This is a genomic window from Psychrobacillus psychrodurans (genome assembly GCF_050209195.1).
Lineage (GTDB): Bacteria > Bacillota > Bacilli > Bacillales_A > Planococcaceae > Psychrobacillus > Psychrobacillus psychrodurans.
Genome location: NZ_CP189791.1, coordinates 3,919,192 through 3,976,862, shown reverse-complemented (window position 1 = coordinate 3,976,862; position 57,671 = coordinate 3,919,192). Strand labels below are relative to the sequence as shown.

Genomic DNA, 57,671 nt, shown 5'->3' with positions numbered 1-57,671 from the left:
TTTACTTTATTATATAAACTAAAATTAGCCACATCATAAATGACTTAGAATATAGTTGAAATTAAAGTATTTAGAATACTTGCTTACGTTTTAAAAAACCAATAAGTAATCTTCTGAGAGAGTTATTCTCTCTCTACTAATAAAAAATGAACAATCATCGGCAGTTATTTGCTTACACAGTTTCTACCTTTTTTCTTAGCTCTGTAAAGAGCCTTGTCAGCTCCTTTTATTACATCGCTGGAATTCTTATATGTACTGTTTTTCTCACATACTCCTATGCTTATAGTAACAAATAATTGGCTTAAATTTTCACGTTTTGATTTTGAGCTTTGAGCTTTTGATAATTTTCTGGTGTATCCTGATTTGGATATTTGTTCACGTAATTTTTCCAAATGAGGAAGTACATCATTCATAGATTTACCTGGAAACAGAATTGTAAATTCTTCTCCACCATAACGAAAGGCTTTTCCCCCACCTGTGACCTTCACTAAATTAGAAGCTACCAATTTTAAAACATCATCTCCAACATCATGTCCATGTTTATCATTGAATTTTTTAAAAAAATCAATATCAATCATCGCAATAACATATTTATTTCCCAGTTTCATCAAGTTCTCCCTAAGGGAGCGGCGGGAAGGGATTCCTGTAAGCTCATCAAGATATGCCATGGAGTAGGAGTCCTCAATAATGCTAATAATTAACATTATACCGGCGGAACTTAAAAATATAGAAAAAGATATTTCATCATTAATGAAATAGAGAGCTGTGATAATAGATATAATAACCCAAACTAGTCGTACCTCAAAGACACTATTTTTCACATAGCCTTTTATTATAAAATATATTAACGTGAATAGGAAAATTGCCAAAGCTGTTTGATTTATAATAGTTCTCTCTAAAGGGAGATTTATGAATTGATAATTCAATACCTTTTGTATTGACGAATTATTGGATATAGCAATTTTATATATAACAAACAGCTCGATTAGTAAAAGAGTTATACGTATTTTTCCCCAAAAGGAGAATAAGCCTCTTTCCTTTAAGTGCAAGATAGTAAAGATATTAAGAGGGATAAGCAAGCACATCAAGGAATAAAGGTCCTGAGAAAAAGTTGAGTTATTTCTTGATAATTCTAAGTAATAGTTCAAAAACAGTTCAGATAGGATAAGCAGTAAAGTTATCAGGAAAACCCTTCCTTGATTAAATCGAATGCTTAAGGCAATTCCTAACCCCAAAATGACGTATGAAGTATATTCAATGACAAGTATAACTGGGGGTGTGAAGTAAGGAATGTTTTTGATTAAGAAATAACATCCTAAGAGAATAAAAATAGAAATAATAGATGAAAAGACAGTTTTAAAATTAATTTTCACTTAAGCTTAACTCCTTTAATTGTGTGGTCATATTATACTATTTGTAGCTTAAGAAGCTAAGTTGTCGATTAAGACTATACAATAAATTTCGGCTATTCAAATAGAATCTTTAACTTTGAAAATTATAGAAATAGTGTTGTTCCTAAATGCTTATTGTTAACGCTGACGATAAGTAATAACAGTAAATACTAAATAAGTAAAACCTCATTCAGATAAACTAAGGTGAGCCATATCATAAATAAGAATAATTACAAATTAAGCCATCGAACTAGTAATGTTCCTAGTCTGATGGCTTGTTTCTTGTTTTACTTGATGTTAAAAAACACTACAGCAGATATCTAATTTGCATAAGCACGGTTAAGGAGTAAAGAGATTGTTGATTATTGCCACTAGACGCCACGCACTTTCTTCATCTTGTTCGAAAACCAGGTTGAGACTTCTCCAATCCATTCCACTATATTGTTCGGTACCAGCATGATAAAACTCAACAATTTTTGAATCAGGAAAAACCGTTTTTAAATAATTGGTAGGGTCCACTTCTAGATTTTGTGTATCGACAAAGACTTCATCCGATTTAAAGAATCGCTTTACTTGAAGATGCTTGTCGAAATAGTCCGCTGGCGTCAATTGTATTTCCATGTTCGCTTCTCCATAGCCCCACAAATACGTTGCCTCACTTTCTAATAGTGATGGTACCTCATTCTTTTCAAATCTTACTGTATCGTCCATCACAGAAAAATAAGGCGAAAACAGTAAACCTTTCTCAGTGTGTACATGACTGGACAGTACATCCATATCATGGTCATAGATCGCTTGAAGAATCTCTGTAGCTTGTTGCTCGAGCAGGAGGGGATCATACAAATTGTTGTCCTCTTCTTCGCCAGGCGTCTGTTCGATTTCTTGGTCAACGTCCTGATTAATGGGTATAGGATTCTCTCCACCGGATGAGTTTGGATTATCATTTAATAGATTTACGGTTAGAATACTAATTATTATGACAGCCGCTGCCGTAACAATCCCTACTTTGGCTTTAATGAGAAACACTCCTTTTCGTTTTTGTCGGATTTCAGAATCTTCAATGGTGTCCATCACTTGTTGATGGAGGAGAGCTTGAGTAGACTGGCTCATGTGATATGACGGAAATTCGTTTAATTTCTCCTGGACATTTTTTAGACTATCCTTCATGAGATTCCCTCCAATTCGGTTCATTTTGTAATGCCTTGACTGCACGATGATAGTTGGTTCGAACTGCGGTTTCTTTGCATCCTAGTATTTGTGCTGTTTCACTCACGGACAATCCTTGAATGCCCCTTAAAATTAGCACATCCCGATATTTCTTTTTTTGCTGATTGATCCTACTGTACAATTCTTGTTTCTCCTCATGGCCTATCAGAATTTGCTCAGGAGAAAATCCGATGTACTGATCCAAAGTTTCCTCGTGGAAAGCCACATTCGTTCGACTGATCTTCGTTTTGTTCTTTCTCGCTTTGTCGATGGCTAGATTACGGGCAATGCTAAAGAGCCAAGTTTTGGGCGTCGCATGGTTTCGGTAGGTGCTCATACCTTTAGCTGCCTTAATAAACACTTCTTGTACGAGATCTTCTACATCACGAGTTCCTGAATAGTAAACTAAAAAATTGAAAACATCTTGGCTATAGAGAAAAAACCAATTGGAAATAATCTCTCTTTCGTTTTGCATTAATTTTGATCCTCCTATATAGGTCTCTGCTTATTAGACGATTTTTATTTCATGATGTGTCAAAAAATGGCGCGATAAGTTTTTTGTTCTAAACACTGGATGGATTTTACTCCAACAAGGAGGTAATAGATACACGTATTGGAGAATTTGATGGAGGTGTTATTATGAACCAAAGCTGAAACGCGTGACAGCATATATATGGGCTAGATTGTCTGTTTTATTGTGTATTCTCATCTCACGAAATAAAGGGTACTTCCTGGTTAGCAGGTGTTCCCTTTTACGATAGGGGATTACATGGTCTTTGTTGAACTAGTTGCTAAAAGTAGAGGCTTCATTAGATTTATATTTAAGTGCTCTATAAAAACTGCATTTTTACATGGTAAGGTGAACCGTATCATAATTATTAAAGAGAACCACCTAAAACGTTTAATTCACAACGTTTTAGGTGGTTCTGTTCGTTATTAAATATTATTTCATTTTGTTAAAAGTATGCAGTACATTCAAATAAAATAGCTTTATCAATCTATAATCTATTATGGAGTAAAGAAATCACAACAACTATCAAATGAGAGTAAATTTCACAATCTATACTATAAGTAGGGGTGAAGCAAATGAATGATTATATACAGTCCATGATTGAATGGATAGAAGAGCATTTAACAGGTACATTTTCTTTAGATGCATTATCAAAATATATTGGGTATTCTCCTTATTATTGTTCTTTTAAATTTCATCAAGCAACAGGTATAAGTATGCGGAGATATGTTTTACTTAGAAAACTATATTTATCGACAGAGAATTTAGCTAAAGGGTGGAAGGTGATTGATATCGCGATTGAATACGGTTATTCCTCGCAAGAAGCCTATAGTAGAGCATTCAAATCGGTATTTGGGGTCAGTCCCGGTGAAATGCAAATTAATCAAAGACCAGTTCAATCATATGCGAAGCTGACATTGATGCAAAAAGGAGAGGGAAAAAATATGAACTTTAAAGAAGAAGTAAAACAATTACAAAATAAAAAAGCAGAGTTATTTGATACTGATGTTTTAAATATTTTTAATGGCCAAAGAATGTATGATGAATTTCATTCGAATAAAGTAATGGGTAACTCGGGTTATGTTCCATTCAATGAAGCAATGTGTGTGCATCCAACTTCAAAACGTATATTTGATGACCAATTTATTCAGCTACGTGCTGAAGGACATCAAAGTTCAGTAGAAAGTTATAAAAAAATGGTTATAGAGCCATTGAAACCTCTATTTCAAAATTACTATAATTACATTGTTGTATGGTTTGGAGAAGATGTATTTTGCCAGATGAATCTTTTAACAGTATTAGCTTATCTAGAGCAGTCTAATTATAAAGGTAAAGTATTTTTAAATAGTTTTCGAGATGATGAATTTAAAGTAAATCAAACGGAACTTCTTTTAGGTAACTATCTAGATGTATATGAAGAAGTATTTCTACATCAACAGAAGCCATCTTTCAAATTATTACCAGTCATGTATCAAGCTATTGAGCTACATTTAAGTATGTTAGCTGAAGACAACAGCGTAAAGAAATATATTAAAAATAAGGATCATCTATCCGAGTTTGAATTGGTGAAACAACTGATTTCTGTATTTCCGACACTTGGATACGGTGACCTTCAATATATTGAAATAATAAAGCAAGTACGTAAAATTTAAAACCGTGATTAGAGAAGTTAAGCAGAACAAAAAAATAACAGCACCCTTTTATTTGAATGGAGGGGCGCTGTTTTGTAATTTGAATAATTAGATGTACATTTGTTGTTTGTATAGGTTGTTAGTTTTTTCTTGCAAAGAACTTGATTTTTTTGTTCAATTGGGGTTTTCTTATTCAGGGAAGAAAGGGTATGACCAAATATAGAAAATGACTAGCCGGTGCAACCGTAAATTCATGTTTGTATTTGTTCATGAAGTAACGGGCTTCATTAGCACGTAAACCAGCAATAGTTTCTGCTACAGATGAAGACTCTAAACCAACAGTAGACACTTTTTTAAAATCAACGATATAAAACATTTCCCTCGCATCTTTTAAACTTTATTTCCTAACAACAGGTATCCACATTTCACCAAATACATAGCCGTTTCGCTGTCCCATCTCGACGGTTGCATTTGGCCCACCAACATAGGCAAAATTATTTGCTTCTGGCAACACTTGCCCAAAAGCAATGCCAGAAAGCTTATTACTCAACTCTTCAGCTGTCTGTCCTTCCCCTTTAACAACTAGGTATTCTCCCTTGGGAAATTCGATAATCCTGGATTCTTCTGAGACTGTTGCTTCCGTCATGACGCCGGCATAATGCATCATTTTATTATTCACGGCTTCATTCACGGCAAAAATGTAGTCATTTGTTGAGATTGCTTTTAAAGTATCAAGCCTTCCATCTTCTTTGACCGCTAACCAAAAATCAGACTTTTCTTTAGATATGCCAGCAAAGTCAGTGTAATCACTCTGAAGCTCAGTTCCCAAACCTAAAACAGTAAAGCGATCTTTTTCTTCAAGGCTATAATTTTCCATACTCAAAACCTTCCTTTTTTTATTTTTCAAATGAATTGTGTTTTTCACTTGATAATTATATGATAGACCTAAACCATGTCAAAAAATGGTACTGTTTAGGAGTTCCAATGAAAAAAGTTGAACGAATTAACATCATCATGCGCTATGTAAACAATCGCTCCCACTTTACAATAACTGAAATTATGCGAGAATTTGATATCTCTCGTTCGACAGCCATTAGAGATATCAGAGAAATTGAAGCCATGGGCATGCCACTTGTCGCTGAAGTTGGAAGAGATGGCGGCTATTTTGTCTTGAATAACTCTATTCTACCCACTATTCGCTTTTCCGATAACGAGGTTAAAGCTCTTTTTATCGCCTTTATGGCCACAAGAAATCAGCAACTCCCCTATCTAAAGATTCGTCAGTCTTTAGCAGAAAAATTACTAGGCCTCATATCAGAAAACCAGCAAGATGACCTCCTTCTTTTAAATCAAATCTTGCTATTTGAAGGGACCAACCCATATAACCCTGATCTACTAGATTTGTCAGACCTTCCACATCCCATGTTAGAAAAACTTATCCAAGTACTTTTATTAGACCGCTATTTATTGATTACCATAAAAGAAGAGAAGGAAATAAAGGCATACCATATTTATCTTTTATACCTTTATCGTGAAAAAAGCTTCTGGCAAATTGAGGTATTTGATTTTGAAGATGAAAAGAGGAGAATTTTTCCTGTCGACATTCTGATTGATATCAAACCAGATCATACGAAAAACAGAGTAAGCAAGAAAAAGATTTTAGAAAAACTAAGTAAGCTAGAAGAAGTAAGCAACCTTGTCCTAGACCTTGGTCCAAAGGCAATTGCTCAGTTCAAAAAATACCATCCATTAAAATTTTCCATTTCATACACGAATCCTTACCAAACCACAGCCATTCTAAAGACTTTTATCAATGTAAATAATTTAGAAGAATTGACTGAAATAGCAAATTGGCTACTTTTCCTAGGGGGAGATATCAAGATTAGGGAAGTGCCAGAAGAAGTCTTAGAAGTTTTACAAGAGAGATTATATCTATACTACCCGTAAAAATTACCATTTTTAGAGATTTTGTTACATTATGGTGAACCTTATCATAAGAAAGTGCGGTTTATAAAGGAGACCACCTGGAACGTTGGTATAACAACGTTCCAGGTGGTCTCCTTTATATTATGCAATTGTCAAATCGAACGATGCTGAAGCAAAAGAAAAATATAGAGATGCCTAATTGAACAAAATTTATCGTTTTTTTTAAAATATACTACTGTATATGTCGGATTTTGTAGGATTCGATAAGTATCCTGTAAAATACTAATATAAAGCTACCTCCTACGCGTGAAAGCGCTACCAAGTTTAGAGGGAAACTTATTGTTGATGAAAAAATTAAAATTTACTAAGGCATATTAAATTTTTACCGTGCTAATACTAGGATTTATTGTTGGAGTATAAGGATGGTCCTTGTATATCGGCATTAGTTTAGGTTGAGTCTTTTGTGTAAGGAAAGAGTTGCAGTCTTTGGATAAGTAAATCTACAGTGAGACGATTGCAACTCGTCAAAGCATTTTTACCGTGCAGATGGGCTCGGTGTCACATATGTGTTTGAGAGAGAAACGAAATTCGAATTATGCCGTGATTAGCAGGCTGCGTTCATTCAGCACATATGTGAAAATGACAAAACGACAAGCTTTAACATATCCAAGGTTAACTAAGATATTGATGATAGCAGCTGAACGGTTCGGCTGGGGGAACTTTATCAATGGAGCGGTAAAGGCTTTTTAGAAAGGTGAAGATATATGATCGAACTCAATCAAATTACAACTTTGTTCCTTGCAGTAGCTCTCTATTTGCTTGGAATGGCACTTGTCAACCGCATCGGATTCCTTAACCGGTTTCTAATCCCTGCACCTGTCGTCGGCGGCTTAATATTCGCTACTTTAGCGTTAGTGTTGAAAACTACGGGGATTGTCGAGGTTTCATTGGATACATCGCTACAGACGCTGTTTATGATCGCCTTCTTTACAACGGTCGGTCTTGGGGCAAGCTTCAAGCTCATTAAACTGGGTGGGAAGCTCTTAGTCATCTACTTGCTCTTGTGTGGCGTCACGGTGTTCTTGCAGAATGTAATCGGCGTTTCGTTTGCCGGGTTGTTTGGAATTGACCCACTGTTAGGTGTCATGGCTGGAGCAGTTTCAATGAACGGAGGACATGGAGGTGCTGCGGCATATGGACAGACGATTGAAGATTTGGGCATTTCCTCAGCCTTAACGATTGGTATGGCCGCCGCCACACTTGGCCTGATTTGCGGTAGCCTTTCCGGCGGCCCAGTTGCACGGTACCTGATTAAAAAACATGACTTAAAGCCGGCAACGGGTAAAATAGAAGGGTATGTAGAGAAAGATGAGAGACCGATTCAAGAGGGGTCGTTCATGGTTCAAGTCGCGCTCATCACGTTCTCGATGGCAGTGGGAACGTATCTTGGTGATTTGTTTACGAATGTGACCGGCTTCGTCCTGCCGTCCTATATCGGGGCGATGTTCGTAGCGGTCATTGTCAGGAATCTTGCCGATCGCTTTATAAAAGGCACGGTGAACATGAAGGAGATTAACTTAATCGGTGATGTTTCACTTGCGATTTTTCTCTCGATGGCACTAATGAGCATCAAGCTATGGGAAGTAGCAGATCTCGCACTACCACTCATCGGCATTATACTCATCCAGGTTATCGTCGTCGTCTTGTATGCCCTCTTTGTGATGTTCCCATTGCTTGGCAAGGATTACGATGCGGCTGTTATGATCTCGGGATTCTTAGGTCACGGGCTGGGAGCAACACCGAACGCAATGGCGAACATGTCCGCGACCGTGAGCAAGTATGGTCCTTCTCGTACGGCGTTCCTAGTCGTGCCAATTGTTGGTGCATTCCTGATCGATGTTGTATTTAGCGCACCAATCATTATCACGACCATTAACTTGTTCAAGTGATTTATTGAAATGACTGTTTTCAGATTAACTATTTCTGATTTAATAAAAAAGCTTCTAGTCCTTGTCTATCGGCTAGAAGCTTTTTTGTATAGATAAGGCTGAGGAGGAAAAAAGTTTTCTTCCAAAAGAGAGAAACCTTACGTCAACAATATTTTTTATATCCACAAAGTACACTTCTCGCACACCTATCTAGGCAAGCTAATTTGTTAGCTCAAGTATCAAAAACTTCTATATAATATAAGTGATTATTAGGAAAAGCATATTTACATTAGTAACTCTTCTCCTAGATGATTAGTGGTTTAGTCAATACTCTAAAAAATGAGCGTTATAGGCATTAAAATCAGAAAATAGGTGTACAGAAGTTTAATACCTAAGCTTGGAAATACAGAATGTCATAGAACGTTTTACATAAAGTGAGGAAAAGAAAAGCAATATAGAAACAATTAGTGAGAAAGGGATGCTTAAAGGCACCGGAATGTTAACGTCTTGCCAGATACTCATTTCTATTTTGTCCAGTCCAAATGTGCGCAAAATGCCTGCTAAGATTGATATTAATGCACTTGCCATCAACCCTACATATAAAATAGATAGAACCGGAATTGCTAATAAACAAAAAAATGCTTGGATTATTTTCATTTCTTTTTACTCCTAATATGCTGCACTTTGGCATTTAGCGAGATTGAATAGCTCTCCGTGTAATAAAGTGTGTGTATAATACAATTATCTCCTACCGTCACAATATCCGCTTCAACAATTTCCGCAGTTGTATTAGAAAGATGCACACTTTTCCCTTTTATGGATTTGCAAATCAGGTTTTTCTTCAATAAAGAGATAGATAAATTATTTTTTTCTACACATATTTCATCTGCAATAAGTTGTTCGATGTCACTTCTACCAGACAATTTTAAATGAAACTGTGCTGCTTGTATCTCCTTCGCTTTTATAATGCCAATTACATGAAACTGTTTTACCTGTAAACTTTGTTCAATTGTTAGCTTTCCTGAACTGTTAATCTTCGTTATTTTTCCATAACTCAGTTTTAAGTCTCCAGCATTTGTAAGCTCATCAATTTCGCAAAAACCTTTGATGACACAAGCTCCTGTATTTTTAAAAATATGTGCTGAAACGAGAAAATGAAAAGAGCTATGACCATGTGTGGAAATTTCCTTTAATCGTACTTCTTGGTGTAAAGCAACAGAACCTCGGATATTTAATTGTTCACAGTCTGTGGCTAAGTTTTTAATATTGCCACTTGTAAATGTTAAACTGCGGAGCTTTGGAATTCGTTCATTTGTCATGTATAACACCTCACATTAATTTAATTAGTGTATATTTTAATAACTAAAATATATTTTAATTAAACTATATGGAGGTTTATTTTGTCAATAACAAAAAATTGTACATAAAAGGCAATTTTAAATAGGTACACCACATATTGAGACAATAAAAAAAGGATTTCAATTTTTATGAAATCCCTAAAAGTTTTCCCATTAACTGATTTACATCAATTAAAACTTTTGCAATATCTGTTAGTTTTTCTTGTGGAAATTTCAAAAATATTTCTTGTACTTTAATTTCTCCATCCTTCGTTAAAACCATTTTCACTACTCTTCGATCTTCATTCTCTCTAATTCGTTCTAATAGATCTAATTTTTCTAGTTTATCGCACATTGATGTTACTGCTCCAGGTGTTACACTGAAAAAATCAGCAATTTCAGTTGCTTTCATTCCACCCTTAATTTTCAATTGAAGAAGAAGTATAAGCTGGTTTTGAGATAATGATTCTCCTTCAGAGAGCATGTTGACAAACATCATAGATTTTTGCTGTACTTCAAGCATCTCTCTCATTATTATTTCCACATTGTACATTTGATTATTAATTGTCATTTAATCACAGCCCATTATAATATTTACTAGTTTAATTATATAGCAAGTATATATTTAATTTTGGTTATTGCAAATATCCTTACAGTATTTACTTTATGATGCAGGTCGAAAATAGTATTTACTATAAATAACTTACTTTGTCCTATCACTGTGACCCGTATTATTCTAGAGTTGCTAAGCAATTTGGAAAAGAAATACGGACAAAAAAACCAGTCCATTAAGCAACTGGTTCAATACAGGATTTATAATGGGTATTCCTTTAACCAAATTAATGCTTGCTCATAATTATTGAAGAAGTTTACGGATTCCTTTGCATTGGTTTGCTGTAAATAATTCATTATTTCCCCTTCTTCAAGGAGAAACGCAATTGCCTTGCTATGATTCAAAATGTCTTCACTGAAGAACTTATCTTTCCATGCTTTTTGAACAGAAAAATGATCGGGAGTGTATCCTTTTCTATCCACTAACAATTTGAATTTACGACCCTCGGAAATAAAAAGCTGACAAGCCTGATTAAAGCCGTTAAACCATTCACTGACATCGTTGGTATTAATCTTACCAATAAGATGCGTAACAATTAGATCTCCTGAAACTGTAGTGCTAATATTTTGTCCACTCAATTTGAAATTCCCTCCTTAGTAACAATTATGCGTAAAAACCTCCTAAAATCAATACGTAATAATTCTTAAATAATGCAACTGAACTTTCAAAGGAAAATGCAGTTGAGGGTAGCAATTAAAAAGATAGAAGAAGAACCAAACAAATTTAATATATTTTATTTTAATGGCTTCATAAAATTTTGGATATGATCCGTAACATCCTCCGGATTATCTCTGTTCGTTAGATGATGCGCATTAGTAATTATATAAAATTCAGCATCTTTGATGTTAGCTGTCAAATATTGCTGTTGTCTTCCGACCATATTGTCCTTTTCACCATGCAAAATCATAGTTGGACACTGAATTTTATTTAGATCATTTTTACTTTCCATTCGCAAATTTCCACTCCAATGACGTAAGAAATTATCTTTTGTCATCTTAGAGAAGGATTCCATAACGAAAGCGTGATTTTCAGGATTAATCTTTGAGATAACATCGGCGGTCCATTTTGCAGTCATATTAAACGGAAGAAAACGAAGGCTAAACTTACTAATAGGAGTTGTATATTTTTCGAACCAGTTAAAACTATTTGTAAATGGAGTACCAATTAAAATAAGACCTTTTACTCTTTCCGGATACCGAATAGCTGTTTGAATCGAAATATGTCCGCCCATTGATAAGCCACATAAGACTGTTGACTGGATTTCGAGATAATCCAGTAGTGAAATTAAATCTCTCGAGAAATCCTCAGGATCTACCTTGCCAGAGGGCAAGCTAGAATATCCATGGCCACGTACATCTCAAACAATGGTTTGATAGTCATTTGACAACTCTTTTACTTGAGGTTCCCATTGTTTGTGATACATCGAATGTCCATGAGTGAAAATAATAGGTTCCCCTGATCCGTTAATTTTATAAAAAAGCTTAACGTTATTTACCTCATATACCGGCATCAGATTCATTCCTTTCTTTCACATTCTCAAGATTGCTTCAATATAATATTGAAGCAGTCATCAAGCCATTGCTCCAATGTCCGTGTAGAATTATTTAGCCAAATCATGAGGGATCCAGCTATAGCACCTTGTAGAATGCGGGCTGTTGTTTCCACTTGGTCTAGTTCGATATTTAAAAGCTCACCGTCCTCTATAGCTGCACGAAGGAAATATTGAACCTCTTCGTTAATAAGCTGCAAACGACGTTGAGAATATTCTAGAAAGTCTATATCAGAAACAGATTCAATAAAAAGTGAAGTGATGTTAGCAAGTGTCTGCGCATCTTCTACCTTTCCAAGAGATTGAATAAGGAGAGATTTTAAAGCGTGCAATTTAGAGCCAGATACAGAACGCGAAGTCACAAAACTTTGAGTGGTCAACTTAATGACAGTATCCATATAGAAAAGGAGTAGATTTTTTTTAGAGCCAAATCGTTTAGAAAGTGCAGCAGGAGATATTATAATTTCCTTCGCGATATTATCTAGAGTCAATTTTGTGTAACCATATTTGCTTAAGGCTGAATGAATACCTTGAAAAATTCGTTCATCCGAATATTCACGTGGTCGAGACATACCATTATTACCTCCTCTTCTTATTAGTAAGTGGTTAACTACTTACTAATTTAAAGTAAACTATAAATTTTGTCAAAAAGCAATTTAGCTACAATCACATGCTTTTAAAATTATCACTTTTATAAATTTTAACTAACGAAAAGTATGTAATATAATGTTACTTTTTTTTCTAAAGAAGGTATATTTCGGATGAGTATAGAATTATTAATAGATAATTAAAAATATTCTTGTTAATTATCTCATTTCAAATACCTATATGTAACTTAAATAAACGGAGTATTAATAAAGTATATGAAATTTAATGGATAATACAGATGATGAATTACTTTCATCATGCTTTTGCTGGAGGAGTGAAATCGTATGAGAAGTATGTTGAAAACGCTTTTTATAATAGAAAGGACAGATAAGAAGAATATTTTTGCTTGTTTAATTGTAGCGCTAAGTATTATTGGGATGGTTGTTTATGCGAATGCAACAGAGTTAGGCAATCCGATTAAGGAAAAATCAATTGAATCGTTACCAGCCAAGGTAGCTATGAATAAATTTCAAATTGTTGATGCTAGTGAATACGGGGATGGTAGTGATATATACAAAAATATCGTGAAACAATATTACACTTACCCAAAACAAGGGATGGCATTAAAAACAGAGCAGCCAGAGTTATTTATAGAAACAGCAATAGAGTTAACCGAATTACGCAAACAAGCATTTGAAATGGATGATTATGATCTGGTAGCTGTAAACTTGCCTTCCAAAATACAAAATGAAATGGATTCCTACTATTACCAATATTTAAAGGAGAACGATTTAGTATTATCTTTTGGCTCACTGAGCTTCTATCCATTTTTAGCGTTTTTATTTAGTATAGTAGGATCAGTTTGGTTTGTTCTTATTTGTATTTACGCATCTAACATTATGATAGATGATTTCCGACATACCTCTCTTATTAAAGGTTATCCTATTGCTTTTACCAAGTATGTATTAGCGAAATGTATGACTTCAATGGGGATTGTTTTTATTTTTATTATAGAGCTTATTGTATGTAGTTTGCCGCTAATCTATTTTAAAGGATTGGGACAAGCTTCATATCCAGTAGCTGTTTTTAATGGGGAAGTAACAATTTATCCAATTTACAAATACATAGCAGTTTCGATTGTATATATGATTTGCTTGGCAGTTTTTGCAATTTTATTGTCCGTAATTTTAAATGTACTATTAAGAAATGTTTATTTAACTTTATTTGTACAGATCATCCTTGTCGTCATACCAATTTTGTTTCCAGCCCTAATTGAGCTTTTACCATTTAATCCGTTTAACTATGTAAACTTTCCAAGTGTTTTAAATGGAGATACTCTGAATTTAGAAACCCCGGTCGCGTTGAATAGCAATGCAGGCTTGGTCTATTTATGCATTAGCATAGTATTGCTGATGGCAGTTATTAAATGGTTTTTATCGACAGGTAAGCTTCAGAAAATATAGGGAGGTGTAAGACATGTGGGCTTATTTTAAATGGGAGTTTAAGCAATTTTTTACGAATAAGAAAAACATAGCTGTTTATGTCATTTTACTTTTTTTAGGTTTATATTTTGTATTAAAAGTTGCACCTTCGTATGAACCTATTGAAAAAGTAGATGTAGCTGAGATGGAAGCACGTTTCACGACGAGAGATGATTTTATCAAAAGTGTAGAAGGAAAAGATAATATACATCCTTCAGTTGCGTTTGCACTTGCAGTATTCCCTCAGTGGAATGAATATGATCGGGCAAGAATTGATGCAATTAATGAAAAGGATTATTTAAAGTATGCAGAAGCAACAGCGGGATGGTACCTATATTCAGACCAACTGACTGTTAACGGTGACTCTTTCTTCTATAATCCTCTCTATTACACCTATGGTAATAATTATGCCCATGCTGATGGTCATTATGGTTATGGCTATACGGCTAGCCGTTTTACTGGTTATGTAGAAGGAAGTTCTGAGCTGTCGATGGACTTGTTTGAAGAAAGAACTGCTCTACAAACGTTACAACGTATGTTAAATGATTATCTACCAATTGTACTGTTTATAAGTTGTATCTTTTTATCTGTAGATATTGTGTTGAAAGATCGTCGTAACCCTAGTTTATTAAAAGGATTTCCGATTTCCGATTGGAAAAAGCTATTGATGAAAGGGCTAGTTGCTTTTGTAGGAAGTATTTTGTCATTTGTTCCTCTATACGTAGTTTTAATAGCTATCGGATTACAAAATGGTTTTGGTAATTTTTCACTCCCGGTGCCTTTCTATTCTTACATAGAAGAAACCTTTACCAATATGACTATGAGTACATTTCTATTGAAAAACATATTGTTTATTGGTGTTTGGTTCTTATTCTTAATAGCAATCATTTTGTTCCTAAGTATCATTGTAAAAGCTGAGTTTGCTAATTTATTTGTCGGCTTTATCATAATTGCAGCTGAGTGGTTTTATTTTGAAAGAGTAATGGGAGCATATTCAGATATTGAGCGCTATCCAACATCATATGTACAAGTAGGACAAGTCATTTCAGGATATAGAAATTTTGTTTATCAGTCGCCTGACTTAACTTACCAACACGGGTTAACAATTATAGGATGTTGTACACTCTTCTTGGTGATATTGACGCTGATTGTGAGTAAATTTAAAAGGTTTAAGTTAATAGCATAGAGAAAGGGTGTTAAATATGTTGGAATTAAAGAAAATACGCGTTCAGTTTGGAGACAAACAGGTATTAAAGGATATATCGATTAAGTTCCAACCGGGGGAAATCATTGGTTTAGTAGCCCCCAATGGAACTGGGAAATCGACACTGATGAATGTAATCATGAATTATTTGTCTCCCAATCAAGGACAGGTGATTTTAAATCATGAATTGCAATATTCAAGTAAAGCAAACGAGGTGAAGATCCATCAAGGTGTATCTATGATGCCGGACCAAAGTGATTTATATAATCATGTATCTGGAAAGAACCATCTGAAGATCTATCAAGCAATGTGGAATAGTAATCCCAAGTTAATTGACGACACGATTGTACAGCTTGGAATGGAATCATATGTGAAGAAAAAAACAGGCACCTATTCTTTAGGAATGCGCCAACGGTTATGCTTTGCTATGCAAATTGTCTCTGACACACAGGTGATGCTGATGGATGAAGTTATGAATGGCTTAGATCCAACGCATGTAGAGCTAATATCCCAAATACTTTTGCAAAAGAAAGCGGAAGGTAAAACAATTATTATTGCATCACATTTATTAGAAAACCTTGAGCAATATGCGGACCGTATATTTTTTATGAAAACTGGGGAACTAAAGCTAGTAGATGAATTGGTACCTTGCTTTACTGACAATAAGGTAACAACGGTCCGAGTCTCCAATTTTTCACAAGAGCATCTTGAAGGATTTAATAAGCAATTTTCAGAACTACATGTGCAGACATTACCAAGTGGCAAAACACTTATCGATGTAAGTAAGCAGGACACAGACACGTTAGGTAGCATCACACAGTATTTAATAGCTCAACAGTTGACTGATTTTAGCTTTGGTAAATTGACACTAAATGATTTATATTCAATGGAGTACCAGCAAAAGTAGTGAGTCAATGCTCGACTCGTATAAAAATGAAAAAGTACTTGAAAGACTGAACTGCGCCCTAAATTTTGGACAGTATAATAAAAGCAACCTTCTATTTAAGCAGCTATCAGATGGCTTCGGTATTCTACCGGAGTCATCTTTTTTAGATTCCATTGTTTTCTTGATTCGTTGTAGAAAATCATGTAGCTATCAACCCGTTGTTTTAATTCATCAAAGGTTTTTGATTGTTTATATTCCATCTCATCTTTCATGTGTCCAAAGAAGGACTCCATTGGTGCATTATCGATACAGTTGCCTCTTCGAGACATAGATTGCTTCATATTCATTTGTTTCAATCGTTTTTGAAATTCTGGATGTGTATAATGGAATCCCTGATCAGAATGGATCATGGCTTCTGGATGAACATTTTCCACTAGTTTTTCTTTCAACTTAACGAGCGTATTGTAAGCGATAGTCATTTTTAGCGTTTGAGATAATTCATAAGCGACTATTTCACGTGTAGCTACATCTTTTACACAGGAGAGGTACGCTGTTTTTCCACGATACTTCAAATAGGTAATATCGGTTAAGAATACTTTTCCAGGTTCATCTTGTGTAAATTCGCGATTTAAAACATTTGGTAATGTCTTATGTTCTTGAGTTGCTTTTGCAATATTTCTATATGGGTTTGCCCGACGTACTTTCGCAAAGAAATTGTATTTTCTCATTAGACGACGGATTTTCTTTGGATTCATTGGTGTTTCAAGTAACGCACACACTTCCATATAAAGCCCACGGTAGCCAATTTTCCCTTTGAATGCATCGTAGATGCACTTTAAAAAGAGATAATCTTCATAATCATTATGCGCTCGTAATGCATGTTTTTCCGTGTTCTGCATCCATGCATAATAACCGCTGCGACTAACATTCGCAACTGCACATAATTCAGAGACGCTATTTATTAGTTGGTATTTGCGAATTACTTCATTGATAATTTCGTATTTTTTATGTGCAGCTACTAGCGTTTCTTCGCCTGCCTTTCGAGTTCCTCCAGCTTTTTTAGTAGTTCGATTTCCGCTTCTAAATAACGAATACGAGCTTCTGCTTTTTCCAGTTTCTTATTGGGTGATAGATTTTTTGTATTCGGTCGACCTGTACTTCCTTTACCTCGACGCTCCTCAAAAAATCCATCTTCACCATATTGATTGAAGGTTCTTCTCCAACGGTTTAAAGAATTCTTAGCTTTGGTAGAACCAATCATTTCAAGATCAAATCCATTTTCTATAAAGATTTGTGAAGGACCTTTACCTGCTAAATTCTGTTCGACTGCTATTTTTTTAAACTCAGGTGTATATTGAATCGCTCGATCAGATACTGAAGCTACATTAGGATTGGCTTCTAACAGTTGTCGTTGATGTTCATTAAAATAGATTTTACTCATAAGTGTAACTCCCGTTCCTATATATTAGGTTTTAGTATAACGGGCTTTTTCCATAGAAAAAACCCCGAAAGGGCACTTTTTTTAAAGTGTCCACTATTCGGGGTTCAGTTCAGACTATATCGTTTTATAAATATTAGCCCAGTTCTAGTTCAAATTAAAATAATCCATTACCAAAGTGAATTATGGTAAAAAGGGAAACGATAGTTGTCTAGCCATATCCTCTTCTTAAAGGAGTTATGGTTGGATAACTATTTTTCTTTCTTTTAATATTTTTCTTACACTTATTCGTTTGGTCGACTAATTTACATGTACTGCACCTGTCTTTGAATTCTATAGTCAACCTTCCGGGGATTAGACCACAATAGGCTCCCTGACTTTTTCCTCGTTGACGAAATTATCTGGTAAAATGACAGCCTAAGCATATTAGTCTATAATTGAAGCTATTGTAATCACCCTTCAACTACTAGAAAGGGGTTTTTTTTATGATTAAGTTACATAAGGTCAGTAAAAGTTATTCCCGGTTTCAGGCCATTAAATCTATATCTATAACAGTAAATGCAGGAGAGATTCATGGAATTATCGGAGCAAGTGGAGCAGGTAAATCTACCGTGCTAAGGTTGATGAACCTGTTGGAAATTCCCGATGAAGGAGAAGTTGAGATAAATGGTCAAACGTTAACAAATTTACATAGCAAAGAACTCCGACAAGCTCGGAAATCCATAGGGATGATTTTTCAACACTATAATCTAGTAGCGAATAAAACGGTTTACGAAAATGTTGCTGTATCCTTAGAGTTGGCAAACTTTCCGAGGGAAGAACGCAAGAGCCGTGTAGGAGAATGTCTTCAATTTGTTGGGTTAGAGAGTTTAAAGGAAAAGTATCCCGCACAATTAAGTGGTGGACAAAAACAACGCGTTGCGATCGCAAGAGCGTTAGCGAATAACCCCCGAGTTTTGTTGTGTGATGAACCAACCTCTTCTCTAGATCCTAATACGACTGCAGAAATATTAAGTGTATTGGAAAACATAAATAAAAGCTTTGGGGTTACAATTGTCATTGTCAGCCATGAGATGGAAGTGATTAAAAGTATATGTAACCGAGTAACTGTAATGGCGGATGGAGAAGTCTATGACACCGTAACAATTAAACCAAAAAGGATTCTAAATACAGACAATAGTCCAAAGTACTTTGTAGAACAATTAACAAAGGACGGTGAGATGGATCATGCCTGATATATTAGTTCAATATGAAGCTGAAATTTGGTCATCTATTGGAGAAACCTTTGTTATGGTTGGTGTTTCTGTTTTAGCGGCGATTCTAGTAGGTCTTCCAGTTGGGACGTTACTTTTTCTTTGCAGGAAGAACCAAATACTTGAGAACCAGTTTGTTTTCTCGTCACTAAATTTATTGGTAAATATAGTACGTTCTTTTCCATTTTTATTACTAGTTGTATTTTTAATCCCTTTTACAAGGCTAATCATGGGAACAGCCATTGGCACAGCTGCTGCAACTATTCCATTATCGATAATAGCAATCGCGCATTATTCACGATTAGTTGAGCAGTCTTTATTGGACGTACCAAAAGGTGTAATTGAAGCGGCGGTTTCAATGGGTGCTTCTGTTAAAGAAGTTGTTTTTAAATTTCTGTATGTTGAAGCCCGTTCTGGACTTGTTCTTGGATTAACAACTTCGATTATTAGCTTTATTTCGTACTCGACGATCATGGGAGTTGTCGGAGGTGGTGGTATAGGAGACTTTGCCATTCGGTATGGATATCAGCAATTCAAAACAGATTTGATGATTTATGTGATTATTATTATGGTCATACTTGTACAGCTCTTGCAATTCGTTGGAACAACTGTATCCAGATTGATTGATAAAAGATAAATAATAGGAGGAAATAAAATGAAAAAAATATTCTTACTAATTACAATGATCACATTAATATTAGCTGGTTGTGGGCAAAAGGAAGAAGTAAATGACCAGAAAAAAGTGCAAGGTAATGATCGACAAGAAGTTACATTGAAAGTTGCTTCGTTAATCCCTCCGATGACGGAAATTCTTGAGCTTGTTAAACCAAAACTAGCAGAAGAATCGATTAATCTTGAAATTGTTGTATTAAGTGATAACGTTCAGCCTAATAGTGCGCTTGCAGCAAATGAAGTAGATGCAAACTTCTTTCAACATGTTCCTTATATGGAGCAATTCAATAGAAATAATGATGCAGAACTAGTCCCTATTGTTCCTATATATTTTGCGAATTATGGTGTATATGCTAAAGACTATAATTCAATGGATGAATTACCGGAGGATTCCGTAATCGCCATTGCGAACGATGTTTCTAATATAGATCGTTCATTGGCATTGTTAGCTCAACATAATGCCATCACTTTACAAGAAAAAACTGGTCCATATTACACGAAAGCTGATATTTTGGACAACCCAAAAAATTATAAGTTTGAAGAAGTAGATTTGTTAATGTTGGCGAGAATGTATGATGATGCAGATGCAGTAATCATGACACCTGCATATGCTGCACCACTTGGATTGACGCCAAAAAGTGATGCTCTCCTTACGGAAGGATCCGAAAATGATTTTGCAATTACACTAGTTGCACGCAAGGATAATGCTGAATCAGAGGCCATCCAAAAGCTAGCGGAAGCTATGACGAGTCAAGAAGTAAGAAAGTTTTTAGAAGAAAATTATGATGAAACTGCAATTCCAGCGTTCTAGTATAAATATAATGAAGGGCTATTCAAGTTGTTTACAACTAAGAATGGTCCTTTTTTAGTTATACATTCGGTAAGCGTTTTATCTATACTAATATATTTATTCCATACTAAGATAGTGCAAAAACGATTCTTTTATAAGAGTTTAAACAAAGAACTCATTGCAGTAGAAAAAAATTTCTGATATTATTTAGATGCCAAATATTTTGATATCTAATTATAATTTAATAGAGATGACACTAATTGATTTTGGTGTAACTGGAGAAGGGAGTTATTAAACAATGGGAAGAGTACAAGGTAAGGTGGCACTAGTAACAGGGGGAGCATCAGGTATAGGATTATCAACAGCCGCATTATTGGCAAAAGAAGGTGCAAAAGTAGTTATTGCCGATTTTAATATGGAAGGTGCAAGAGAAGCAGCAGAGAATATTAAAGCTAATGGAGGAGATGCTTTCGGTATTTTCCTTGATGCTGGCGATGAAAATTCTATTAAGGAAGCTATTGAGTTTACCGTTAAGAACTTTGGCAAAATTTCGGTTCTATTTAATAACGTTGGTTTGACTAATCTTAAGAAGGATTTAGATGTCGTTAATATAGATCTTGGTGAGTGGGATCGACTTATGAACGTGAATCTAAAGAGTGTCTTAATAGGTAGTAAATTTGCTATACCGCATATGATTGAAGCTGGTGGTGGCTCTATTATAAATACAGCATCAATGGCAGGATTTACTGGTGATACTATTCGTGCTGCATATGGAGCATCAAAAGCAGCTGTAGTAAATCTTACGAAATATATTGCTACCCAATACGGGAAGGATAAGATCCGTTGTAATGCTGTTGCACCTGGTTTAATTTTGACCCCTGCCGCTAAGAACAATATGACACCAGAGGTACTAGATATATTTGCAAAATATAATACACTACCATACCATGGTGAACCGGATGATATTGGATATACAGTGTTATTTTTAGCTTCAGATGAATCTAAGTTTATTACTGGCCAAACAATCCAAGTAGAAGGTGGACATTATATTGCAAATCCAAGTGTTCCAGATTTTAACGAATATATGAAAAAAGCGCAAAGCTAAATAAAAGCCTACTAGTGCTTGGACATAATTAAAAAATCTAGCAATATTCTAACAAAAATAAATAATAGAGATATAGAAATAGGAGAAACTACATGGGTCAAAATAGAAAGAAAATTCACTATGCTTGGTGGATTTTATTAGCACTATGTATTATCGTCGGTTTAGGAAAAGGCGGTTTAAATAATTCCTCTGGGCTATTTTTGTCACCTATCACGAAAGAGCTTGGAATTGGAATGGGAAGTCTATCATTATATTTTAGTGTATCTGCAATTGTCACAATGGTCTTTTTACCGATAGGCGGTAAACTAATGGCGAAATATGATACACGGTTACTCCTAAGTGTTGCGATAGTTTTACAAGCTGGAGCATTTGCAATGTTTAGTTTGATGAATTCTGTATGGGGCTGGTATATATACGCAGTACCACTAGCAGTTGGTGGTGTGTTTATAACTGTAATTGCTGGTCCAGTCCTAATTAATCAGTGGTTTAAAAAGAACAATGGTCTAGCACTTGGAATCATGAGTGCAGCAGGAGGAGCACTTGGTGCCATCTCGCAACCAATTATCGGGAACCTTATTGCCAATCAAGGGTGGAGAACCTCTTATATGATTGTCGGGATCACAATTATTATTATTGTTGTTCCAATTATATTACTTTTTATAAAAAAATTACCTCAGGACAAGGGACTACTTCCTTATGGTATAGAAGAAGTGGAAGATAACGGTACAGGTACACCGAGTGAAACTAGCAATAAAGGGGTATCAATGGCTGTAGCGAGAAAATCTTCGGCTTTTTATGCACTAGTAATCTTTTTCTTTCTAATTACATCTATTGCAAGCTTTTCGATGCACATTCCAACCTATTTGATGGCTAAAGGTTTTGATGTAACCTTTGCTGGTAATGTAATGGGAACCTATATGGTTGGTGTTCTTATTGGATCATTAGCTATTGGTATCTTAAGTGATAAGATTGGCTCCAAAAATACAGCTATTTTTGCCATGAGTGGCGGTTTGATAGCGATTTGTCTATTATTATTCTCCGCATCTAGCACAGTTGTAATAACAGTTGCAGTAGGCCTATTCGGTTTAATATCTTCCTCTATAGGAACATTAGGTCCAGCACTTACTTCAAGTCTATTTGGGAACAAAGAATACAGTCAAATATATTCAAACGCTTCCATGGGGTTAGCAATAGCATCTATTGTTGTTTTACCAGCCTATGGTTTTGTATTTGACTTTACGGGAAGTTATACGTCCGTTTTGTATGCAATAGTTATTATGTTGATCATTAATATTGTATGTGTACTTATTGCTTTTAGAGGAAAAAAGAAATTAGAGCAAGAAGGCTTCTGGGATTAACTAAGTAACTTATATAAAAAAATACTAATGCACAGGTGATTTGTATAAAAAATCGCCTGTGCATTTTGCTTTCTTTCAACTTAAGTTATGTCAAATACTTGAATCTTTTTACTTGCACTTTAAGAAAAGAATTTGATATTATTTAGATGTAATATATTTAGATATCTAAATATAAATAGAAAGAGGTTATTCTAATGAAGTTACAAGGAAAAGTTGCAATTGTAACGGGTGGTGCTGGAGGTATTGGCAGAGGAATTGCGCTTGCAATGGCCAAAGAAGGTGCACATATTGCAATCGTCGATGTCAATGAAGAAAAAGGAAAAGAAACTCTTGCTGAGGTCAGTCAATATACAGAAGGATTACTTATTATTAAAGATATCTCTATAAAAGAAAATGTTTACGAAATTGTTGCCGAAGTTGTAAAGAAGTTTGGCAAGTTAGATATTATGGTTAATAATGCGCATGTCTCAAGGCAAGCACCTTTTATAGAAACAACACAAGATCACCTTGATCTATCATTTGGAACAGGCTTTTATCCTACATTCCACTTTATGCAGGCAGCTTATCCAGAGTTAAAGAAATCACAAGGTAAAGTTATTAACTTTGCTTCAGGTGCTGGTATTGATGGACAAGTCACACAAACTTCTTATGCTGCAGCGAAAGAAGCAATTCGAGCAATATCACGTGTTGCAGCAAATGAATGGGGTCCAGACGGTATCAATGTTAACTTGATTTCACCAATTGCCTTAACTCCAGGAGTTGAGCAATGGCGTGAAAGCGCCCCGCAATTATATGATGCCATGATTAACAAGATTCCATTACGTCGACTTGGTGATCCAGAGCAAGATATTGGACAAGTAGCTGTATTTTTATCAAGTGCAGATTCAAATTATATAACTGGTCAAACCATTATGGTTGATGGTGGATCTATAAAATTACGTTAAGGAGAGATTAGCATGGGAAGATTAGATAATAAAGTAGCTATTATTACTGGAGGAGCTTCAGGTATTGGCGAATGCATGGTTGATTTGTTTAGTAAAGAAGGCGCTATCGTAATTGCAGCAGATATTAATGAGGAAGCACTTGCAAGAGCAAGTCAAAAAGAAAACGTCTATGGGATGAAGTTAAACGTTGCTTCAGATAACGATTGGGAAGCATTAGCAAAAGAAGTGAATGATCGTTTTGGGAGAATTGATGTTTTAGTAAATAATGCCGGAATTTCTTCAGAAAAACCATTCCAAGAAATCGATTTAGATGATTGGCAAAAGATGCTATCTATTAATGGCTTTGGTCCATTTTCTGGCATGAAGCATATTGCTCCGTATATGGCAGCACAAGGGAAAGGTTCAATTATTAATATTTCATCTTATACAGCTCAAATTGGACAAGGGTTTAATCATTATTCCGCATCTAAAGGAGCTGTACGTGCGATATCTAAAGCAGCAGCAACAACCTTTGGTACTAAAGGGGTTCGCGTCAATGCCCTATTCCCTGGGATTATAGAAACACCAATGACTCAATCTTTAAACTCATCAAAAGAACTTCTTGGTCGCTTAATTCAAATGACTCCTTTGCAACGATTAGGCCAACCTACAGATATTGCAAAAGCAGCTTTGTTCTTAGCTTCTGATGATTCATCTTACATTACAGGTGCAGAGTTGGTTATTGATGGTGGATTCTCAGCTCAATAATGCGTATGCTAAAGTAGCCCCTAATTTTGATTAGGGGCTTTTACTTATTGAAAGCGAGGAACATTTCTTATGAAAGAACAAACAATTTTTGAATTAATCCATAGTATGGATAACTTTACAAATAACTTAATCATTCAGTGGAATAAGACGTTCAATGAAGAGCTAGGTGTATCTCATATTCTTGTTCTTGGCCATTTACAGGCAAAAGGAAAAAGTCGACCATCAGATATTGCGAAGTCTCTAGGACTGACTCCTGCCACCCTAACGCACTTATCGGAAAAACTTGTACAGAAAAAATTAGCAGTTAGATTAACGGATGAGTTTGACCGTAGAATTATCTATATACAAATCACCGATATGGGTATTGATATGGTTTATAGAGCCAACCAAGAGGGCCAATTACTGCGTAGGAAGCTATTTGAAAAGCTAACAGAGGAGGAAAGGGAACAATTAGTGGGGATTTATAGGAAGTTAAATAGTTAATGAATTTATTGAGTTTTAATAATTATTTATCATTTGGAATCCTCATCTATACTTTGGAAATTCCTGGTGTTCTAGGTCTTACCAGATGAACTTCTCACTATTTACTAGCTTTTAAATCGCTTTCAAATAGCTTATAATAGAAGATAATTTATCAATAAATAATTCTAATATATGATATGGTTATAGTAGACAAAAAGATGTATTCCTGTAATTCAACTTGACATATTGTTATGCCTAAGTAGTATACATCCTCTATACAAATATACGGAGTAAGGAAGGTTAATATGATCAACAAAGAAACTAAAACAGAAGTAATCTTAATAGGTGCCGGAATTATGAGTGCTACTTTGGGGACAATGCTGAAAGAATTAAAACCGGAATGGAATATTAAAGTATTTGAAAAGCTCGATAAAGCAGGTGAGGAAAGCTCTAACGAATGGAATAACGCAGGTACAGGTCATGCTGCACTGTGCGAGCTTAACTACACTTCTGAAAAACCAGATGGCTCTGTAGATATTAACAAAGCTATCAATATAAATGAACAATTCCAGCTATCTATGCAGTTTTGGTCTTATCTTGTTAATAGTAAGCTAATAGATAATCCAAAAGACTTTATCATGCCATTGCCTCATATGAGTATGGTACAGGGAGAAGAAAATGTAGCGTTTTTAAAGAAACGTTTCGAAGCAATGTCACAAAATCCCCTGTTCCAAGGGATGGAATTTTCCGATGATCCAGCAAAACTTATGGAATGGATACCACTTATTATGGAAAATCGTCCAGTTAATGAGGCTATTGCAGCAACAAAAATAGACTCTGGAACGGATGTTAATTTTGGTGCTTTAACTCGTATGTTACTTGACCACTTAATGACTAAAGACGTTGAGATTAAATTTAATAGTAGTGTAGATAATGTTAAACGTACGAGTGATAACAAGTGGGAAATAAAAGTGAAAAATAACGCAGAAGGCAAAATCGAAAACCACACTGCGGACTTCGTCTTCGTCGGTGGTGGTGGTGGTAGTCTTCATCTACTACAAAAATCCGGTATTCCTGAAGGAAAACATATTGGAGGATTCCCGGTAAGCGGACTATTTTTAGTGTGTAACAAACCGGAAGTGGTAGAGCAGCATCATGCTAAAGTATACGGCAAAGCTAAGGTTGGTGCTCCACCAATGTCTGTACCACACTTAGATACTCGATTTATCGAAAATAAAAAGTCGTTGCTATTCGGACCATTTGCTGGTTTCTCGCCAAAATTTTTAAAAACGGGTTCCATGTTTGATTTGGTAACTTCCGTAAAACCGGACAATGTTGTAACTATGTTGGCGGCAGGTGCCAAAGAGATGTCATTGACAAAATACTTAATCCAGCAAGTTATGTTATCGAAAGAAAAGCGTATTGAAGAGCTTCGAGAGTTTATACCGAATGCTAAACTGGAGGATTGGGATACAGTAGTAGCAGGCCAACGTGTACAAGTTATCAAAGATACAGAAGCCGGTGGTAAAGGAACTCTTCAATTTGGTACAGAGATTGTTACTGCCGCTGACGGTTCAATCGCAGCATTACTAGGTGCTTCTCCAGGTGCTTCTACAGCTGTTCATGCCATGCTTGAAATTCTTGGTAGATGCTTCCCACAACATATGCAAGAATGGGAGCCAAAAATTAAAGAGATGATTCCATCTTACGGAGTGTCATTAATGGACAACCCCGAGCTTTTGGACGAAATTCATACTTCAACCGCTGAAGCCCTTGGTTTAAGCAAAAAAGAGCAGGTCTATAGTTAATTCTTTAGATGTAGCATCAATGCTTATTAAGGAACTTTAGTAACATTTTTACCTAATGACAATGTTTCTTTAATGAAGAGATTTAACAGGCTAAATTAAAAATAGAGAATTAAAGAATTGAGTAATAATGAATAGTATTAGAAATACAACATAGACCCTTTAATCTATCCATCGATAGATTAAAGGGTCTTTTTTTATTTATATAGAAATTGTTTGCCTTTTACTCATTTTCTTTCTAGCTTAGAACATGGTCGGAGGTCTACAGAATTTAGTTATAGTCAGTAGTTCAGATAGGTCCATGATTTTACGAACTTAGTCATTTCCCAAACAAAACGCTTTCGCTTTCTTGTAAAAGCTTCTCTTTTTTAATCGCTAGGACCATAAGGGCAAGAATGAGGTCGAAGTGGTTGTAAATAACTTGTTAATATAAGATACAACAACAGTTAGGAGGAGCAAACATGACTAAAATACAAGAATTTAATGACCTTCATACATCCGAAGAATTACTATTCTTAGGAAATGCTTGGGACTTATTATCGGCCTTAACACTCGAAAAAGTAGGGTTCAAAGCTATAGGAACGACGAGTTGGGGGATTGCTAATTCCCTAGGTTATATTGATGGTGAATTAATTGATTTTGATAGACATTTATCAATCATAAAAACTATTGCTGAGAATGTGAATATACCCGTTTCCGCGGATATTGAGGCAGGCTATAGTGAAAATGTGGAGATAGTTGTTAATAACGTTTTGAAAACAGCAGATATTGGAGTTGTAGGTATCAATATTGAGGATTCACTAAAAAAACAGAAAGGGTTAAGAGAAATATCTAAACACTGCAACCTATTAGAAAAAATAAGAATCGCGTTAGATACAAATGGTTTTAAAAACTTTTATATCAATGCTAGAACTGACACTTATTTTCAGAGGGAAAATCCTCTATTGGAAACAATTGATCGAGCAAAATCCTATGTAGAAAGTGGAGCTAGTGGAATTTTTGTTCCCGGAATGAAATTAGAAGAAGATATAAGAGAAGTTGCATTGAAAATAAATGCTCCACTTAATGTATTATCTTTACCGGGACTAACGAATTGTAACAAGCTTAAAGAACTAGGAGTTAAAAGATTTAGCTTTGGAAATGCATTATCCGATAAATATATTGCTTTTTTAGAAAAGAATACAGAACAATTAATAGAATGTAAAGATACTACGCATTTATATATTGATTAAACTGCATAATCGGGTAAATTATATCAAGTCGATAAAAGTTAAAGTTGAGGAACCAAAATTTGCAGAAAGAAAACATCTTATATAAATTAAAAACGTTGAATTGGACAAGATAATCTATGAGGAGTACATTTTTGTACTTCTCAATAAATCTCAATGAGGAGGACAGTCATGCCAAATGTAGAAGTGAAATGTACTGTATCAAATTGTATTTTCCATGCAAAAGGAAATGTTTGTGGAGCAGAAAAAATTGAAATAGATATGGATTACCATGCAAACCACAATAATACAGAGTTTGCTTCTGAATTTGATTACCGCACTATTTCTGAGGAAGCAGGTCATTCTGCAGATACGTGCTGTAAAACATTCAAACCTGAAGAAGACCGAAAATAGTGTTATATAATTTAATAATACTAAAATGGGTGCGAACCAATTAGGTTAGATATAGGCAATGCTGGAGTACACATTGAGGGTGAGGGACTAAAGAGAAAATTCTTTAGTCCCTTTTAAGATTTGTAATTCGGAAAAGGTGTACTCTACAAAATTGGTAAACTCGTAAAAATTTTCTGGAATTTTTGAATAATTTTTTCTTTTATGCTATAGTAATTTTGACAAAAGAATATCGCTATCCACTAGGGGAGCCGTTTAACGGCTGAGACAAGCAGAGCTTGGACCCTTTGAACCTGATCTGGATCATACCAGCGGAGGGAAGTGGGCGAACGTATGCTTATTTTTATTTTCTTCTGCTTACTAATCGCCGCTTTCCTTTTCTGGAAAGCGGTGTTTTTATTTGCCAAAAAGGAGATGGAGAAAAATGACATTTTGCAAAGAAGTAAGGAATGAGTGCAATGATTTATGGGAAGCGAGTTTCGACCATCCGTTTGTGAAAGGGATAGAGGAAGGAACATTGCCACTTGATGTGTTCAAGTATTACGTCATGCAAGACGCCTATTATTTAACACATTTTGCAAAAGTTCAGGCAATCGGAGCGGTAAAAGCTACGGATTTGGAGACAACGAAAAGATTTGCATACCATTCTGAACAAACCTGCGCCGCAGAAATGGCTTTGCATGAATCGTTTATGGAATTGCTTAATGTAAAGGAAACGGACTGGGCTACGTTTGAGCCGTCTCCAACTGCATATTCATATGTTTCTCATATGTACCGATCAGCAGAAGGAGATCTTGCAGATGTGTTAGCTACAATTCTCCCATGCTACTGGCTTTATTATGAAATAGGTGAACGATTGAAAGAAGCAACTCCAAAACATCCCATTTATCAAAAATGGATTGCAACATATGGATCTGAATGGTTCAAGGAGCTTGTTAATGAACAGATTATCCGAATGGATCACCTCGCAGAGAATTTACCTGAAAAACGGCGACAAGAATTGAAAGATCGATTTCGTAGGAGCAGCTATTATGAATGGAATTTTTGGGAACAGGCATGGACGATGGAAACTTGGTCAGTAAATGTCTCGAGCAAGGCGGAGGTGTAACTATGCTTGCATCATTACGTACAAAACGGCCAATAGTCCATTGTATTACTAATCACGTCGTTTCAAATTTCCAAGCAAACGGGCTATTAGCACTCGGAGCTTCTCCAATTATGGGAGAAGCATACGAAGAGGTAGAGGAACTTGCCGTGTTAGCTGATGCCTTGTCGCTTAATATAGGGACTTTAAATAAACTTACTTTAAGCAGTATGCTCTTAGCAGGGAAAACTGCAAACAGTAAGGGCATTCCAATCGTTTTGGATCCTGTGGGAGCAGGTGCAACTGCCTTCCGATTATCGGCTATCCGTCAGTTGATAGAAGATGTTAACATTACCGTCCTTCGTTGCAATGCCGGGGAACTGGCAGCACTTGCCGGTGTTGAATGGCAGGCAAAAGGCGTTGATGCTGGAGAGGGAAATGTAGATGTCGTCGAACTTGCAAAGCAGATGGCACGGAAATATAAGTTGATCGTTGCGGTAACTGGTGAAATTGATGTTGTAACTGACGGTGAAGACGTGGAGGAGATTCCTTATGGTACACCACTTATGTCGTTTGTGACTGGAATGGGATGTCTTTTAAGTGGCGTGGTGGCAGCGTTTTTGGCTACATCGCCAGGTCAACCTATGGTTGCTACTGTAGAGGCACTACGCTTTTATGCAATGTGCGGAGAAAAAGTAGCTCCACATTCACAAGAGCCGGGCAGCTTCCAGATTGCTTTTCTGGATGGATTGGCATCAAAGCCACAAGGAAATTATGATAATTGAATCCGTTTAGGGGAGGTTGCGATATGGGAAATATCAAACAAGTTTTGACTATTGCAGGATCTGATTCTGGAGGCGGAGCTGGAATTCAAGCAGATATCAAAACATTCCAGGAGCTTGGGGTTTATTCAACTTCAGTTATTACAGCAGTGACAGCTCAGAATACACTTGGTCTAACCGGTATTTACCCGATGGATAGAACCGCAGTAGAAAAACAACTGAAGGCTATAGGCACAGATTTTCAGATTTCCGCATTAAAAACAGGAATGCTATTCAATGCGGACATTATTGAAGAAGCAGCCCGAGGAATAAAGAAGTACGGATGGCAGAACGTCATCGTCGATCCGGTCATGATTGCAAAAGGGGGAGCTTCTCTTTTACAGCAGGAAGCGGTAGATGCGTTGATGAATTGTTTGCTGAGGCTAGCCACAGTTGTAACGCCAAATATTCCAGAAGCTGAAGTCTTAAGTGGCTTGGAAATCCATGATTCTGTTTCCAGGCTAAGAGCGGCAAAGTGGATCTTAGCGACAGGAGCCGAGGCAGTGGTGATAAAAGGTGGACATGGTACAGACACAAACTTTACAGAGGATTTTTATCTGCACCGGAATGGCGACACATTAACAATGCGCTCACCACGGATTCATACTAACCATACGCATGGAACTGGTTGCACTTTCTCAGCCGCATTGACAGCAGAATTGGCTAAAGGAAATCCGTTGCAAAAATCCTTATATACAGCAAAACAGTTTATACAGGCAGCTATTTCCCATCCTCTAAATATCGGTGCTGGGCATGGACCTACGAATCATGCAGCATATCATAAATTCGGCACTAAGGAGGAGGTGCAGCTTGTTCAGTAAACCTGCTATTTATTTTATTATGGGCACTGCCAACGTCAAAGGAAAAGAGCCACTTGTGCTTCTTGAACAAGCACTTCTTGGAGGAATCAGTCTTTTCCAGTTGAGGGAAAAAGGGCCCTTTGCGTTAAAAGGAGATGCATTGAGAAGATTTGCTTTGGAATGCAAGAAGCTCTGTAATACTCATCGGGTGCCTTTCATCGTAAACGATGACGTCGAGCTAGCATGTATGATTGGAGCTGACGGGGTCCATGTTGGGCAGGAGGATCTTGACTGCGCGTCGGTCCGTTCTCGTATTGGAGAAGGGAAAATCATTGGTGTTTCGGTCCATTCTATGGAGGAAGCGAAAATCGCAGTTAAAGAGGGAGCTGATTACCTGGGAGTAGGTCCAGTTTACGAAACCCAATCGAAACATGATGCCAAGGCACCAGCTGGAGTTAATAGAATCATGGAGATTTCTCAGCTGTTCTCAGAAATCCCTGTTGTAGGTATTGGTGGGATTACACCAGATAACGCAAGAGCTGTTTGGAAAGCAGGAGCAGCGGGTGTTGCGGTGATTTCAGCTTTGGCAGAGGCTAAAGATATTGCGATGCAAATAAACAAATTCAAGGCTTCAAGCGAAAGGAGAAGGTAGTATGAAGTCCAAGCAGCTTGTGCTTATGGCGATGTTTGTCGCCATAGCAGTTGCCGGTTCCGCTTTCGTGTACCTTCCCACTGGAATAGCACGCGCCTATCCAGTTCAGCATGCTATCAATGTCATGGCAGCGGTGTTTTTCGGCCCAGTGCCAGCGGTAATAATTGCTTTTCTGACTGGTGCTGTACGAGTACTAACAGGAACAGGGTCGCTATTAGCATTTCCTGGTGGGATGATCGGGGCATTTTTGGCAGGAATTCTTTACATTCATTCAGGAAGATTATGGCTTGCAGCCGCTGGAGAAATTATTGGTACCGGAATCATAGCGTCAGTAGTGGCGATACCATATGCACGGATACTAATGGGAACAGAAGCAGCTTTCTTTTTCTTTATGCCGGCATTTCTGGTGTCGAGTATTAGCGGCTCCTTGCTAGGTGTCCTTTTAATGTATAAATTAAGGAAAATGAAAACGAATAATGTTCTGTATTAAAGCATTTCTTATTCATTATCAAGAACGTTCATTAGCATAGCCAAAACAAAAAGGAAAATGCTATAAAATGCATTTTCCTTTTTTGTGTAATTTAATAATCATAACAAGTAACTATTTATACTGTTGCACTGCTTTTAAAAATTATTTAAAATATGGAATTTTTTTCAGTACTACACAAATGGGAATGGCTACACAGAGTCCCACAACATTTTGTACGATGTTTCCAGGGATAGAGGCTGCTGGTAATATCCAACTACTAAATAGAACCGCTTCGCAAATGTAATAACCACCTAACATAAAAGGAATCGAAATAATCGTTGCGAATAGATTGAGTGCGAAACTACTTCCGTTCCGCCCGTTCGACCAAGCAATTTTCCCCACTATATATCCTTGTAGGCCGCGAGTTAAAATAGTGAAAGGTGCCCATAATGTCCAACCTGATACTAAGTCAAATAACCCCATCCCAACTGCACCAGCAATAGCACCTTTTTTAGGACCAAATAAAATAGAAGAGATAAAGAGTACTGCTGTCCCAAGGTGAACTAAACCACCATTTGCCGTGATAGGTAATTTAATATTTAACAAGATTGTAGCAACGAAGACTAGTGCTATTAACATAGACGTAATAATTAAATCGAAAGTACGTGCCTGGGAATAACTTGTTGTTTTTTGCATAGTTTAAACCTTCCTTTTCAAATCATTTATAAGAGTTAATGATTACATTAGCAAGGAATTGATGTTTTTAAAAGTATCAATTTAACGAAAATTGTAGTGGTCAGTTTGTGGGGGAATCCCGAGAATAATACGTTTTTCTATACGTTTGCGAATAATAGGGGGTTGTATTTATTATTGACATTACATAATAGGAGGACTTTTAAAGATCTTATCGAATTTGAATTAAGAGGTATCTCCGAGTTAACAACTCCAGATGTCTAAATTATTATAATTAAAAAAATTGAAAAATTCTAATAGTAGTTGAAAGTGAGATTCTAGATACATGATACAATTTAATAATCCAACAACTGTAAAAAGGGAGTGAAAAATATTATTAGTAAAGCAGCTCCTTATATATTTTTAATTGGTCTTTTCTGTATTGTGTTGGATGGACTTTGGATTGTGGAGAGATATGATTCAAAGGTTGCCTACACATTAGAGGCATTTATCTATCTGATCTTTGGAATATGTTTGACCTGTATATCTATATTGTTTTTCAATAAAAATCTTAATAAGGAAGAGGTAAAGGAGAGTCCTGGGAATGAAAAAGATAATCGTATATATATTCGAAAAGTATGGGAGAAAAGGGAGAAACTTGGAAACAGGTTAATCGTTGTGCTCGTAATCATTTTAATAATTATTTATATTGTTAATCCTGTAGTAGCCTTTCGGTTACTGCAACCAATATTATTCTGTGGAATTATTTTAAGTGCTTTTCTATACATCATGTACCATTATGATGGTGAAATGGCAGATGAAGAGAATCTTAAACCAAAAAGCGATAAAATCCGAAGGCTTATGGATTTAATAGATTATAGAACCCATTTCTTTAGTCTGTCCTTGGCTCTGTTTATAATGATTATATTCTCTTATTTATTATCGCAGGAGTTTGGATATACCTTAGCCTTTGAAGTAAGCGGTAATCCTCGGTATGTTATGACTTTACAATCTGGTGTATTTTGCTTATCGGGAATTATCTTTTATTGTGCGTTCCTCTATATCATTCATCACAGCGATTTTTTCGGAATTCGTCAGGCAAACCAGAGTTATTATAAGGTGTTATTAATTCATTTTATGGAAATTATCATTGTGGGAGTAACTTTCTTTATATGGTTAATAGCTCTATTTGGCGCATTGCTCACGAGTTTTTAAGTCAACCAAATAAAGCCGTAAAAAGGTGTTAGAGATCAGCACCTCCTTCCGGCTTTGTCTTTAGGTTTTATACATACAGTCCTGCTAAGAATATTCCCAATGCTTCTTCATAGATTTCGTCAAATTGAGAGAGTGGCAGCGGATTTGTTCCTGTGCCAAGTTCGACTGTAAAGCCAGGTCTGCGCCAATCCTGGATAAACCAATCCTTATAGCCAGCGTAGCTATCAATGGTCTGTACAGGCTCGTATCCACTGACTCTACTAAACTCAGCTACCATTGCTTCAGACTCTGGTGGTTCGAGGTTATCAAATCCCCAATAAATAACTTTTCCTTGTGTGTGAAATGCTAATACTCTTGCAAAATCACGTCTCTTTGTTAAGTCAGCGATTGCAATTGATTCTGGTTCCGATAATGGGCTTTCTCCACCATAATCTCTAGGACCCGGAGATTTGGGATTTCGTGCTCTTTCTAAATCCCATTTCGCAGGAAATTGATCATTTAAATCAACTCCACGAATATTGGCTTTCCATCCAGAAAAATCAGAGCTGCCATCGTTCCATTCAATTACTCTACTTCTCCAAGGGCTTTCCTCAGGAATACCATTTAGTACAAGATCCACTCCATCAGGATTAACCATTGGAACTATGGACAAGGAAGTTTGTAAATACAACGGAAATGTACCAAGCCCTCGAATAGGAGTTTGGTTAGTTACCGATAATGCGTAATCATTTAAAAAAGTTAATAGAACAGGTGTCGTAATCCATTCATTCGCATGAAAAGAAGCATTGTAATGGACTCTTTTTTCTCCACTACCTATTAAGATTTCGGGTATTTGTCGATTTACAACTGAAGTACCAATGGAGGATTCCTGTAAGAATGGATAAACAGTTTGTAATTGCCTAATGTTATTTATCATCGTACTGTAATCATAATTTTGTTTTCCGTTCACAATTCTCCATGTAACTCTTACAGGAACTTTTATTGTCTGTCCGATTTGTAGACGTGTTGGATTGAGAGTAGGGTTGACGAGAAGAAGTGCATCTAGCGGAAGATTTCTACTACTAGCAATAGCCCATAAGGAGTCCCCAGATACAATTTTATAATCTATAGTAACGTGTCCTGGAATTCGAATACGCACACCTACCGAAAGTATTTGTGGATTAATATCTCGGTTAGAATCAATAATAAGTTTAAAAGGAATCTTGAATAATTGGCTATAATACCAAACCGAGTCCCCGGATCTAACGTATACATCCATGTCGTTCCCACCTTTCGATAAAAAACTAATCATAAAAGTATATGAAACTAATCCCCAAAAAGTGAGGAGTGAGTACGAAGGTCTAGTCATTCTTCCGACCATAAGAGCAAGAATGAGGTCGCGGTATTATAGAACTATTGATAGAATGAATTACAAGATATCAAAAAAGGACGGTGCATATTTTGACGGATACCATTCATTTTTCCTTCGAGGAAATGTGGGAGAAAATTATTGCCTGCGATCGAGTATATGATGGTTTATTTTATACCGCAGTAAAAACGACAAAAATATATTGCCGTCCTTCCTGCAGATCGAGAAAGCCAAAGATGAAAAACGTTGAATTTTATCAGGATATTCAAGAAGTTGAAAAAGCGGGATATCGTGCGTGTAAAAGGTGTAAACCAGAGGTAGAACACTCGCCTAATATAGAAGTTGTACAAGATGTTATTAGCTTCTTAGTCAATCATTATAAACAAAAGCTAGAGTTACAGCATATTGCAAATCATGTTGGAATAAGTCCGTATTATTTGGAACGATTATTTAAAGAGGAAACTAGGGAAACACCGCGTAGCTATTTAGAAAAAATCCGAATTGATAAAGCGATCTATCTATTGAAAAATACCGACTTAACTAACTTGGAGATTTGCTATGAAACTGGGTTTCAAAGTCCTTCAAATTTTTATAAAATTTTTCGGTGTTTACAAAACTGCTCTCCAAGTGAGTATAGAAAACAATCAGGTAAGGATGAGTTAGATGGATAAATTATATACAATAGACTACAAGTCACCAATTGGAATTTTAGAGATAATAGGGACAGATCAAGCCATAAATTCTATTCTGTTTGTAGAAAGAGAAGAAATGGAAAATAAGGTGCAGGAGGAGACTCCTCAAGTCCTAAAGGATTGTCTAGTTCAAATAGATGAGTACTTTAAAGGGGAGCTTCATGAATTTACATTTCCTTATGTAATGAATGGGACAATATTCCAACAATCTGTATGGAATGCCCTAAAAAGTATCTCCTATGCCAAAACTGGGTCCTATAAAGATATTGCAATCTCAATAGGAAATGAAAAAGCTATACGAGCGGTAGGAAGTGCAAATGGTAGGAACAAGTTAACTATCGTAGTACCTTGTCATCGAATAATTGGGACAAATGGAAAGTTAACAGGCTATGCCGGAGGACTTTGGAGAAAAGAATGGTTACTTCAGCATGAGCAGAAGGTTAAAAATAAGAGGTTTTAAAAGAAAACTGGGAATAAGTAAAAGCACATCGACATGGATGTGCTCTCAGCTTGACGACAAAAGTATTTTTATAAACAGCGGAAGACACCTTAGGAAAGACATTGGTCGAACTTTGTTTGACCAATGTCTTTGCGACGAGTAACCGCAGGAGCATATGTTTTCGCAGTGACGAGGAGGCTGAAGCCAAGCCCACGGAAAGCGAAGTGGTGGTCCTTGCCGATTTTAGTATACAACTCTATGCACCAAAAATTGAGTTTGTCTACAGTCTGAAAGCACATCGAAATCGATGTGCTTTTTAGATGACTACTCTTTTCTCACAATAAAGCTCAAATGCCGTCCGGTTTGTTTATCCTCTCGATAAGAGAATCCATCTGGGCTTGTGAATGTGCAGGTAGGATCAATCGTAATTTGTTCAGAGGGGATTCCAGCGAGTTCGCATTGCTTTTTCACGGTCAACTGATTGTCAATATGATATTTATTAGTAGATTCCTTATAATACATAAAGTCATTGGCATAGCCCAAGTTGTCAAATTTTATATAGACATCTTCATTGACTTCGAATTTCTCTTGGCTTAGTGCAGCTCCTATTTGAACGTGGAAGTCACTTGGATTACAATTTTCCACCTCTTTTAAGTGTTTCAACAACTTGGGGGTAACTTCTTTAATAGTTCCTTGCCAACCCGAATGAATGACACCAATAAGACCATTCATCTTATTGTAAAAGATAACTGGAACACAATCCGCAGTAAAGCTAGATAGAACAATATTTGGTTCAAAAGTATACAAGGCATCAGTATCGGCTATAGCTGTATCTTTAGTTATGGCCCCACGCCCTTTGTCTGTCAATCCTACTCGATGAAAATGAGCACTATGAGTTTGATTGGCACATACGAAATTATCGATCTTACTAGATAAAGAAGTGGCTAATTTTTTTCGGTTTTCTAGAACGTGCTCTGGATTTATACATACATGTAGAGCCATATTGCCTTGTTCTAATTCATCTCTATCCTTCATTGTCATCCCTGCAATTATCTTTTTATTGTTCACATACATTTTTATCTTCATATTATCACCTAATTTCACTATATATTAGTATGTTTTGAAAGTATAGAAAATACAACGTTCCTTATGTGCCCATCGTTTATAGTTGACCTTAAAATGTTATACTCATACTATTAAATACATCCATACGGGAGAGTTTTATGTTTTTTAAGCGACATCATCAATTAGCCTCCAATAAATGGAGTGCTTTGATTATAACAATTTTAGTCACTGTAATTGCTAGTGAGTTTAAAGTTATTCCTTTTAATGGAGAGGATTTCCGTTTTGGTTTAGGGAGTGCTGCTTTTTTCTTTCTTCTGTTAATATTTCAACCAGCTTCGATTATCTTCACTGGTTTTTTAACAGGAGTTGCTGTTGTGGTAGTACGAATCGGAGAAGATATGTTATTTACTAGTAATCCTTTTTGGTGGGTTCTCGAAAATCATTTGCCAGCATTTTTGTTTTATTTTCTATTTGCAGTTGGTTTAAGTGTTATACCATTAGATCGATTTAAAACTGCACCTCTTTTACTAGGTGCGATTGCTACAGCACTTGAGTTTACGGCGAATAGTATGGAGTATTTTGTTCGTTATTTATTATTAAATCATGTGAGTTTTGAGTTTCGAGAATGGGTATTACTCGCATTAGTAGCCATTTTTCGAAGCTATTTTGTAGTGGGCTTATATAGTTCAATTACAATAATGGAACATAACAAGCGTATGCGGGAGATGCTGAAGGTTGGCTCAAATCTATACGCAGAAACACTCTATTTACAGAAATCGATGAATCATATTGAACAAATTACTGCATCTAGCTATGATTTATATCGTCAGCTAAAAAAACATGAATATCATTCTTTAAGTGTCCAAGCACTTCATATTGCACAGGAAATACATGAGGTGAAAAAGGATTCACAACGTATTTTGGCGGGAATGGAGAAAATTACAAAGACAAAAAGGGGAGAGTATTACTTTCTCTCAGAGGTACTCGAACTTGTTATTCATGCCAATGAAAAATATAGTGAATTGCTAAAAAAGCAAGTTACCATTCATTCTGCTATTTCAATTGATTTTGAAACAGAGAAGCAAGTTCCATTATTGGCATTATTGAATAATGTGGTTGCGAATGCAGTGGAAGCAATTTTCATTAACGGAGAAATTAATATAAATGTGTATGAGGAGTCTCAAAATATATGGTTTGTTATTCGAGATACTGGCGAAGGTATCTCACTGGAAGATCAAGCAATTGTATTTGAACCAGGCTATACGACTAAGTTTAATGATCAGGGAGTAGCTGCAACAGGTATTGGGTTATCCCACACTCAAGAAATTGTACATATATTGGAAGGGAATATACTAATTGAATCTCTTGAAACTGGTGTTGTTTTCAACATTAATATTCCAACAAAAAACTTAAGAAGGTGAGGGAGGAACACTGCGCTATTATATTGTAGATGATGATGCGGCTAGCAGATTGATGCTTAAAAAAATCATAACAGAGGGAGAGTTGGGGTTAGTTATTGGCGAAGCGGAAAATGGGGTGGAATGTATATCACCCATTCTCACAACAGAACCAGATGTTGTTCTAATCGATTTTCTAATGCCCAAATTAGATGGACTTGAAACGATTGAACAATTGAAAAACAGGGGATATAAAGGGCAATTCATAATGATTTCTCAAGTCGTCAATAAAGAGATGGTAGGAGAAGCATATATAAAAGGTATTGAATTTTTTATACATAAGCCCATTAATCGTGTTGAGGTTCAGAGTATATTAACGAAAATAACAGAACAATTTCAATTGAAGGATTCTTTATTGGCAATAAAAGATTCCTTAGCAAATATCGTTCCATTAAAACCAGTGCTAAAAAAGCAAAGTGTTAGAGAGATTGTTAGCTCAAAGCTAAGCGGCATGGGGATAGTGGGTGAAATAGGAAGTAATGATCTAATCTCAATAGTGGAAATACTTATTCAGCAAAATAATCCTTTAAATACATTTCCATCCTTAAAAGATATATATGAATCGCTTGCCATGAAACAGGACTCGGAGGATATTAAAAAAGAAATGAAGGCGATTGAACAGCGACTACGAAGAACGATATTATTAGCTATGCAACACTTAGCTACACTTGGGGCAATTGACTATACCACTCCGGAATTTGAACATTACGCACCACGATATTTCGATTTTCAAGAAATTCGAAAGTTATCAATAGAAATAGTTGAGGATAAGTTAAACTCTTCTAAAGTAAAGGTAAATATTAAAAAATTTCTTCAAGCACTTTATTTAGAAGTACTTGAAAATTATAAATAGACTTATCATTAAGTTGTTTCCGTAAATATTTAAGTGATTGCAGCAGGAGTAATGCCTCCAATTATTTTCTTCTCAATATTATTTATTTGGATTAGGAATCGCAGCAATCGGTGATAAAGGAAAGTCTGTTCTAGCTTTCTTCAAGTACCACCGATGGAGAGTTCTGGGTCACAAACCTTATTACGAAATTTGCGCTATTTGGGGTAAAGGAAGCTCAACATAATAACTGTAAACAATAAAACCGGCTATCTATTTGGATGGCCGGTTCTTAAATCTCTGCTTAGCTTTCGAGTGGATAGTTCCAGCAACGAATTGACCACTTGAGCTCGTCGAGCAGCTAATTTTAAATATAAGAATTCCCTATAGACGTTGGTCTTGGTGTTTCTTCTTCACTAATGTGTTTAATATTGGTAGTAAAGCTTAAAGCCAAGATGACAACACTTGATAGGGTTAGCAAGATAATCTTCTTTTTCATCTTATAAATCCTCCCATCTATTAATAAATTTTTGTTTAAATAGAATCTGATTTGATTTTTGATAATATAAACTCGCCGCTTTAAATTTATTATGTTTAAAAAAGTAATCTGCTAGTAATATGGAATACTTTTGAACATGTCGTTCATCCTGTTCCTTTTCGAAATAATTTATAGCTTCCTTTAATACATTTTCAAGTTCATCATTAAAATTGTGGTAATTTATATAAATTTGTAAGTGAAAATAATAGGAACTATTTTCTTTGTTAGAGTTTTTTCCCCCCACTATTTTATCTAAGCCTTTCTTACACCATTTGAGAACCTGTTCATGATCAGACTGCTTGGAGTACTCTTTTACAATGGATAGAATGGTTAATAAATACCCTTCAGCGTTACAATCTTCTTCTTTAATTTTTAAACTAAGCTTATAAAACTCAATTGCTTTTTCATGGCTCCCCTGAATTGCATGCAATGAACCTAGATTTTGATAAATCACCTCCTCATAATTAATCAGTTTATAATCTTTTGCCAGCTTCATCGCTAAATTATAGTTCTTTTCTGCTTCTTCATACTTTCTCATTTTTTTATGTGCAATTCCTATCACAATGTAATTATCAATTGCTCTTTCGAATAAAAGATTGTCCTTATAATAAAGTAATGATTTTGAAGCGAAATTGATTGCGTTAAAAAACTCATTGCATTTAAAGTACGTTAAACTTAGGATATTATAAAAATCAGCTATTTCCCATTCTTCATTTTTACCATTATTTATAAATCTTAAAGACATCTCCAATCGACTTAATGCTTCTTGATAATTTCCATCCAAATAACTATAAAGTCCTAAGTTTAGATTAATGATAAACTTTTGTTTCTCGTCCATACCATCTCTTATTTTTGCAATTACGTTATAGGTGGATTGCAGGCTATCCTCCTTGTCATCAAGTATTAATAGGAGACGAAATAGATAAAGGTGATAACTATAATAATTATTTAGTTGTAAAAAATATTGATTTTTATTAGTGTATTTTTGCAAGGATTCTCTTATAAATTTTTTGTCCCTTTTTAAAACTCCCATTTTGTACAGTTCAGATAACGATGCAATAACTTTATTTTCCTTTTCACTGGATACTTGATCTATTTCTATATTTAGTTTTTTAAGTAAAAACGTTATTACTTCGTCACTTGGAATAGTTAAATTATTTTCTATTTTGCTTAAGTAGGATGTAGAGCAGATTCCCTTGGCCAATGTGGTTTGTTTCATACTTTGGTTTAATCTTTCCGATTTTATTATATGACCTATACTACTCATTTTCTTCACCCCTTATGAATTAGTAATGTACTAATTCTTGAAAAAAACAAAATATCCTTTTTCAATCGTTCGACTTGAAACGACTGATACTTGGTAGAAAAGCATAATAAGTAGTAGAAGGGTGTAGAATATAGGGTTTTTACTTATCCAATTTTTATTAAAATATAGTAAAATTTCATTAAATTATGAAATTAGTTTTAGATATGTATTAATAATCTGAGATAGTAGAGCGTGTTTCCCAACTTATAGTTATTCTAAAAATACTAAATATTTAGTATAATATGATAAATATCAATTAATTTAATCCAAGGTGATTTTGGAATTAACTAGATGGATGATTTTCCTCTTCTCGGACAAGTCAGCTCATTAGAATACAATTCGAAGGGGTTTACTCAACAGGTATATCAACGCTTAAGGAATGGTAAAAATTAAAGAAAGGGGGATAACGCATGATTGGCGAGGGAAACATTGTACAACTAATTGGAAACTTTGGATTTCCCATTGTAGTCACTATTTACTTATTGCATCGATTTGAAAATAAAATAGACGCTCTAGAAAATACCATTCACAATATAGCAAATGTTGTTAACAATAGCATAGAAAAAAGAAAGTAACTTGTAACATGGATGAAATTGATATCCTGTTGATTATATAAATTGCTAGAGAAAAAACTCATTTTTAAGAATGGAAGTTAAGCTTATTTTCACTCTGAACCTACGGTTTTCTTTAACGAAAATGACAGAAGTGAAAAGTAATCCATCCCGAGTGGCTAACTCAAAAAATGGATTACTTTTTTCATGTAAATCATAATATAATTTTTTAGTTTATTTTCCACAATTACTCCTACTTTTTGGTTATCCCCCTATTGACGATTTAACTTACCGAATAGTTTACGTAAGCCCACAATCCAAAATTAATTATTCTTATGCAGTAGAAATCTTGTCTTGTTTCAAGAAGGATAGTACCGATAAGTTTATCCATAGGAACTAATTGAATCCAAAACTAGATAGTCCTATCCGAACTCCAGATAAGTAAATAACAACTATGGAAATGTTTATCGATTTGATTCTTTTTAGAAGAATCATTAGCAGTATCTTTACTCTAAAATTGGTATATCTGATCATGTAGCTATTAATCTCAACGTATAAATAGTTTTTTCGAGAGTCAGTTGACAGATAAGTATGTCTAATGTAGACTATGAAACATAATTGAATACGACCTCACTTAGTATAGTGAGGTAGAGGCGCGATATTTAACAGTCCATAGTGGAGTTTGAGAAGCTATGATTCTATGGAGAAGGAAATGTCGCCGAAGTTAGTAATATTTCTCGGTATTACTTGCTGGGTCTGCAGTTAATAATTGCAGGACTGTCCATTATAAACATCCCGGTTTATAATGGTGTGCTATCTCATTTGGGAAAAGTAGAGGATTTGGGCAACTATACATATTGCGACCTGAGTTCATCTCAGGTCTTTTTTTGTACAAGTTGTCTTTTTTTATAGGAACAAACATACACTGATAAAAAGGGAGTAATTAAAATGAAAAAGAGATTAGTATTTATAACGATATTCGCAAGCTTGTTATTATTATTAGCAGCATGTGGAACAGATGCTACTGAAACTTCAGGGTCTTCATCTGATAATAGTAAAGAAGCAGCAGTAGATACATTTACAGTTGGTTTAGAAGCTGGTTATGCACCTTTTAACTGGACACAACTAGATGACTCTAATGGTGGAGTGAAGATTGATGGTAATGCGGAATATGCTGGTGGATATGATGTGGAAATTGCTAAACGAATTGCTGACGGATTAGGAAAAGAACTAGTTATCGTCAAAACAGAATGGGATGGTCTTGTACCATCATTGCAATCAGACAAAATTGATGCAATCATAGCGGGAATGTCACCTACAAAAGAGCGTAAAGAAACAATCGACTTCTCGGAAAACTACTACACCTCTAACTTTGTTATGGTAGTGAAAAAAGGCGGTGCTTTTGAAGGGGCTACTTCGATTCAAGATTTTAGTGGTGCTAAAATTACAGGTCAATTAAATACATCACATTATGGCGTTATCGATCAAATTAAAGATGTGCAAAAACAACCAGCGTCAGATAATTTCGCGGCAATGCGTGTGGCATTAGAGTCGGGAGTTATTGATGGATATGTATCTGAAAGACCAGAAGGAATTAGCGCTTCTTCTGCAAACAAGAACTTTGCAATGGTGGAGTTCACAGAAGGATTTAAAGCAAAGGAAGAAGATACAGCAGTCGCTGTAGGTTTGAAAAAAGGTAGTGACTTAACAGATAAAATTAATGAAATTTTAGCGGAAATATCGGAAGAAGAACGTCAAGAAATTATGGATAAGGCGATTAATAATCAACCAGCTGCAGAATAAAAATGATGTGATACCGGCTGCATCTTTTTGCAGTCGGTTTTTATATGGAAGGAGGGAAATGTATGAGCATTGAATATATTATTTCGATGATTACAAGTAACTGGCCGATGTTCCTTCGTGGAGCAGGAATGACACTACTAATCTCCATAATTGGTACGATTTTTGGAGCAGTTATTGGTTTGCTGGCAGGAGTTATTCGTACAATTCCTACGCCTGAGAGAAAACTAAAACGTATTGTATTAAAAATAGTTAATCTGATTCTTTCTGTTTATATTGAGTTTTTCAGAGGAACACCAATGATTGTACAAGCAATGGTAATATTCTATGGCTCTGCACTAGCTTTTGGAATAGATATGGACCGTACAATGGCAGCAATATTTATCGTTTCGATTAACACGGGTGCTTATATGGCAGAAATAGTACGTGGTGGTGTCATTTCAATTGATAAGGGACAATTCGAGGCAGCACAAGCAATTGGTATGAATCACGTCCAAACAATGTGGAGTGTTGTTTTACCTCAAGTCATCCGAAATATACTGCCAGCAACAGGCAACCAATTTATCATTAATATTAAAGATACATCGGTATTAAATGTGATCGGTGTTACGGAACTATATTTTCAAGCAAAAACAGTTGCAGGAATAAGCTTTAAGTATTTTGAACCGTTCTTTATTGCATGTATTTTATATTTCGTCATGACGTTTACAGTAACATTAATATTACGTTATATAGAAAGAAAACTAGATGGACCAGAAAACTATAGCATGATTGGACAACCACCACCGCAACTTATGTTAACAAAAAGTAATACTAATATAGATTAAACGAAGGAGGAGAAATCTATGCAAAATGTCATCGAAGTTCAACATTTAAGTAAATCCTTCGGAAATCATGAGGTTTTAAAAGATATAGATTTTTCAGTGAACAAAGGAGAGGTTGTTTGCATCATTGGTTCCTCTGGATCGGGAAAGTCTACTTTACTTCGTTGTATAAATTTGTTAGAAAAGCCTAGTGGAGGGCAAATCATTTATCACGGAGAGAATATTTTAGATGAAAAACACGATATCCATGCCTACCGAACAAAGTTAGGAATGGTCTTCCAACAATTTAACTTATTCAACAACCATAACGTGCTGAACAACTGTATGGTTGGACAAGTAAAAGTATTAAAACGTTCTAAAGAAGATGCCGAAAAAATTGCGTTAAAATACTTAAAAGTAGTTGGAATGGATCATTATGTAAACGCTAAACCTAAGCAATTATCGGGTGGTCAAAAGCAACGTGTTGCGATAGCGAGAGCGCTATCGATGGAACCAGATGTTATGTTATTTGATGAGCCAACTTCCGCACTTGATCCAGAAATGGTTGGAGAGGTGCTGAAAGTGATGAAAGAGTTAGCAGGCACGGGACTTACTATGTTAATAGTTACACATGAAATGGAGTTTGCTAAAGAAGTTGCTGATCGAGTTGTTTTTATGGATAAAGGAGTAATTGCTGAGGAAGGAACGCCTGAACAAATCTTTAACAATCCAAAGGAAGATCGAACAAAGGCTTTCTTAAAACGAACATTAAGCTAACAACAGCATGGGGGAATCGATAGGTGAACCTTTTCAATCTGATTAAAAAAGATCAGGAATACTGGCTTGTGGATCAACTAAAAGTATCTTATGTTCCAAACATTGATTACTTAATTGCATTTGATAAATTATTAGCAGAGTGGAAGGAAGAAAAAGTAGCATATTTATCGCTATTAATAGATGAAGAGAATGAGGACTGGATCTTCAAGCGTCGGTTTAAAAAAGTGTCTTCTATTGTAGAATACACAAAGACATTGCAAGGGCCATTTACAAGTTCTGGTAGCTTTCAAGTACAATCTCTTTCCGATAGTCATATGACTGATTTGGCTTTTGCTACATTGTACGATTCATGTAGGAGTGGTTCAGCTAACAAAAATAATATATTTACTATCAATCAAATAATGGAATCACTTGAAAGTGAATTAGGTGTTAAGTGGCGAGACCATTGCTTTATCTTTTCTCAAAATGCAATGAACTACGGTATTAGTATTCCACATATTGAACAAGGGACTACTGATGAGGGAAGAATGTTTTACTTTGGGGTTGTACCAGAACAACGATGCAAAGGATACGGAACGATATTTCATGCTATTTCATTAGAGCTCTTGAAAAATTTCGGTGCGAAGGTATATGTGGGAAGCACAGATACAAGTAACAAGCCCATGAGACGTATTTTTGAGGCTAATGGATGTATATTACGAGATATAAAAGGAATTTACCGAATAGACATAAAAAAGTGGAATTCATAAAATGAGTCCGCTTTTTTTGTTTTAGAAAGAAATACCCGCAGAAGCAGTAACTGACTATCTTATCGTTATCATTTATTCCATTACAAATAGAGTTTTTTCAAAATTATTATAAATAAAGAGGAAACATCGTTGAAATTTAGGATAATCTGCTTCATTATGAAGGGTAGAGAATCTTTTAGAAGTCTAACTAAGAGATAATACATTAGGTGAAGGAAGTAGTTTATGTCCGAGGAAAATATTACACGTTTATATGTGAATAATAAAGAGATTATATTAATCGGAACGGCACATGTTTCAAGACAGAGTGCAGAGCAGGTAAAGGAAGTTATCGATAGAGAGCAACCGGATTCTGTTTGCATTGAATTGGATGAGCAAAGATACCAATCTATTAAAGATAATAATAAGTGGAAACAGACGGATATCTTTAAAGTTATTAAGGATAAGAAAGCTACCCTACTATTAATGAACTTGGCAATTTCTTCTTTCCAAAATCGCATGGCTAAACAGTTTGATATTAAGCCAGGTCAGGAAATGATTCAAGGTATAGCAAGTGCAAAAGAGAATGGAGCAGAGCTTGTATTAGCAGATCGTAATATCCAAACTACTTTTTCACGTATATGGCATAATCTTGGATGGACTGGGAAATCGCAATTACTTACTTCCGTTTTTTTTAGTATTTTCAGTAAGGATACAATATCGGAAGAAGAAATGGAAAATATGAAATCCAAGGATACGTTAAATGCTGTATTAGCTGAGTTTACGGAATCCTTTCCCAAGCTTAAAACACCGTTAATCGATGAGCGTGATCAGTTTTTAGCTCAGAAAATTAAAGAAGCACCAGGGGAGAAAGTTGTAGCTGTATTAGGCGCTGCCCATGTACCTGGTATTACAAAAGAAATTCACAAAGAGCAGGATTTAGTTAAGCTATCAGCTATACCACCAAAGTCGGTTGTCCCTAAAATAATTGGTTGGACTATTCCGATTCTGATTGTGGCATTAATCGTGTATACATTCTTTGCAAATCCTTCTGCAGGTTTTGATCAGGCATTGAGCTGGGTCCTTTGGACAGGTTCAATGGCAGCAGTTGGAGCAGCAGTTGCATTAGGACACCCATTAGCAATTCTAGCAGCATTTATAACAGCTCCAGTTACAGCACTTCATCCTATTTTAGCTTCAGGTTGGTTTTCAGGACTTGTTCAAGCGTATATCAAGCGTCCAACGATAGCAGATTTTGAAACGTTATCGGAAGATGTCTTTACGATTAAAGGTTTTTGGAAAAACAAAGTAACTAGAGTTTTACTTGTCGTTGTATTAACCAACTTATTTGGATCGCTGGGAACCTTTATAGGTGGGGCAGATGTGATACGGGTATTTTTCAAAAATCTATAGGTAGTAAATCCCCTGTTAAGCATTGGTGCATAACAGGGGATTTTTTATATAATGTATATAATTTTCTGTTTCACCAATCAAGTATTCTAGGCACTTTGGAGACCGTAAACCAGATTATTCCAAAAACTGCAAGGGTTACTTAGACAGATAAACGCTATAAAATTACCGTAAAAAAGGGCTTGTCATGATTAGTCATGACAAGCCCTTTTCTATAGCTCAATATCCAAAACCTATTGAAAAAGGTAGGGATAGTTTCTTACTAAGCTTTCTTTTTAACGTCTGTTTCTTTGTCATCTAATTTAAACTCTTCTGTTACATCATCAACGATATCTTTTGTAGAGTTTTTGAATTCTCTTAATGTTTGTCCAACTGCTTTACCTAATTGAGGTAATTTAGATGGTCCGAATACGATTAAAGCAATTATTAAAATGATGATTAATCCTGGTACTCCAATGTTTGGCATGGAAGTTCCTCCTCTAAGTCTTTGTATATAAATTCAGTGGCCAGTGTGCAGTAATTTATTGTTCTAACATTTTATCCTCAAGTGCTCGTTTCGCAAGTTGTTTTTTATAAGACCAGCTCGAAACAAGGATACTAATTTCAAATAGCAATAATAATGGGACGACAATGATAAAGTCAGAGATAAAGTCTGGTGGAGTAATAGAAACTCCCACTACTACTAATACAAAGTAAGATATTTTTCTCATTTTTCTTAATCTGTCTGGAGTTATTATACCCAATTTGGTTAGGAATAGTATAATTACAGGTAATTCAAATACAATTCCTACTGGAATAACCAGGTTAAACATAAAAGTAAAATACTGTTTCATCCCATACGTTTCCAAAGCGCCAATTGAATCATTGATATTCGACATGAAATTTAGCATAAGTGGAAAAAGAATGTAGTAACTAAAACTAATCCCTAGCAAAAATAGAAGAAATGACACCGGAATAAAATAGCCCGTCCCTTTTACCTCGTTTTCATTTAAGCCTGGTCTTACGAATAACCATATCTGATGTAATGCAATTGGTAGAGTTATTAATATGGCTAGTATCAGCGCGCATTTTACATAGATCATTAAACCATCCGTATACCCGAAGACATTCCACTCTACATGAGCAGCTGTAGGTTGCTGTTTTAAAAACGTGAGTGTTTTTGGTGCTAACCAAAATCCTAAGGCAAGTGAGAGGATAAATGTCGATGCAACAATAATAAGTCTTTTTCTAAGTTCTGTTAAATGTTCTACAAGCGTCAGTTGTTGTTCTTGATTCATTTTTGATACCACCCCATTTTCTCAAATAAAGTGAAGCTTGTTTATATATTATGCAGTCCTACCTGCAATCCATTATACCCAGTAAATGTACTTTTACATCATCTACACATTATACTCTTTACGAATCAATTGTAAATAAAAGACCACTGATTGTCACTAAATGAACAAGTATTTACTGGTGTTTTTATCGTAGGGAAAATATGAAAATTTTGTGTCTCGAAGTACTTGTTTTCTGTCAAAGCAAGTATATAATTCTAGCATATCCTCTATTAAAAATTGATTGGGCTGACAAAAATTGAGACCATATAATGAAAAAATTAGTATTTATCATGGAATGGCATCTACCATAGCGCTTAACTTTTCCAATAACTTTTTCCCTATTTTTGCTATAACCATTTTAGGGGCTACTAATTATCAAGTAGGCTTAATAAGCTCTTTACCTCCATTAGTGGCACTGTTAATGACCATACCAGCTGCAATCTTACTTAATCGAGCAAGTACCCAAAAGAAACTAGTGGCAATGTCTGTTTTACTAGCGCGATTAATGTTCTTGCTAATTGTACTTGTTGTTTATTTACCTTCTAATTCACTTCAGTCATGGGCATTCCTAGGGATTATTGCTTTTATAAGTGTTCCGAACACGATAGCCAATGTAGGGTGGCAAACATTGATAAGTGGAATGATTGATGAATCGAGAAGAGGACAATTTTTTAGTGACCGTAATCGTCTATTAACGTTGGTTGGACTAATCTCAACATTACTAATTGGGGTTCTAATGAGAGATGCCACCGAGAATATTATTGCGTATCAAGTTCTATTTGTATTAGCACTTGGTTTCGGATTACTAGAAGTATTTTTCATATTAAGGCAAGACGAAGATGTTGTTGAAATAACAGGTGAGCAAATAAAAAAGAAATCGATGGACTGGAGTATTTTTAAATATTCTAGCTATGTTTGGTTTTTGGTAGCTGCTCTGTTATTTAACTTTGGTTGGCAAATGGCTTGGGGCCTGTTTAATATTTATAATGTTCGAATAGCAGGAGCAACAATCTTTTGGATCAGTATGTTCTCCGTTGGAAGTATGCTTATGCAGTTTCTAACTTTTCCATTATGGAAGAAATGGGCGGATAAGTATTCAAATATGCAAGTCTTCATATGGTCAGCAATTGGAATGGCAACAACTCCATTTTTAACAGTTCTATCTACCAACCTATACTATTTAACTCTAATTCAAACAACTTCAGGGTTTTTCTTATCTGGTACTGTCCTACTATTATTTAACTTGTTGTTGGAGCAATCACCTGAAAGGTATCGTACGTACTGTATTACAACGTATAATGTGCTTCTAGCCTTCGTAGCGTTTATTGCGCCACAGATTGGGATCTGGTCCTTAGATCTTATTGGCATGAATTCTTCTATGTATATTAGCTCTGGATTGAGATTACTAGGAGCGGGTGCATTTTTGTATGTGTTTTTACTGAATCGACGATCACAATCAAAAAAAGAAAAGCATGCTTAGCAAATGCTTTTCTTTTTTGTGTCGTGCTTTCATTGCATATGTAAATAGAAAAAAGTATGAGTAGCCATACTCATATCTTCTTTTCTATTTTATTTAATAAGATACCTATTTGTTTTGCTGAGGTTCCGTCTCCGTAAGGATTAAGGGTATTGGCCATTTTTAAGTATTCACTTGGATATTCAAGTAGTTTCCTGGTAGCTGATAAAATCTTTTCTTTGTCTGTCCCTACCAATTGTAAAGTTCCGGCTTCCACTCCTTCAATACGTTCTGTGCTTTCCCTGACAACTAGCACTGGAACATTTAGTGCTGGCGCTTCTTCTTGTATACCTCCAGAGTCTGTAATTATGAGATAGGAATGCTTCATTAGGTGAGAGAAGCATTCGTAGTCCAATGGGTCAATTAAATGTATACGAGAGCTAATATTGTCTGTATATAAATGTTTCTGTACTTGTTTTCTTACATTTGGATTAGGATGGACGGGAAAGATAATTTCTATGTCATCGAAATCCTCTAATAACTGTTTGAGAGCTAGGTAGATACCTTCTAGTTTTATAAAATTTTCGCGTCGATGTGTAGTCACTAAAACAATGCGTCGATTATTATTTATTATTTTTTGTATGCTTGGTGGGAAGGTATATGGTCTACCAGTAACATCAAGGAGTGCATCTATTACTGGATTCCCTACTACGAAAATTCTGTTCTCTGGAATACCTTCTTGTAAGAGATTTTTTTTGCTTTTTTCCGTTGGGGCAAAGTGATAGCTACTAAGACTAGTGACAAGTTTTCGATACATTTCCTCTGGAAAAGGAGAGTACATTTTAAATGTGCGCAAACCAGCCTCAATATGACCGACTGGAATGCGGTGTAAGAAAGCTGTATAGGCACCTGTGAAAGTCGTTACAGTGTCACCAAGCACTAACACTAAATCGGGATTTTCCTTCTCATATACTTCTCCAATTTTTTTTATCATTTCCGATGTTATTTCTTCTAATGTTTGATTTGGTTTCATGAGGTTTAATTGGTAGTGGGGGGTAATTGAAAATAGTGATAATACTTGGTCGAGTATTTCTCGATGCTGTCCTGTATTTACCAATACGCAATCCATTTCTTTCGTATTCGTTAGTTCCTGAATAATTGGTGCAAATTTTATACCCTCTGGACGAGTGCCAAATATAATTAATAACTTCATTGTTTAGTCATCTCTTTTCCAGTGGGAACTAAATTGATTTTAGTTATAGTACCATCAATTACTTCAAAATCTGCTTTATACAGATTCCCCCAACGTAGTAATGTTTCTTGAGCAAGTATACGGAATTGGTTATTTAATATTTCCTTTTCTTTTATAGTTATATTGCTGTTATGTCGACGCTGATGATATAAGTCTTTGTCAATCCAGTGTAGCTTGTAGTCCTCGGCAAGACGTAAGAACATTGCAAAATCATCTGCTAAAAGAGGTTCTCCTTGAATTGTAGACATCCAACCATTCATTTCTTTAAGTGCGGAGTAACGATACATTCTTGGGCAATGCGTTTGAAACTTTTCCAATACTTCATATTTGTCTGCATAGTTAAGTCCCTTGTGAATAGAACCTTCACGTAAAAAACCGTTTTCTTCGAACCAAATCTTTCTGTTTGCAAAGACCAAACCTACATTTTCGGCAAGTGAATCCATTTCATTCACCATGGTCTCCAGTGTAGCGGGATCAATCCAATCATCTCCGTCTAATTCTAATACGTACTCTCCAAGAACATATTCCAATCCGATATTAAGAGCATCAGCTTTATGTCTTTTACTTATATGAATGGGAATGATTCGAGTATCGTGCATTGAATAGATTTTACTTAAAGTCAAATCGGTTGAACCTACATCTATTACGACAATGTGAAAATTAGAAAATGATTGGCTTAATACACTTTGTATACATTCTTTTATATACTTTTCGTGGTTACAGGCCGTAATAATTACGGTGACTTTAGGGTTATCACCATTTTTTCTCCTATGATCTACACTTGCAGACATACTTTGGAGAAATAACTCTTCAGAGGCTGTTATCGTCGTTAGCGAATGTTTACCATTTAGACGATAATCCATAAGAGGTTCTGGCAAGAATAAAAATTCACCGAGAGGCATTAATCTAATCCAAAATTCGTAGTCAGAAACTAGTCCATATTTAGGGTCATAGCCATCTGCTTGTTCATATGCTTCTCTAGTAAAGAGGAAGGAAGCACCAATAAAACAAGTTAACATAATTTCTTCTTTTGGCCGCTTCATCATCTCATTGAGTGCTTGATACCAAGTGTTATTTATATCTCGAGAGAGTCCTTTTTCATCAATAGGATGGTAAAGCGAATATACTAAAACTGTTTCGGGAGTAGCGTTCTTCATCGTTTCTACTAATTTTTCAAGGTAGTTTGGCCATTGTTTATTATCACTAGATATCCAAGTCAAAAGGGGGCAATCAAGCAATTTTTCAAAGCCTTCATTTAAGGAGTAAGCTATGCCCTTATTGAAAACGCGATGAATAATGGAAAACTTACATGTTAAAAGCTTAGATGCTTCATATACTGCTTTTACAGTTTGAGCATTTGCCCCATCAATAACAATTACTAATTCAAAGTTTCGGTAAGTTTGGTTCTCGATAGCCTGTACACATTCAAATAAATACTCCCTTTCTTGGTTATACACCGGGAGCACAACTCCTACTTTGTTGCTCGACTTTTGAGCATTACTTATAACTCCTTTTTTTCGTACTCGTAAAGGACGACCTCTCCTAGGCAGCCACTTGTACCATTTGCTATTTTCTAAGTTCATGTTTACCTTCCTTTGCTATTTTTCAGCAACATAATTGTATATAAGAAATGTTGGCTGTCTTGTATACTATGAAAGGGCCGAGAATAGACAGCGGCTATTATCCTTATAAGTATATAAAGATTATTTTGTATAAGTAACGCAATCGAAGTACATGATTGGAGTGGAGGTGGTATTTATCAAGGCTTTAGCTGCTTTTTTAGTCGTTGTTATTTCAGTATTGCTATACTTTAATCTACAAATAGAGAAACCTACTCAGTTTAATAAAGAGTTCCACGGGAAACAATTTTCGACATTTTATATGGATTATGGGGAAGAAAAAATAGAGATTGCGATGATTGGAGATGTATTACTACATTTACCGCTTTATAATTATATGAGTTTTATTCCTTCTTTTTCTCCTGTGCTAGATGAATTGAAATCCATTGATTTGTTAATAGCAAATCAAGAATCCTTACCGGCAGGTGGAGCATTTGGAGTGTCTGGTTATCCTAACTTTTCTAGTCCTCCACATATTATTGGAGACTTAAAAGATGTTGGTGTAGACGTTTTATCGATAGCTAATAATCATACACTCGATCAAGGAGAAGAAGGTCTTCTAGAAGCAATTCAACAGATGGAGAAGGTAGAAATGCCATATATTGGTGCTTATAAATCGGTAGAGGATCAAAAGGCCGATCGAATATTCCAAGTGGATAATATATCACTTGGACTTCTGGGATATACGTATGGAACAAATGGGCATGAAACTCCAGAAGGAAAGGGCTATTTAGTAAATCAGATAGATGAGAATCGAATTGTAGGGGATATTGAAGAGTTAAAAGCAAAAGTAGACTTTGTTATTGTTAGCATCCATTGGGGGGCAGAATATAACCTTGAGGCTAATGATACGCAGAAAAAGCTTGCACAGTCGATTGCAGATGCAGGTGGAGATATTATATTTGGTCATCACCCTCATGTTATTCAACCTTATGAACTGATTATTTCAGAGAGTGGTCATCGGACACATGTGTTTTATTCGTTAGGAAATTTTTTCTCGGGTCAAAAAGATGAGTATACTAATATTGGTGGGATTGCTAAAATAGAAGTTTTAAAGAAAAATGTGAATGGTGAACAAGTAATGACTATAGAGAATCCTAGCTTCATATCGACAGCTGTTATGAAGGGTGAGACCTATACGGTTAACTTTTTAAAAGATGTTGAGGGTGAGATAGGGAAAACAGATGCGTGGGTTCAACAGCATGTATTTGGAGTAAAGTAAGCTGGAGGTAACATGTGAAAGAACAAGAACATGACAGATTATTACGTATTAAGACAGAGGGTGTAAGAGAGTGGCAGCATCAATCGTCTCATTACAATAGATATGAAGCAACACCGTATTCAGCTTTAGAGGTTCTTTTTGACGAATATGAGGAGTGGAAATCTACCGATCGTTTTGTGGATTTTGGATGTGGCAAGGGAAGATTCCCTATTTACGTTTACCACCATTTACATGCCTCAGCGGTTGGAGTAGAAATGAGTGGGCAACTCTATCAAGAGGCTATGGAGAACTTAGCTAGTTATATGGAGCGTGCCAAGAAATCGAGAGCTTCCATTCAGTTTGAACATATATTTGCAGAAGGATATGATATAGAGAAAGAGGATAATCGGTTTTATTTTTTTAATCCATTTTCTCTACAGATTTTTCAAAAGGTTATAGATAATATTCTAAGGTCGGTGGAAGATTTTCCACGTTCAGTGGATGTCATTCTCTATTATCCAACCACAGAATATAGTCATTTTCTTGAAATCCAAACAGTATTTGAATTATGCAAGGAGATTCGACTCCCTGGTTTATACGAAGAAAATAATAACGAACGGTTTTTAATCTACCGATTGGATTAAGTAAAGCACTCTGACAGCAAAAGGAGTGCTTTAGTAGTTTTGCAGAAGTTAAAAAGGCTTCTATATTATCAATTATTTAGAAGCTCTTTATATTTCTGGAACCAGATTTTCCAATCATCTTCACGCTTAATCGAATTTCCATCTAGCAATGCTTTTATAACATCTAAACAAACATGCCAACCAGCTAAATCTTTCGGAGTATGTTCAGTTATAGTAGAAATTGTTTCTACAAATACTAATTTGCAACCATTGGATAAAGAGGATAATTCGAAACTTGCGATATCCTGGCCCCATTCAACCACTAAAGTCTTTAGTGGTTCATAATCCAGAATCTTCATATCCTCGTATGAACCGTCCTGCATATCGAACTGAATTAAACCATCTTGGCGTAAATCGACTATCTCTAATTCATCAAACCATTGTTTCAATTTCTCATTATCCGTTAGCATTTCCCAAACAGTTTCCACTGAGTGATCGAACTGTCTTTCGAATCGTGCGAGATAGATTCCCTGTTCGTTTTGAATTGTAGCGATCATGAACTATTCCTCCTTAAATTTATAGGCAGTGCATAGCTGCTTCGGCCTCATCCCAGTAGACGGGATATCCTTTTCCTTTAGCACAAAAAATAGAAGTAGATGTATATTCAGGGTCTGCTTCTTTAATGTAACCAAGTGCTTCAATGATTTCTTGTGTATTGTGACAACGATCATAACCACCAAACACTAAGCTAAGAGATCCTTTGCCGTGGGTGAATGAAGCAAAAATGGTGCTATATTTCATAAATGTAGCCACAGGTACTCTTCCTTTTACGAGAACTTTATCTCCAATATTTTCTGGAGGTTCAAAGGTTCCTGCTGCTTGTTGAATATCGGATAATACTCTGCCTATTAAGTCCATATGTACTTTAATCGTAAAGTCATAAAATGGCTCAAGTAAGATGTTTTCAGCTTTTTCTAATCCTTGTCGAAGTGCACGGTACGTGGCTTCTCTAAAGTCACCACCATGCGTATGCTCGTTATGTCCGCGACCAGTTAGCAAAGTAATTTTCACATCTGTTAAGGAGGATCCTGTTAGTAAACCATGATGTTCTCTTTCGAAAAGGTGATGGCTAACTAGATTTTGATGGCCTATCGATAAATCATTCGCATGACAAACATTTGCAAAGGTAATTCCACTGTTTCTGGCAGCAGGCTCGATTAATAAATGCACTTCAGCATAATGTTTTAAAGGTTCGAAATGACCATATCCTCGAACGGAGTTATCAATAGTCTCTTTATATAAAATTTTAGGCTCACCAAAAGATACGTGAAAACCAAATCGTTCCAAAACTATTTGTTCGAGTACTTCTAGCTGGATAACTCCCATTACATGGACATGTATTTCTTGAAAATACTCATCCCAAAATACACGTAGAGAGGGATCTTCTGCATCTAATAGTTTAAAGCTACGCAATACTTCCTTTACATGGATAGAAGTACCAAAGAGAACTTTAGATTTTAACGTGGGAATCATATCGAACGCAGTTTTCTGTGTAAGAGAGCCGAGTCCATCCCCAATGGAAGCATTCGTTAAGCCTGTCACAGCAACTAGTTCACCTGCTATAGCCTGATCTATGGTTTTAAACTTTTTGCCACTATACAACCGAACTTGTGTTATTTTTTCGGTTTGTTCGTTGTAGGTTACACTATCACGGACTTTTAACGTTCCATTAACTAATTTCAAAAAGGTAACACGGTTTCCACTTTCATCATGTCGAATTTTATAAACTTGCGCTGCAAATGCATCGTCTGCTTTATAGGAGGTTGTAGTTAATAAATCTAGTTTGTCTAAAAACTCTATTATTCCAAAATCCTTTAATGCGGAGCCACTGGCACATGCGAAGACTTTATTTTCTTTTATCATTTGCTGAAGCGCTTTTGTCCATAAGTCCTTATCAAATCCGCTGTCCATATACGTTTCTAATAAGGTCTCATCTCGCTCCGCAATAAATTCAATTAGTTCTTCGTCGAAAGTATTTGTTATATCGCATACGTCCTCCGATAAGGTGTCACGTATTTCAGCAAGAATACTTGCTGGGTCAGTCCCTTCATAGTCAGTTTTATTGATAAAGAAAAAAGTTGGTACTTTGTGTTTACGCAGTAATTGCCAGACAGTTTCTGTATGACCCTCAATGCCGTCTACTGCACTAATAAGAATAATGGCATAGTCCATTACTTGAATAGCACGCTCCATTTCTGGAGAAAAATCTACATGCCCGGGAGTATCGATAATATTGTACGTAGAATT

The 57,671-nt window shown here is 35.7% G+C and carries 57 protein-coding genes, 4 pseudogenes and 2 riboswitches (1 of these 63 running past the window's edge); of the genes and pseudogenes, 37 read left to right on the top strand and 24 right to left on the bottom strand.

Going from position 1 to position 57,671, the window contains the following annotated elements; genetic code table 11:
- Positions 1-164 precede the first annotated feature (164 nt).
- The 3 genes from ACQCPR_RS19795 to ACQCPR_RS19785 form a co-directional block, all read right to left on the bottom strand.
- Complete coding sequence (locus ACQCPR_RS19795; RefSeq protein ID WP_427137863.1) at positions 165-1,373, bottom strand: GGDEF domain-containing protein; 1,209 nt, start codon at positions 1,371-1,373, stop codon at positions 165-167.
- Between the two features lie 357 nt (positions 1,374-1,730).
- On the bottom strand, positions 1,731-2,558 hold the full coding sequence (locus tag ACQCPR_RS19790; protein ID WP_427137862.1) for a hypothetical protein: 828 nt from the start codon (positions 2,556-2,558) through the stop codon (positions 1,731-1,733).
- Positions 2,548-3,072: an RNA polymerase sigma factor gene (locus ACQCPR_RS19785; protein WP_427137861.1), complete on the bottom strand. Its 525-nt coding sequence runs from the start codon at positions 3,070-3,072 to the stop codon at positions 2,548-2,550. The genes ACQCPR_RS19790 and ACQCPR_RS19785 overlap by 11 nt, the downstream gene beginning before the upstream one ends.
- A 611-nt stretch (positions 3,073-3,683) precedes the next feature.
- Between ACQCPR_RS19785 and ACQCPR_RS19780 the strand changes: the two genes are divergently transcribed.
- Positions 3,684-4,760 (top strand): helix-turn-helix transcriptional regulator, encoded by a 1,077-nt coding sequence (locus tag ACQCPR_RS19780; protein WP_427137860.1) that lies wholly within the window; start codon positions 3,684-3,686, stop codon positions 4,758-4,760.
- A gap of 208 nt (positions 4,761-4,968) precedes the next feature.
- On the opposite strand, the pseudogene ACQCPR_RS19775 reads toward ACQCPR_RS19780, so the two are convergent.
- Both ACQCPR_RS19775 and ACQCPR_RS19770 read right to left on the bottom strand, forming a co-directional pair.
- A pseudogene (locus tag ACQCPR_RS19775) lies at positions 4,969-5,115 on the bottom strand (phage tail protein); the annotation flags it as partial.
- 21 nt (positions 5,116-5,136) lie between these two features.
- A complete protein-coding gene (locus ACQCPR_RS19770; RefSeq protein WP_090567405.1) occupies positions 5,137-5,616 on the bottom strand; it encodes a GyrI-like domain-containing protein in 480 nt (159 codons plus the stop codon).
- A 107-nt stretch (positions 5,617-5,723) separates the two neighbouring features.
- Here ACQCPR_RS19770 and ACQCPR_RS19765 point away from each other — a divergent pair, with 107 nt between their 5' ends.
- A complete protein-coding gene (locus ACQCPR_RS19765; RefSeq protein ID WP_427137859.1) occupies positions 5,724-6,686 on the top strand; it encodes a helix-turn-helix transcriptional regulator in 963 nt (320 codons plus the stop codon).
- A gap of 743 nt (positions 6,687-7,429) precedes the next feature.
- On the top strand, positions 7,430-8,614 hold the full coding sequence (gltS, locus tag ACQCPR_RS19760; protein ID WP_090567414.1) for a sodium/glutamate symporter: 1,185 nt from the start codon (positions 7,430-7,432) through the stop codon (positions 8,612-8,614).
- A gap of 363 nt (positions 8,615-8,977) precedes the next feature.
- Here the strand turns inward: gltS and ACQCPR_RS19755 are convergent, their stop codons facing one another.
- The 7 genes and pseudogenes from ACQCPR_RS19755 to ACQCPR_RS19725 all read right to left on the bottom strand — a co-directional run bounded on the left by ACQCPR_RS19755 (position 8,978) and on the right by ACQCPR_RS19725 (position 12,664).
- On the bottom strand, positions 8,978-9,250 hold the full coding sequence (locus tag ACQCPR_RS19755) for a hypothetical protein (protein ID WP_090567416.1): 273 nt from the start codon (positions 9,248-9,250) through the stop codon (positions 8,978-8,980).
- A complete protein-coding gene (locus ACQCPR_RS19750; protein WP_427137858.1) occupies positions 9,247-9,912 on the bottom strand; it encodes a hypothetical protein in 666 nt (221 codons plus the stop codon). Before ACQCPR_RS19750 ends, ACQCPR_RS19755 begins: the two co-directional genes overlap by 4 nt.
- A gap of 166 nt (positions 9,913-10,078) precedes the next feature.
- Complete coding sequence (locus ACQCPR_RS19745; protein ID WP_090567422.1) at positions 10,079-10,501, bottom strand: MarR family transcriptional regulator; 423 nt, start codon at positions 10,499-10,501, stop codon at positions 10,079-10,081.
- 242 nt (positions 10,502-10,743) lie between these two features.
- Positions 10,744-11,150, bottom strand: a pseudogene (locus tag ACQCPR_RS19740) (STAS/SEC14 domain-containing protein).
- A 126-nt stretch (positions 11,151-11,276) separates the two neighbouring features.
- A pseudogene (locus ACQCPR_RS19735) lies at positions 11,277-11,888 on the bottom strand (alpha/beta fold hydrolase); the annotation flags it as partial.
- Between the two features lie 12 nt (positions 11,889-11,900).
- The gene (locus ACQCPR_RS19730; protein WP_427137857.1) at positions 11,901-12,053 is read right to left on the bottom strand and encodes an alpha/beta fold hydrolase; all 153 of its coding nucleotides are present in this window, start codon (positions 12,051-12,053) and stop codon (positions 11,901-11,903) included.
- Positions 12,054-12,079: 26 nt separating this feature from the next.
- Positions 12,080-12,664 carry a TetR/AcrR family transcriptional regulator gene (locus tag ACQCPR_RS19725; RefSeq protein WP_090567431.1) on the bottom strand — a complete coding sequence of 195 codons (585 nt, stop codon included), beginning with the start codon at positions 12,662-12,664 and terminating at the stop codon, positions 12,080-12,082.
- Positions 12,665-13,024: 360 nt separating this feature from the next.
- Between ACQCPR_RS19725 and ACQCPR_RS19720 the strand changes: the two genes are divergently transcribed.
- The 3 genes from ACQCPR_RS19720 to ACQCPR_RS19710 are packed head-to-tail and all read left to right on the top strand — an operon-like array spanning position 13,025 to position 16,272.
- Positions 13,025-14,143, top strand: coding sequence for a hypothetical protein (locus ACQCPR_RS19720; RefSeq protein ID WP_090567434.1), 1,119 nt, complete (start codon positions 13,025-13,027; stop codon positions 14,141-14,143).
- Positions 14,144-14,156: 13 nt separating this feature from the next.
- Complete coding sequence (locus tag ACQCPR_RS19715; protein ID WP_427137856.1) at positions 14,157-15,347, top strand: ABC transporter permease; 1,191 nt, start codon at positions 14,157-14,159, stop codon at positions 15,345-15,347.
- Between the two features lie 16 nt (positions 15,348-15,363).
- A complete protein-coding gene (locus tag ACQCPR_RS19710) occupies positions 15,364-16,272 on the top strand; it encodes an ABC transporter ATP-binding protein (protein ID WP_427137855.1) in 909 nt (302 codons plus the stop codon).
- Positions 16,273-16,367: 95 nt separating this feature from the next.
- Here ACQCPR_RS19710 and ACQCPR_RS19705 read toward each other — a convergent pair.
- Positions 16,368-17,692 (bottom strand): IS3 family transposase gene (locus ACQCPR_RS19705; protein ID WP_427137854.1). Its coding sequence is split into 2 segments (ribosomal slippage): positions 16,368-17,296 and positions 17,296-17,692, totalling 1,326 coding nucleotides; the frame shifts between segments, so codons are not numbered across the junction.
- A gap of 482 nt (positions 17,693-18,174) precedes the next feature.
- Here ACQCPR_RS19705 and ACQCPR_RS19700 point away from each other — a divergent pair.
- From ACQCPR_RS19700 to thiW, 16 genes are all read left to right on the top strand, one after another.
- Positions 18,175-18,924, top strand: coding sequence for a methionine ABC transporter ATP-binding protein (locus tag ACQCPR_RS19700; protein WP_090567443.1), 750 nt, complete (start codon positions 18,175-18,177; stop codon positions 18,922-18,924).
- Positions 18,917-19,579: a methionine ABC transporter permease gene (locus tag ACQCPR_RS19695; protein ID WP_090567446.1), complete on the top strand. Its 663-nt coding sequence runs from the start codon at positions 18,917-18,919 to the stop codon at positions 19,577-19,579. Before ACQCPR_RS19700 ends, ACQCPR_RS19695 begins: the two co-directional genes overlap by 8 nt.
- Before the next feature lie 18 nt (positions 19,580-19,597).
- Positions 19,598-20,425 carry a MetQ/NlpA family ABC transporter substrate-binding protein gene (locus ACQCPR_RS19690; protein ID WP_427137853.1) on the top strand — a complete coding sequence of 276 codons (828 nt, stop codon included), beginning with the start codon at positions 19,598-19,600 and terminating at the stop codon, positions 20,423-20,425.
- A 277-nt stretch (positions 20,426-20,702) separates the two neighbouring features.
- Complete coding sequence (locus ACQCPR_RS19685; protein ID WP_090567453.1) at positions 20,703-21,509, top strand: SDR family NAD(P)-dependent oxidoreductase; 807 nt, start codon at positions 20,703-20,705, stop codon at positions 21,507-21,509.
- 92 nt (positions 21,510-21,601) lie between these two features.
- Positions 21,602-22,867, top strand: a complete 1,266-nt coding sequence (locus tag ACQCPR_RS19680; protein WP_427137852.1) for an MFS transporter — start codon at positions 21,602-21,604, stop codon at positions 22,865-22,867.
- 194 nt (positions 22,868-23,061) lie between these two features.
- Positions 23,062-23,811, top strand: coding sequence for an SDR family NAD(P)-dependent oxidoreductase (locus tag ACQCPR_RS19675; RefSeq protein ID WP_090567459.1), 750 nt, complete (start codon positions 23,062-23,064; stop codon positions 23,809-23,811).
- 12 nt (positions 23,812-23,823) lie between these two features.
- Positions 23,824-24,558 carry an SDR family NAD(P)-dependent oxidoreductase gene (locus tag ACQCPR_RS19670; protein ID WP_090567462.1) on the top strand — a complete coding sequence of 245 codons (735 nt, stop codon included), beginning with the start codon at positions 23,824-23,826 and terminating at the stop codon, positions 24,556-24,558.
- Positions 24,559-24,627: 69 nt separating this feature from the next.
- Complete coding sequence (locus ACQCPR_RS19665; protein WP_090567464.1) at positions 24,628-25,041, top strand: MarR family winged helix-turn-helix transcriptional regulator; 414 nt, start codon at positions 24,628-24,630, stop codon at positions 25,039-25,041.
- A 260-nt stretch (positions 25,042-25,301) separates the two neighbouring features.
- Positions 25,302-26,828, top strand: a complete 1,527-nt coding sequence (locus ACQCPR_RS19660; protein WP_336285736.1) for a malate:quinone oxidoreductase — start codon at positions 25,302-25,304, stop codon at positions 26,826-26,828.
- 458 nt (positions 26,829-27,286) lie between these two features.
- A complete protein-coding gene (locus ACQCPR_RS19655) occupies positions 27,287-28,057 on the top strand; it encodes an isocitrate lyase/PEP mutase family protein (RefSeq protein WP_090567470.1) in 771 nt (256 codons plus the stop codon).
- 168 nt (positions 28,058-28,225) lie between these two features.
- On the top strand, positions 28,226-28,447 hold the full coding sequence (locus ACQCPR_RS19650) for a DUF1540 domain-containing protein (RefSeq protein ID WP_090567473.1): 222 nt from the start codon (positions 28,226-28,228) through the stop codon (positions 28,445-28,447).
- Positions 28,448-28,678: 231 nt separating this feature from the next.
- Positions 28,679-28,781, top strand: a riboswitch (TPP riboswitch).
- Between the two features lie 87 nt (positions 28,782-28,868).
- Positions 28,869-29,552 (top strand): thiaminase II, encoded by a 684-nt coding sequence (tenA, locus tag ACQCPR_RS19645; protein ID WP_427137851.1) that lies wholly within the window; start codon positions 28,869-28,871, stop codon positions 29,550-29,552.
- Positions 29,480-30,313, top strand: a complete 834-nt coding sequence (thiM, locus tag ACQCPR_RS19640; RefSeq protein ID WP_427137850.1) for a hydroxyethylthiazole kinase — start codon at positions 29,480-29,482, stop codon at positions 30,311-30,313. Before tenA ends, thiM begins: the two co-directional genes overlap by 73 nt.
- 23 nt (positions 30,314-30,336) lie before the next feature.
- Positions 30,337-31,170 (top strand): bifunctional hydroxymethylpyrimidine kinase/phosphomethylpyrimidine kinase, encoded by an 834-nt coding sequence (gene thiD, locus ACQCPR_RS19635; RefSeq protein ID WP_269921997.1) that lies wholly within the window; start codon positions 30,337-30,339, stop codon positions 31,168-31,170.
- The gene (thiE, locus tag ACQCPR_RS19630; protein ID WP_340931023.1) at positions 31,118-31,801 is read left to right on the top strand and encodes a thiamine phosphate synthase; all 684 of its coding nucleotides are present in this window, start codon (positions 31,118-31,120) and stop codon (positions 31,799-31,801) included. The genes thiD and thiE overlap by 53 nt, the downstream gene beginning before the upstream one ends.
- A gap of 1 nt (position 31,802) precedes the next feature.
- Positions 31,803-32,291, top strand: coding sequence for an energy coupling factor transporter S component ThiW (gene thiW, locus ACQCPR_RS19625; RefSeq protein ID WP_427137849.1), 489 nt, complete (start codon positions 31,803-31,805; stop codon positions 32,289-32,291).
- A gap of 141 nt (positions 32,292-32,432) precedes the next feature.
- Here thiW and ACQCPR_RS19620 read toward each other — a convergent pair whose 3' ends face one another.
- On the bottom strand, positions 32,433-32,966 hold the full coding sequence (locus tag ACQCPR_RS19620) for an ECF transporter S component (RefSeq protein WP_093495519.1): 534 nt from the start codon (positions 32,964-32,966) through the stop codon (positions 32,433-32,435).
- A gap of 360 nt (positions 32,967-33,326) precedes the next feature.
- On the opposite strand from ACQCPR_RS19620, the gene ACQCPR_RS19615 reads away from it, so the two are divergent.
- Positions 33,327-34,157, top strand: a complete 831-nt coding sequence (locus tag ACQCPR_RS19615) for a hypothetical protein (protein ID WP_427137848.1) — start codon at positions 33,327-33,329, stop codon at positions 34,155-34,157.
- Between the two features lie 67 nt (positions 34,158-34,224).
- On the opposite strand, the gene ACQCPR_RS19610 is transcribed toward ACQCPR_RS19615, so the two are convergent.
- Positions 34,225-35,415 (bottom strand): M14 family metallopeptidase, encoded by a 1,191-nt coding sequence (locus tag ACQCPR_RS19610; RefSeq protein WP_427137847.1) that lies wholly within the window; start codon positions 35,413-35,415, stop codon positions 34,225-34,227.
- A gap of 215 nt (positions 35,416-35,630) precedes the next feature.
- Between ACQCPR_RS19610 and ACQCPR_RS19605 the strand changes: the two genes are divergently transcribed.
- Positions 35,631-36,176, top strand: a complete 546-nt coding sequence (locus ACQCPR_RS19605; RefSeq protein WP_427138968.1) for a bifunctional transcriptional activator/DNA repair enzyme AdaA — start codon at positions 35,631-35,633, stop codon at positions 36,174-36,176.
- Entirely contained in the window at positions 36,169-36,657 is a 489-nt protein-coding gene (locus ACQCPR_RS19600) for a methylated-DNA--[protein]-cysteine S-methyltransferase (protein WP_090567501.1), read from the top strand. The genes ACQCPR_RS19605 and ACQCPR_RS19600 overlap by 8 nt, the downstream gene beginning before the upstream one ends.
- 303 nt (positions 36,658-36,960) lie before the next feature.
- Here ACQCPR_RS19600 and pgeF read toward each other — a convergent pair whose 3' ends face one another.
- On the bottom strand, positions 36,961-37,722 hold the full coding sequence (gene pgeF / locus ACQCPR_RS19595; protein WP_427137846.1) for a peptidoglycan editing factor PgeF: 762 nt from the start codon (positions 37,720-37,722) through the stop codon (positions 36,961-36,963).
- A gap of 137 nt (positions 37,723-37,859) precedes the next feature.
- Here pgeF and ACQCPR_RS19590 point away from each other — a divergent pair, with 137 nt between their 5' ends.
- The 3 genes and pseudogenes from ACQCPR_RS19590 to ACQCPR_RS19580 form a co-directional block, all read left to right on the top strand.
- The gene (locus tag ACQCPR_RS19590; RefSeq protein ID WP_427137845.1) at positions 37,860-39,122 is read left to right on the top strand and encodes an ATP-binding protein; all 1,263 of its coding nucleotides are present in this window, start codon (positions 37,860-37,862) and stop codon (positions 39,120-39,122) included.
- Between the two features lie 10 nt (positions 39,123-39,132).
- Entirely contained in the window at positions 39,133-40,011 is an 879-nt protein-coding gene (locus ACQCPR_RS19585) for a response regulator (protein ID WP_090567509.1), read from the top strand.
- Positions 40,012-40,093: 82 nt separating this feature from the next.
- Positions 40,094-40,217: pseudogene (locus ACQCPR_RS19580) on the top strand (glutamate:protein symporter); the annotation flags it as partial.
- A gap of 137 nt (positions 40,218-40,354) precedes the next feature.
- Here the strand turns inward: ACQCPR_RS19580 and ACQCPR_RS19575 are convergent.
- Together ACQCPR_RS19575 and ACQCPR_RS19570 are read right to left on the bottom strand one after the other, a co-directional pair.
- Positions 40,355-40,486, bottom strand: a complete 132-nt coding sequence (locus ACQCPR_RS19575; RefSeq protein WP_276517597.1) for a hypothetical protein — start codon at positions 40,484-40,486, stop codon at positions 40,355-40,357.
- A gap of 1 nt (position 40,487) precedes the next feature.
- The gene (locus tag ACQCPR_RS19570; RefSeq protein ID WP_427137844.1) at positions 40,488-41,792 is read right to left on the bottom strand and encodes a tetratricopeptide repeat protein; all 1,305 of its coding nucleotides are present in this window, start codon (positions 41,790-41,792) and stop codon (positions 40,488-40,490) included.
- Between the two features lie 449 nt (positions 41,793-42,241).
- Between ACQCPR_RS19570 and ACQCPR_RS19565 the strand changes: the two genes are divergently transcribed.
- The 6 genes from ACQCPR_RS19565 to ACQCPR_RS19540 all read left to right on the top strand — a co-directional run bounded on the left by ACQCPR_RS19565 (position 42,242) and on the right by ACQCPR_RS19540 (position 47,900).
- Positions 42,242-42,406: a YvrJ family protein gene (locus tag ACQCPR_RS19565; protein ID WP_090567515.1), complete on the top strand. Its 165-nt coding sequence runs from the start codon at positions 42,242-42,244 to the stop codon at positions 42,404-42,406.
- A 616-nt stretch (positions 42,407-43,022) separates the two neighbouring features.
- Positions 43,023-43,206, top strand: a riboswitch (Lysine riboswitch).
- A gap of 124 nt (positions 43,207-43,330) precedes the next feature.
- Complete coding sequence (locus ACQCPR_RS19560) at positions 43,331-44,185, top strand: transporter substrate-binding domain-containing protein (protein ID WP_427137843.1); 855 nt, start codon at positions 43,331-43,333, stop codon at positions 44,183-44,185.
- A gap of 62 nt (positions 44,186-44,247) precedes the next feature.
- Complete coding sequence (locus tag ACQCPR_RS19555) at positions 44,248-45,009, top strand: amino acid ABC transporter permease (protein WP_090567521.1); 762 nt, start codon at positions 44,248-44,250, stop codon at positions 45,007-45,009.
- Between the two features lie 18 nt (positions 45,010-45,027).
- Entirely contained in the window at positions 45,028-45,762 is a 735-nt protein-coding gene (locus ACQCPR_RS19550; RefSeq protein WP_090567524.1) for an amino acid ABC transporter ATP-binding protein, read from the top strand.
- A 23-nt stretch (positions 45,763-45,785) separates the two neighbouring features.
- Entirely contained in the window at positions 45,786-46,511 is a 726-nt protein-coding gene (locus ACQCPR_RS19545) for a hypothetical protein (RefSeq protein WP_427137842.1), read from the top strand.
- A 222-nt stretch (positions 46,512-46,733) separates the two neighbouring features.
- Complete coding sequence (locus ACQCPR_RS19540) at positions 46,734-47,900, top strand: TraB/GumN family protein (RefSeq protein WP_090567556.1); 1,167 nt, start codon at positions 46,734-46,736, stop codon at positions 47,898-47,900.
- 259 nt (positions 47,901-48,159) lie between these two features.
- Here the strand turns inward: ACQCPR_RS19540 and tatA are convergent, their stop codons facing one another.
- Entirely contained in the window at positions 48,160-48,363 is a 204-nt protein-coding gene (tatA, locus tag ACQCPR_RS19535) for a twin-arginine translocase TatA/TatE family subunit (RefSeq protein WP_090567559.1), read from the bottom strand.
- A 55-nt stretch (positions 48,364-48,418) separates the two neighbouring features.
- Positions 48,419-49,174, bottom strand: a complete 756-nt coding sequence (gene tatC / locus ACQCPR_RS19530) for a twin-arginine translocase subunit TatC (RefSeq protein ID WP_090567562.1) — start codon at positions 49,172-49,174, stop codon at positions 48,419-48,421.
- Between the two features lie 295 nt (positions 49,175-49,469).
- On the opposite strand from tatC, the gene ACQCPR_RS19525 reads away from it, so the two are divergent.
- Positions 49,470-50,693, top strand: a complete 1,224-nt coding sequence (locus tag ACQCPR_RS19525) for an MFS transporter (RefSeq protein WP_090567564.1) — start codon at positions 49,470-49,472, stop codon at positions 50,691-50,693.
- Between the two features lie 70 nt (positions 50,694-50,763).
- Here the strand turns inward: ACQCPR_RS19525 and wecB are convergent, their stop codons facing one another.
- Entirely contained in the window at positions 50,764-51,882 is a 1,119-nt protein-coding gene (gene wecB / locus ACQCPR_RS19520; RefSeq protein ID WP_427137841.1) for a non-hydrolyzing UDP-N-acetylglucosamine 2-epimerase, read from the bottom strand.
- Positions 51,879-53,504, bottom strand: coding sequence for a glycosyltransferase family 2 protein (locus ACQCPR_RS19515; protein ID WP_427137840.1), 1,626 nt, complete (start codon positions 53,502-53,504; stop codon positions 51,879-51,881). The genes wecB and ACQCPR_RS19515 overlap by 4 nt, the downstream gene beginning before the upstream one ends.
- Positions 53,505-53,670: 166 nt before the next feature.
- Here ACQCPR_RS19515 and ACQCPR_RS19510 point away from each other — a divergent pair, with 166 nt between their 5' ends.
- Together ACQCPR_RS19510 and ACQCPR_RS19505 are read left to right on the top strand one after the other, a co-directional pair.
- Positions 53,671-54,762 (top strand): CapA family protein, encoded by a 1,092-nt coding sequence (locus ACQCPR_RS19510; RefSeq protein WP_427137839.1) that lies wholly within the window; start codon positions 53,671-53,673, stop codon positions 54,760-54,762.
- A 14-nt stretch (positions 54,763-54,776) separates the two neighbouring features.
- On the top strand, positions 54,777-55,385 hold the full coding sequence (locus ACQCPR_RS19505; RefSeq protein ID WP_427137838.1) for a class I SAM-dependent methyltransferase: 609 nt from the start codon (positions 54,777-54,779) through the stop codon (positions 55,383-55,385).
- Between the two features lie 68 nt (positions 55,386-55,453).
- Here the strand turns inward: ACQCPR_RS19505 and ACQCPR_RS19500 are convergent, their stop codons facing one another.
- Both ACQCPR_RS19500 and ACQCPR_RS19495 read right to left on the bottom strand, forming a co-directional pair.
- On the bottom strand, positions 55,454-55,921 hold the full coding sequence (locus ACQCPR_RS19500) for an SRPBCC family protein (RefSeq protein ID WP_427137837.1): 468 nt from the start codon (positions 55,919-55,921) through the stop codon (positions 55,454-55,456).
- A 19-nt stretch (positions 55,922-55,940) separates the two neighbouring features.
- Positions 55,941-57,671: the 3' portion of a GTP-binding protein gene (locus ACQCPR_RS19495; RefSeq protein WP_427137836.1), read on the bottom strand. The gene runs 195 nt beyond the window's last position; the window shows 1,731 of its 1,926 coding nt (coding positions 196-1,926); its start codon lies off the right edge, out of view; the stop codon is at positions 55,941-55,943.

Bases quoted from the DNA above. Each gene is read 5' to 3' on its own strand.
- ACQCPR_RS19565 (WP_090567515.1), top strand. From the start codon at position 42,242: ATGATTGGCGAGGGAAACATTGTACAACTAATTGGAAACTTTGGATTT.
- ACQCPR_RS19755 (WP_090567416.1), bottom strand. From the start codon at position 9,250: ATGAAAATAATCCAAGCATTTTTTTGTTTATTAGCAATTCCGGTTCTA.
- ACQCPR_RS19730 (WP_427137857.1), bottom strand. From the start codon at position 12,053: ATGCCGGTATATGAGGTAAATAACGTTAAGCTTTTTTATAAAATTAAC.
- thiM (WP_427137850.1), top strand. From the start codon at position 29,480: ATGGAATTTTTGGGAACAGGCATGGACGATGGAAACTTGGTCAGTAAA.
- thiE (WP_340931023.1), top strand. From the start codon at position 31,118: ATGCAGCATATCATAAATTCGGCACTAAGGAGGAGGTGCAGCTTGTTC.
- ACQCPR_RS19590 (WP_427137845.1), top strand. From the start codon at position 37,860: ATGTTTTTTAAGCGACATCATCAATTAGCCTCCAATAAATGGAGTGCT.
- ACQCPR_RS19605 (WP_427138968.1), top strand. From the start codon at position 35,631: ATGTGGGAGAAAATTATTGCCTGCGATCGAGTATATGATGGTTTATTT.
- ACQCPR_RS19780 (WP_427137860.1), top strand. From the start codon at position 3,684: ATGAATGATTATATACAGTCCATGATTGAATGGATAGAAGAGCATTTA.
- ACQCPR_RS19620 (WP_093495519.1), bottom strand. From the start codon at position 32,966: ATGCAAAAAACAACAAGTTATTCCCAGGCACGTACTTTCGATTTAATT.
- ACQCPR_RS19725 (WP_090567431.1), bottom strand. From the start codon at position 12,664: ATGTCTCGACCACGTGAATATTCGGATGAACGAATTTTTCAAGGTATT.
- ACQCPR_RS19750 (WP_427137858.1), bottom strand. From the start codon at position 9,912: ATGACAAATGAACGAATTCCAAAGCTCCGCAGTTTAACATTTACAAGT.
- pgeF (WP_427137846.1), bottom strand. From the start codon at position 37,722: ATGAAGATAAAAATGTATGTGAACAATAAAAAGATAATTGCAGGGATG.
- gltS (WP_090567414.1), top strand. From the start codon at position 7,430: ATGATCGAACTCAATCAAATTACAACTTTGTTCCTTGCAGTAGCTCTC.
- ACQCPR_RS19550 (WP_090567524.1), top strand. From the start codon at position 45,028: ATGCAAAATGTCATCGAAGTTCAACATTTAAGTAAATCCTTCGGAAAT.
- ACQCPR_RS19765 (WP_427137859.1), top strand. From the start codon at position 5,724: ATGAAAAAAGTTGAACGAATTAACATCATCATGCGCTATGTAAACAAT.
- ACQCPR_RS19575 (WP_276517597.1), bottom strand. From the start codon at position 40,486: ATGAAAAAGAAGATTATCTTGCTAACCCTATCAAGTGTTGTCATCTTG.
- tatA (WP_090567559.1), bottom strand. From the start codon at position 48,363: ATGCCAAACATTGGAGTACCAGGATTAATCATCATTTTAATAATTGCT.
- ACQCPR_RS19570 (WP_427137844.1), bottom strand. From the start codon at position 41,792: ATGAGTAGTATAGGTCATATAATAAAATCGGAAAGATTAAACCAAAGT.
- tenA (WP_427137851.1), top strand. From the start codon at position 28,869: ATGACATTTTGCAAAGAAGTAAGGAATGAGTGCAATGATTTATGGGAA.
- ACQCPR_RS19515 (WP_427137840.1), bottom strand. From the start codon at position 53,504: ATGAACTTAGAAAATAGCAAATGGTACAAGTGGCTGCCTAGGAGAGGT.
- ACQCPR_RS19710 (WP_427137855.1), top strand. From the start codon at position 15,364: ATGTTGGAATTAAAGAAAATACGCGTTCAGTTTGGAGACAAACAGGTA.
- ACQCPR_RS19720 (WP_090567434.1), top strand. From the start codon at position 13,025: ATGAGAAGTATGTTGAAAACGCTTTTTATAATAGAAAGGACAGATAAG.
- ACQCPR_RS19610 (WP_427137847.1), bottom strand. From the start codon at position 35,415: ATGGATGTATACGTTAGATCCGGGGACTCGGTTTGGTATTATAGCCAA.
- ACQCPR_RS19650 (WP_090567473.1), top strand. From the start codon at position 28,226: ATGCCAAATGTAGAAGTGAAATGTACTGTATCAAATTGTATTTTCCAT.
- ACQCPR_RS19790 (WP_427137862.1), bottom strand. From the start codon at position 2,558: ATGAAGGATAGTCTAAAAAATGTCCAGGAGAAATTAAACGAATTTCCG.
- ACQCPR_RS19500 (WP_427137837.1), bottom strand. From the start codon at position 55,921: ATGATCGCTACAATTCAAAACGAACAGGGAATCTATCTCGCACGATTC.
- ACQCPR_RS19655 (WP_090567470.1), top strand. From the start codon at position 27,287: ATGACTAAAATACAAGAATTTAATGACCTTCATACATCCGAAGAATTA.
- ACQCPR_RS19665 (WP_090567464.1), top strand. From the start codon at position 24,628: ATGAAAGAACAAACAATTTTTGAATTAATCCATAGTATGGATAACTTT.
- ACQCPR_RS19700 (WP_090567443.1), top strand. From the start codon at position 18,175: ATGATTAAGTTACATAAGGTCAGTAAAAGTTATTCCCGGTTTCAGGCC.
- ACQCPR_RS19770 (WP_090567405.1), bottom strand. From the start codon at position 5,616: ATGGAAAATTATAGCCTTGAAGAAAAAGATCGCTTTACTGTTTTAGGT.
- ACQCPR_RS19675 (WP_090567459.1), top strand. From the start codon at position 23,062: ATGAAGTTACAAGGAAAAGTTGCAATTGTAACGGGTGGTGCTGGAGGT.
- ACQCPR_RS19785 (WP_427137861.1), bottom strand. From the start codon at position 3,072: ATGCAAAACGAAAGAGAGATTATTTCCAATTGGTTTTTTCTCTATAGC.
- ACQCPR_RS19600 (WP_090567501.1), top strand. From the start codon at position 36,169: ATGGATAAATTATATACAATAGACTACAAGTCACCAATTGGAATTTTA.
- ACQCPR_RS19685 (WP_090567453.1), top strand. From the start codon at position 20,703: ATGGGAAGAGTACAAGGTAAGGTGGCACTAGTAACAGGGGGAGCATCA.
- ACQCPR_RS19715 (WP_427137856.1), top strand. From the start codon at position 14,157: ATGTGGGCTTATTTTAAATGGGAGTTTAAGCAATTTTTTACGAATAAG.
- ACQCPR_RS19670 (WP_090567462.1), top strand. From the start codon at position 23,824: ATGGGAAGATTAGATAATAAAGTAGCTATTATTACTGGAGGAGCTTCA.
- wecB (WP_427137841.1), bottom strand. From the start codon at position 51,882: ATGAAGTTATTAATTATATTTGGCACTCGTCCAGAGGGTATAAAATTT.
- ACQCPR_RS19695 (WP_090567446.1), top strand. From the start codon at position 18,917: ATGCCTGATATATTAGTTCAATATGAAGCTGAAATTTGGTCATCTATT.
- ACQCPR_RS19560 (WP_427137843.1), top strand. From the start codon at position 43,331: ATGAAAAAGAGATTAGTATTTATAACGATATTCGCAAGCTTGTTATTA.
- tatC (WP_090567562.1), bottom strand. From the start codon at position 49,174: ATGAATCAAGAACAACAACTGACGCTTGTAGAACATTTAACAGAACTT.
- ACQCPR_RS19745 (WP_090567422.1), bottom strand. From the start codon at position 10,501: ATGACAATTAATAATCAAATGTACAATGTGGAAATAATAATGAGAGAG.
- ACQCPR_RS19680 (WP_427137852.1), top strand. From the start codon at position 21,602: ATGGGTCAAAATAGAAAGAAAATTCACTATGCTTGGTGGATTTTATTA.
- ACQCPR_RS19555 (WP_090567521.1), top strand. From the start codon at position 44,248: ATGAGCATTGAATATATTATTTCGATGATTACAAGTAACTGGCCGATG.
- thiW (WP_427137849.1), top strand. From the start codon at position 31,803: ATGAAGTCCAAGCAGCTTGTGCTTATGGCGATGTTTGTCGCCATAGCA.
- ACQCPR_RS19690 (WP_427137853.1), top strand. From the start codon at position 19,598: ATGAAAAAAATATTCTTACTAATTACAATGATCACATTAATATTAGCT.
- ACQCPR_RS19540 (WP_090567556.1), top strand. From the start codon at position 46,734: ATGTCCGAGGAAAATATTACACGTTTATATGTGAATAATAAAGAGATT.
- thiD (WP_269921997.1), top strand. From the start codon at position 30,337: ATGGGAAATATCAAACAAGTTTTGACTATTGCAGGATCTGATTCTGGA.